Consider the following 57,671-nt stretch of genomic DNA (forward strand, 5'->3'; position numbering starts at 1 on the left):
GTTCAAGCCCGGCCGACGGGATCGCTGGCCAAGGCCGGCAAGAGACAATCAAGCGAGGATCGCCATGGCCGAACGGGCTTGAACCCGGCCGACGGCTTGGGAGGTCAGCGCAGCGCCTGCTTGGCAAGCTCGGCGACGATCTCGTAATTGTCGGGCGTGACGAAACCGGCGCCGGTGTCGACATTCATTGGCGCCAGACCGAGCACCACCTGCTGGCAGAGGCTGAGGATCGGCAGATAGCCTTGCAGGAACGGCTGCTGGTCGGCCGTCAGCTGCACCCAGCCGCCCTTGAAACCCTCGACGATCTGAGGGCTGGTGTCGAAGCCGAAGTTGAAGATCTCACCCGCTTTGCGTCCCGCCGCCTGCATGTAGGTCGGAACATTGCCGAGCATCTGCCCGCCGGGATAACCGACCGCCTTGACGTCGGGATTGTTGAGCAGTGCCGCGGTGATCACCGGAATCGCCAGATTGGGATCGGAAGCCCATTCGCCACTTGGCGGCGACGACAGCTGGATGACTTCGACGCCGGCCTCCTTGAGCGCCGCCACCGTGCCGCGCTCGCGCGCGCCACGGGCCTCGTTCTCGAACGGGCCGATCATGATCGCCTTGTCGCCGGCCTTGAGCTTGCCGAGCTTGAACGCCTCGGCGCCAAGCGCGCGGCCCTGTTGCTCCTGCTGGGCGCCGACATAGCCGCCGCCGAACGCTTCCACCACCTTCGGCACCGGCACGTTCTGGTACATCATCTTGATGCCGTCCTTGTGCGCCTGCTCGGCCAGCGGCATGATCGCGCCGTCGCCAGGATGGCCCATCATGGCGATGCCGTTGGGCTTAACCGCGACCGCCTCTCGCAATTGCTGCACCATCTTTTCAACGTCCCACTGGGAGAAGATGTAGTCGACCTTCGGTCCGAGATCGGCCGCAGCCTGCTTGGCGCCATTGTAGACGATGGTGCCGAAAGCGTCGCCCTCGGCGCCGCCGACAAAGAAACGGATGTGGACATCCTTGCACCATTGGGCGTCGAGCGCCTGTGCGGGCAAGGTAGAAATTGTGGCGCAAAGCGCCGTGGCCGCCGCCACGACGGTCGAGCGCAGAAGTGTCGTTCTCTTCGCGATGCTCATGCAAGTTCCTCCCTTTTGTCCTCGCAATCCGAGGGTTTCAACATCCGTTCCGGCAGTATGCCGCAGGCTTTCCGGCTGGCTCCCCCCGCCGGTCTGCTCTCACATCGGGTTTGGCAGGTAGCTGGCGCCTCCCCGGCATTGCTTCAGATATTCCAGCGCCCGCACCTGCCCGGTGATTTCCAGATCGCCGCGATAGACCGGATCGTGCCAGCCCTCGATGTCGATGGCGCCCTTGTAGCCGGCCAGCCGCAATTCGCTGATCACCCGCGTCCAGTCGCTGTCGCCGAAGCCCGGCGTGCGCATCTGGACGAAAGGCAGCCGACCGAACACGCCATGCTCGCGGATGACATCCCAGCGCACCGTCGCGTCCTTGCCGTGGACGTGGAAGATGCGCGGCGCCCATTTGCGGATCTGCGGCATCGGATCGATCAAATAGACAAGCTGGTGGCAGGGCTCCCATTCGAGGCCCAAATTGTCGTTCGGCAATTCGTTGAACATCAGCTCCCAGGCGTCGGGATTGTGGGCAATGTTCCAGTCTCCTTGAGCCCAGTTGCCGTCCATCGCGCAATTCTCGAAAGCGATGCGCACGCCCTTGTCGGCGGCGCGCCTGGCCAGCGGTCCCCAGACCTCTTTGAAGCGCGGCAGGCTGTCGGTCAGCGGCTTGCCGCGCAGGCGGCCGGTAAAGCCGCTGACCATCGAGGTGCCGAACAGATGCGCGTTGTCGATCACCGTTTCCCAGGCCTGGAGCACGCCGCGGTCGACATCGCCGCTCTCGAGCGGATTGCCGAATACGCCGAGCGAGGACACGGTGACATCGGCATCGCCGATCGCCTCTCGGATCTGGCCGGCAAGACGCGGCAAGTCCTTGCCGCCCAGCGTCTGCCAGAAGAAAGGCTGGATGCTCTCGAAACCGAGCGGCAGGATCGCCTTGATGTAGGCCGCCGGATCGTCGAGGTTGGCCGGCACCATGGTGCCTATCCGGATGTCGAGAAGCGGGTTTAGCGTCATTGTGCGTCCTCTGCGATCGTCACCCGGCGGCCGGTTTCGGCGCTCTCGATGGCGCCAAAAACCATGGCCAGGCTCTTGATGTTATCGGCGCCGCGCGTCTCCGGCTCGGTGCCGGTCTCGATGGCGCGGATGAAATCCTGGATAATGCCGAGATGGCCGCCGACGCGGTCGGCGGGATCGAGCGGCGGCACTTCGATTGGCTGGGTTTTGTCGAAAAGGCCGTCGCGGCCCGGCGCCACGACCTCTGCCTGCAGCACGTCATGGCCGTCCCAAATGAGGCTGCCGCGCTCGGCAACGATGCGCCAGCTGCCCTCCCAGCTCGTGCGGAAACCGGCGCCGCACCATGAGCCGGCATAGGTGAACAGTCTGCCGCCGCCGAGATCGAAGACGGCGCTGGCCGACGATCCCTGCCGGTACCAGGAATTGGCCGGCTCCCATTCCTGGCAATAGACGCCGGCCGGCTCGCCGGCGACCATGTAACGGGCGGCGTCGAAGGTGTGGATCGCCATGTCGAGCAGCAGGACATGGGCCATCTCTTCGCGAAAGCCGCCGAAATGCGGCGCGACGAAGAAGTCGGCATGAATGCTGGTGGCGGCACCAATGGCGCCGGAGTCCAGGAACCTCCGGATGCGCCTGACATCGGCGACATAGCGGCGGTTCTGGACGACGGCATGAACGCGCCCGGCCTGGCGAGCGGCCTTGACGATGGCCCGCGCATTCTCAGGAGTGTCGGCGAGCGGCTTTTCCGTCAAGAGATGGCAATGATGGGCAAAGGCGGAAAGCGCGACTTGTCGCCGGGCGGCGGGAACCACCACGTCGAATACTGCGTCAGGCCGGGTCTGGTCGAGCACGGCGTCGAGATCGGTTCCAATGACGGCACCGGTGAGATCGTATTCGTGCGCCCTCGCTCGCGCCCTGTCGGCGTCGAGGTCGACAAGGCCGACAATGGCGAGCCGGTCGATCTGCCGCGCGGCATCGAGCCAGGCCTTGCTCATGGCTCCGCAACCGACCAGGACGACATTGACCATCCAGTGCTCCTCCCTCTCGGTCCCTCCAGACCGATCGTCACGGCATTCACGGCATGGCCGTAAACGTTTTTCCGTAAACGTTTACGAGAACACACCCGAAGGCGTAGAATGTCAATTGGCCGCTCGCGAAAATCGTCTTGTCGTCTTGGCCTGCACGGCTGCCGGTGCTAGCCAGGCAAGGGGGAGAACAGTCACTTGGCATCCAGCATTCACGACCTTGCCCGTCACCTGAACATTTCGATCGGCACGGTGTCGCGCGCCCTTAACGGCCGTGCCGACGTCAATGCCGACACGCGCCAACGCGTGCTCGAAGCGGCCAGGACACTCAACTACTCGCCGAACCAATCCGGCCGCAGCTTGCGGCAAGGCGCCACCCATTCGATCGCCTTCATGATGCAGCCGCATCCGGGCGACCAGCAATATGGCGAGCCGTTCTTCATTCCGCTCCTGATCGGGCTGCAGGCAAGGCTCGCCGAAAGCGGGCTCGACCTGATCGTGGTCATGGGCGCTCCGGGCGACTATCAGCAAGAGCGCCTGCGCCGTGTCGTCGAGACGCGCCGGGCCGATGCGGTGGTGCTGGCCTGGACGCGGCGCGAAGACGAGCGCATCGACTATCTCACCCAGGTCGGTTTCCCATTCGCCACGCTCGGGCGCAGCCGCTCCGGAACCAAGTCCTACCCTTCCCTCGACCTCGATTTCGAAAAGGCCGGAGCCGATGCGGTCGACCGCCTCGTGGCGCGCGGCCACCGCCGCATCGCCGCCATCCGCCCGTCGCTCGACCTCAATTTCGGCTATCTGTTCCTGGCCGGCTACCGCAAGGCTTTGCGGCGGCATGGCATCGAGGTCGACCCGGAGTTGATTGCGTCCGGCTTCATCAACGAGGCCGCCGGCTACGAAGTGACGCCGCAGGTGATGCGGTCCAAGAACCCGCCGACCGCCATCATCTTCAACAATGACGCGATGGCGCTTGGCGGCTGCAAGGCGCTGGCCGAGATGGGCATCAGGCCGGGTCACGACATGGCGGTGACCGTCATCGTCGACACCCCGCTCTGCCGCTACTTTTCGCCGGCATTGACCGCCTTCCGCCCGGCGCTGGAGCCGATGGGACAGCGGCTCGCCGAAATGCTGCTGGCGTCGCTGCCCGCCTTCGCCGGCCCGGATGGTCCGCGGATCATGCGTGAGGTCTGGCCGCTGGAGCTGGTGGCGCGCGACAGCGATTGATGCTGCGCGGTCCGATAAACGCGTTTCGATCGACCGGCTTCTCGCCCGCCTCGGCCAATTCCATGAATATCCGGGAATGACGAGTCTCGTGCGCGGCCTTCGCATTCGAGATGTCGGTCGTCGACCAGGCCCTGACGACGTGATCAATTCTTTCCGCCAATCGCACGTTTTTGTCGTCAGGTAGAAAAGACGGCAGGCATGCATCGTGCGCTGTCACGCAAGCATCATGTTCGCGCCGTAGACCGCGTTTCGGGAGCGCGCGGCATCATCGATGTTGCATCTCTTTCAGTTTTTCGTCCTGCGCGGCCGCTTCGGCACATCTGTCACAAAGAGGTTCATCCATGAAACACCTGCACCGAACCGCGTCGCTCGGCGTCGCGCTGGCCTTGTTCGCCGCCTTGACGCCGGCGCTCGCCGACAGCACAGCGACGATCGGCGGCCTCGTCAACAAGGGACTGGTCGGCGTCGGCCGCATCCCGGCCGCCCAGCGCGACAAGTTCGGCGAGACCTTCGGCTCGGGCTCCGGCATGTCGATCGATACCACCAGCTGGACGCGTGATGCGAGCGGCTACAAGGGCTCGCTGTGGCTGCTGCCGGACCGCGGTTACAATGTCGTCGGCACCACCGACTACCGGCCGCGCCTCAACACGATCGGCATCGAATTCACGCCGACCGCATTGCGCGCCGCACCGGCTGCCGGCCAGGAGCAGACGGGCGTCAAGGCAACGCTTGCCGACACCATGCTTCTCACCGACGACAAGGGTGCCGATGCCACCGGCCTCGATCCACTCAACGGCGTGCGCGCGGCAAGCGGCGACATGCCGATCCTGCCCGAAGCCAACGGCAAGCTGGCGCTCGACAACGAGGCGATCGCGCGCCTGCCCGACGGCACCATGTTCATCTCGGACGAATACGGCCCCAACATCTACCGGTTCTCCGCCGACGGACATCTGCTGTCGGCGACCCAGCCGCCCGCCGCCCTCGTGCCGATGCGCCACGGCGCCCCGAACTTCGCCTCCGACAATCCCGGCCCGGGTGCGGCCGAGCCCGATCCGAAGGATCCCGATACCGGCCGCCAGAACAACCAGGGCCTCGAAGGCATGGCGATGACGCCCGACGGCAAGTTCCTGATCGCCGTGCTGCAGTCGGCGCCCCGGCAGGATGGCGGCGATTCGCCCTCGACCCGCCAGAACACCAGGGCGCTGGTCTATGACGCTTCCGACCTCGCCCATCTCAAGCTGGCGCATGAATATGTCGTGCCGCTGCCGGTGTTCAAGGATGCCAAGGGCAAGACCAAGATCGCCGCGCAAAGCGAGATCGTGGCGTTATCGGATCAGGCCTTCCTGATGCTGGCGCGCGACGGCGGCAACGGTCAGGGCGTGAAAGGCGACACCTCGCTGGTGCGCCAGATCTTCGTCGTCGACGTCTCGGCCGCGACCGATATTGCAGGCGGCGCCTTCGATGCCGCCGACAAGCCGCTGGCGCCCAAGGGCGTGCTCGACCCGTCGGTGACGCCGGCAAAGCTGACGCCGTTCATCGATATCAACGACAGTGCCGAACTCGGCCGCTTCGGCCTGCACAATGGCGCGCCGAACGACAAGAACAACCTGTCGGAGAAGTGGGAGGCGATGTCGGTGGTCAGCGTGCTCGATCCAAAGCTGCCCGACGACTATTTCCTGTTCATCGCCAACGATAACGACTTCCTCGCTCAGGACGGCTTCCAGGTCGGCGCGCCCTACAAGGCCGAGGACGGCGCCGATGTCGACACCATGTTCCTGGTCTATCAGGTGACGCTGCCGGGCCTGGCCAAGAAGTAACGACGACACAAGGGCGGGCGCGCCGAGCGCGTCCGCCTGAGGGATCGTGACGGCTTACTTCAACATCTCCGCGTCCCTTGGCACGCCCGCATCGATCGGCTCGGCGGTCCTGCTCGAAACGGCCATGATCTTGCCAGCAGCCGACAGATTGGGACGCACGAAGACCGGCGCGACGCCGTTGACGCGGCCGTAAAGGTCGATGATGTCCTGGTTCATGAAGCGCACACAGCCCGACGATGCGTTCTTGCCGATGGAATCCCACTCCGGCGTGCCGTGCAGACGGTACATCGTGTCCTTGCCGTCCCGGAACAGATACAGCGCGCGGGCGCCGAGCGGGCTCTGCGGGCCTGGCGGCATGCCGTCCTTGTATTTCGCCAATTCCGGCCGGCGCACGATCATTTCCGGCGGCGGTGTCCAGACCGGCCACTTTTTCCGCGCCTGAACCACGGCACTGCCGGTCCATCCGAAACCGGCCTTGCCGAGGCTGACGCCGTAGCGGATAGCCTTGCCGCCGTCGCCCACCAGATAGAGGAAGTGCTCGGAGGTATCGACGACGATCGTGCCGGGTCTCTCTCCGGTCGGGTCGGACACGATCTGACGCACGAACTTCGGATCGAGCTTGGCGACCGGGATTGCCGGCAATTGATAGCCCTCGTCGACGCGCGCCGCATACATGCTTGCGGCATCGCCGAAAGCCGGATCGCTTGGCGGTGCAGCCACCGGCGGCGGCGCCACGTCCGTCGTGGTGCACGCCGAAAGAGCCACGGATGCCGCGCCCAAGGCGGACGCACCGAGAAACGCGCGCCGGTTCAGGCGCTCGAAAAACAGCGGAATATCGGACATGAACCCCCCGGTCTATCCAAGATCTAGTAGGAATGCGGCCCCACGCATTGAGGATCAATATCCCATTCCTGAAGTTTTGAGAACATGATTAGATCAAGGCATGACCTGTCCCGGTGAATCGGCAATCATCGCGGACCGGACTTGAGCAATTCCAGGAAAAGTGCGTAGCGGTTTTCCGTCCGGAATTGCGTCGAAACAAAGAGAGAGCGGTTCGCCGTTTCCGTGAAACGGTGAACCGCTCTTGAGATTAACCTTCGCCGAGTTGCCCGTCATGGACGAAAAAATGCCCACGCGCCGGCGCACCGGCGACCTGACCAGCGGCCCGATCCCACGCACACTTCTGCTGTTCGCACTGCCGGTGCTCGGCTCCAACGTACTGCAATCGCTCAACGGTTCGATCAACGCCGTCTGGGTCGGCCGCTTCCTCGGCGAATCGGCGCTGACCGCCACCTCCAATGCAAACCTCGTCCTGTTCCTGATCCTCGGCACGGTGTTCGGCATCGGCATGGCCGCCACCATTCTGGTGGCCCAGTCGGTCGGCGCCCGCGACCTGCCGGAGGCACGCCGCATCGTCGGCACCAGCGCCACCTTCTTCTTCCTGGTCTCTGTGGTGTTCGCGGTCTGCGGCTGGATCTGGGTCGACGCCATCCTGGGCGCGCTGGGCACGCCGGCCGATGCCTTGCCGCTGGCCCGCTCCTACCTGCGCATCATCTTCGTGGCCGTGCCGATGATGAACCTTCTGTCCTTCGTCATGACCGTGCTGCGCGGTGCCGGCGATTCACGCACGCCCTTCTTCTTCATGGCGCTGGCCGTTGTCCTCGACATCGTCCTCAACCCGCTGCTCATCCGCGGCATAGGGCCGTTTCCCGAACTCGGAATCGCCGGCTCCGCTACGTCCACGCTGATCGGCCAGACGGTGAGCGTGATCGCCATCCTCATCGTGCTCTATGTGCGCAAGCATCCGCTGAGGCTGGCCGGCGCCGATCTCGCTTTGCTGCGACCCGACCCCTCCTTGCTGCGCATCGTCGTCTTCAAGGGCGTGCCGATGGGGTTGCAGATGATCGTCATCTCGGCAGCAGCACTGACGGTGATGGGCATGGTCAATTCCTACGGTTCGCAGGTCGCCGCTGCCTACGGCATCGCCGCGCAGCTATGGACCTACATCCAGATGCCGGCGCTCGCCATCGGCGCCGCGGTTTCCTCGATGGCGGCGCAGAATGTCGGCGCCGGGCGCTGGGACCGGATCGGCCGCATCGCCGCCTCCGGAGTCGGCTTCAACCTGGTCCTGACGGGCGCACTGGTTGCCGTGCTTTCCGTTTTCGACCGCCCGGTGCTGAGCCTGTTCCTGAGCAGCGATAGTGCTGCGATCGATATCGCTAGCCACGTCAACACCATCGCGTCGTGGTCGTTCATCCTGTTCGGTATCACCATCGTGCTGTTTGCCACGGTGCGCGCCACGGGCGCCGTGATGCCGCCGCTGATCATCCTGGTGTTCTCGGTGCTGGTCGTGCGCACGGGCTTTGCCTATTTCATGCGCGGCGTGTTCGGTGAGGAGGCGCTGTGGTGGAGTTTTCCGGCCGGCTCGATCACCTCGCTGGTTCTGGCGGCCGCCTACTACCGCTTCGGCGGCTGGCGGACCTTGCACATGATCGAGAACAGGCCGGCTGCCGGCGAGCCACCGGATACCGGGCTCGGCGTGCCGCGCCAGCGCGCCAACATGGCGCCCGAAATGCCGAACCGCTGAGCCCGAGCGCTGCCTCGTCTCAACGCCTGTGTTTCAGCCCGAAGGCCAGCGCCACCACCGCAAAAATGACAATCATGCCAGCGAAGGCCAGGCTAGCGGCGATAGAATTGGCATAGGTCGAAACGATGCCGATGCCGATGACGGGCAAGGCATTGCCGACAAAGCAGCAGATGAAGAAGCTGGACACCACCGCCGCGCGGCGGTCCTGCGGCGCGATCTCGTTCACCACCTGCAGGCCACCACGGTAGCCGAGCGCCGCCACCACGCCGCAGCAGGCTGTCGCCGCGATCATCAACATCAGTGAAGCCAGCATTTGCGCCACCACCACCGCCAGGACGCTTGGGATCATCAATGCCAGCGCAACCAGCATCGCTTTGTTGCTCTTCATGTGCATCAGAACCACGATGCTGATCGCTGTGACGATCGCCAGTTCGAAGAACAGCGCGCCGGCGACGGCGTGATTGGTCTCATGCAGCTGCTGTGCCAGTATGCTCGGCGCCACGGCGGCATAGAAGCCGACCAGCGCCATCGCGCCAAAGCCGGTGACCGCCGGCGCGACGAAGCGCGCGCGGATATCCTCCGGCACGGAGAGCTGCGGCCGGATGGAAACGTGCTTGAGGCCACCCGGCCTCGCCACCGTTTCACGGGTGCGCCAGACCAGGATCGTCACCACCGCGAGTGCCGCCAGATAGACGATGAAGACCAGCCGCAACGGCCAGGGCTCGTACTCAGCCAGAAGTCCTGAAATCAAGGCGCCAAGACCGAGGCCGAGGAAATTGGTGCTGGTGGCGATGACGCTGGCGCGCGACTTGTCCGCGCCGGGAAGAAGCTCGGCAATCCATGCGGTTCCGGTCCCCGCGCCAACGCCGATGCCGAGCCCGCTCAGAATGCGGGCCACGTCGAGCGAGACGACGTTTCCGGCAAACAGGAAGACAAGCGCACTGATGATGGCGACAAGCATGGCCGCCAGGCTCGCGGGCCGGCGCCCGACAACATCCGAGATGCCGCCCAGCATCAGCAGTGCTGCCAGGTTGCCGACGACATACACCGCGTAGATCAGCGTCAGCGTGATCTGTGAAAAACCGAATTGCTGTTTGTAGATGATGTAGAGCGGCGTCAGCATGGTGCTGCCGGCAAACAGCACGGCAATCATTGCGGCGACGGTGGGGATTGCAAGAGCATCGCCGCGAGTTTCATTGTGCGTACGGGCCAAATCGCGAATGGCCATGGCCAACCTCATTACCGGTTTCGGGGATCGCGACCTTAACGCACGTTCATCCGCGACGTTCCGACCGGCAGGCCGGCCTCCTGACAGCACGGTGGGCGTTGCCCGAGCCACAAGCTCGTTGTTGAACACTCAACTCGAGAGATGGCGTCTTTGGATTTCGTACCGTAACCTGTGCCGGCAGAAGGGAGGATTTATGGGCAAAGGCAGGGTCGAGGCGTTCACCGATGGCGTCGTGGCCATCATCATCACCATCATGGTGCTTGAGTTGAAAGTGCCGCATGGCGAGGATGTTTACGCCCTGTTGCCGTTGTGGCCGATCTTCTTCAGTTACGTGCTGTCCTTCATCAATGTCGGCATCTATTGGAACAACCTGCACAACATGTTCCACACCGTGCAGCGCGTCGACGGCCGCGTGTTGTGGGCGAACCTCAATCTGCTGTTCTGGCTGTCGCTGATGCCGGTGACGACGGCCTTCATGGGCGAGAACCACTTTGCGCCGGTGCCGGTCGCCGTCTACGGCATCGACTTGGCGCTATGCGCCATCGCCTATACGATACTGGCCGCCGCACTGCATCGCCTGCACGGCAACGACACAGCCTTTGCCAAGGCACTGGGCAACGATCGCAAGGGAAAGATCTCGCTGGCCATCTACATCGCAGCCGTCGTGCTGACCTTCGTCAGCCAGTGGATCGGCGTCGCGCTTTATGTGCTGGTCGCGATGGTATGGCTCGTGCCGGATACGCGTTTCGCGCGGGTCATCGAAAAGTAGATCCTACTTGCGCATTGCCTTCAGCTTTTCCGCCACTGCTGCGGCAAGGTCGGCATAGCGCTCCTCCAGCCGCTCCGCGGCCTTGATGATCGAGAAATCATGGCCGAACTTTTCCAGGGCCATGCGCAGCTTCTCGACGAATTCGGCCTGTTTTTCCAGCGCCGAGAACAGCGTCTTCACCTGCGCTTCGCTAATGTCGGGGTTGGCCAGCATCTGCGGCACCTCGCGCCCCATCTGGTCACCGATGGTGGTCTGTTCCTTGAGAATTGCGACCCAGTCCGTCAATCAGGAAAACTCCATTTGTCCCGGCAAAAGTCTCCTTTTGCCGGGACAACATGCGCAGCCTCGACCGAACTGGTCAACCCAAACAGGGCGATCAGAGGCTTGCGCAAGCCCGTTCCAGCGCTAAGAGACTGTTTCGAAATTCGCTCTGGTGAGTCATATGATGGTGGTTTCGAGAACCGTAGCGCAGCGGACATTTGGTCCGTGAGCAACGGAAGCGCAGAAAACGCCATCAGATGGCCGCCAGAGCAGGATTTTCAAACAGTCTCTAAGTTCGGCGCCATCGAAAGAAGGACCCATCGCCCATGACCACCGACGCCGAAATCCAGACAGCCCTGCCCGCTCTTGGCCGAGGCAACGCCGCCGTCATCACCGGCGCCGCCAGCGGCATCGGTCTTGCGGCCGCCAAGCGGTTTGCGTCGATGGGCATGAAGATCGTACTGGCCGACATCGGTGGCGCGCGCCTTGAACACGCCTCGCGCGCCGTCGCTGCGATCGGCGGCGACAGTGCCGTGCTTGCCGTCGACGCCGACGTTTCGAAGGCGGATGAGGTGGACCGTCTCGCCGAAAGGGCGTTCGGCGCCTTCGGCGATGTGTCGCTGCTGATGAACAATGCCGGAGTCGGCGACAACCCCGGAAAGCCCTGGGAAAACCGCGATGCCTGGAAACGGCTGCTGGACATAAATTTCTGGGGCGTCGTGCATGGCGTCGAGGCGTTCGCACCGCGCATGCTGGCCTCGGCAAGGCCGGGTTTGATCGTCAACACCGGTTCCAAGCAAGGCATCACCACACCGCCCGGCAATCTTGCCTACAATGTCTCCAAGGCCGGAGTGAAGACTTTCACCGAAGGCTTGGCGCATGCACTGCGCAACGAACCCGGCGCCCGTGTTGCCGCCCATCTGCTGATCCCCGGCTTCACCTTTACCGGCCTGACCGAAGGCGCGACGGAAAAACCGGCCGGTGCCTGGACCGGTGAACAGGTCATTGATTTCATGCTGGATTCCCTAGTCCGGGGCGATTTCTACATCCTGTGCCCGGACAATGAGGTGGCGCGGCCGTTGGATGAAAAGCGCATGGCCTGGGCAATCGGCGACATCATCGAGAACCGCCCTGCTCTGTCACGCTGGCATCCGGACTACAAGGAGCCTTTCGCGGCGTTCATGAAAGGCTGACTTTCAGGCCGCGTGCGTTTTCGGCCCGCGCTTCTGCGCCACGGCCTTTTTCGCCGCGGCGGCGGCGATCTGCTCGTCATGCCGCTTTGCAGCACGCTCGCATTTGGCGCGGATCTCCTCGACTTCGGTTTCGGTCAGATGTTCGATGCCGATGAAGTGGTTGTGGCCCTTGCCGACCCGGATCAGTTCGTCGAGCTTGGCCTGGATCGCGGCGCCGTCGCGATTCTGGGTGTTCTGGATGAGGAAGACCATCAGGAAGGTGATGATCGTCGTGCCTGTGTTGATGACGAGCTGCCAGGTATCCGAAAAGCCGAAGAACGGACCGCTCACCGCCCAGACGACAATGATCAGGCAGCAGACGGCAAAGGTCAGCGGCAGGCCGGCTATATGGGCGACCCAGTTGGCGATCTTGGTGAAAAGCTTTTCCATCTATCGAAACCCTCGATGCAGCGGCGCGATGAGAAACAACCGGCGACCGTTTCAGGTTCCCGGCGGAGACAAATACGTCAGCGCAATCGAGTGCACGCATAGAGAGAACTGGTCAGAAAACACACCTTATGGGTTTAATGTCACAGTAACCGTGCAGGCAAGAGTGCCTGTTCCTTCCGCTTCACAGCGGTTTACCTCCAATCCCTTCCGCTGCGCCACCCCCGCATGGCGGAAGGGGTTTCAGTCCGGAGAGCGCGCGGAACGGTTCCCTGAAGCGGACGGCACCACGACCGCCAGACCCCCGATGCGCGGCACCGACCGATCTTCCCAAAGTTCCATCATCTGCATGCCCGCCTCATTGTCTCAAAGTCGCAAGCTGGCGTGGCGGGCACGCTCGCGGATCTCTTCGCGAGAAATGCCAGCGTCCGCCAATGTGCTGTCCGGGGCCCGCCTCAAGCTCGCAAGCGTCCGGCGATAGGCAAGCCAGCGGGCGAAATGGGATCGAAGTTCATACAACATGATCATCTCCTTTGGCGCGCAGAAAGGCGGCGCGCTCTGGTTGGTCGAAAGCGCAAAGCATCTGCGCAAAGCGCATGCGCGATCGAAAGGATTGCGCTGGCTCGTCGGCCAGCCGAGGCGCTTGTCGCTATCCCGCCGAGCAGGATTGTCCAATGCTTCCAATGCCTGCATACTTGCGCGTGATGCCGGCTTCGCGCTACAGCCACGGTCGCAAGGAGTTTTTCATTTCTGCAAAATGGACATTAGCTGGGACGATCTAAGATTGTTTCTCGTCGTTGCGCGGCTGGGTGGCTTGAGCGCAGCGACGGGAACCACGCGCCTCAGCGCAGCCACCCTTGGCCGACGCGTCACCGCGCTCGAAAGGCAGATCGGCGAACCGCTGTTCGTGCGTCAGCAGACCGGCTACCGGCTGACCCCGGTCGGTGAAGAACTGCTGCGGCGCGCCGAAGACGTCGAGGCAGCAATGCAGTCGCTGACCCGCTGGCGCGAAGGAAGCCTGCCCGACCGCATTGTCCGTGTGTCGGCCGGGCCGTGGACTTCGGCCTTCGTTTCCGCCCATATCGGCGAGATCTGGACGGTCGACGACGGCATAAGGGTGGAGCTCGTCACCACCACCGACCGGGTCGACATCGGTCGCCGTGCCGCCGACATCGGTATCCGCAGCGACCGCCCGACCGAGCAGTGGCTGGCCGGCCGTCAGAGCGGCAAGGTCGCCCACGCCATTTATTCCGGGCGCCACCTGATCAACGGCATCGCCGCCGGGTTGTTCGTCGGCGTCACCGGCGAAGGGGCGAACATTGCCTCGGCGCGCTGGCTACAAGCCCATCACGGCGACCGCATCGCCGTGCGCGGCAACAACACCCATTCGGTGCGCGAACTGGTGGCCGCCGGCGCCGGCCTTTCGGTCTTTCCCTGCTTCGTCGGTGACGGCGACCCACGCCTGGTTCGCGTCGCTCAGCCTATCCCCGAACTCGAAACCGACCAATGGATCGTCACCCATCACGAGGAACGTCACTCCCCGCCGGTACGAAAGGTCGCCGACCGGATTGCCGCCTTGATGCGGGCGCACCAGCCGCTGTTTCGTGGCGAGACGCCGATCCGTTAAGCCTCGGGCGTCGATCGGCCGCTAACAAGCGCATCTGAGGGAGGTCAGGCCCCGTCGTTTTCCCAGCGGTCAAGGAATGCCTCGATCGGCATTGCCTGCATGTCGGGAACCGCGCTCGCGAGTTTCTCGACCGGCCAATCCCACCAGGCGAGAGCTTCGATCCGGGCCGCGATGGCGGCCGGAAAGCGAGATCTGAGCGGCTTCGCCGGTACGCCTGCGACGATTGCATAGGGCGGCACATCCTGCGTCACCACCGCGTTGGCGCCAATGACGGCGCCATTGCCGATGGTGACCCCGGGCATGATCACCGCACCATGGCCGATCCAGACATCGTGGCCGATGGTTACTGCTTTCGCCTGCCGCCGTGCGCGGAATGCAGCATCGACGCCCAGCCAGCGAAAATACTCGTTCGGCCGATAGCTGACCTTGTGCTGTGTCAGCCGCTCGATGGGATGTTCCAGAGCATTGATGCGGCTGTTGGCAGCGATCGAGCAGAATTTTCCGATCGTCGTGTAGATCGCTTCCGAATGGCGTTCGAAATAGGAGAAGTCGCCGACGCTCACCTCGCGCAGCACCACCCGCTCGCCGATCGAGGCATAGCGGCCGAGCTTGCACGCCTTCAGTTCCGCGGTCGGATGGATGCGCGGCTCGGAATCCTTCGGGACGAGATTTTCGGAACGATCCATGCCGGCGGCTTTACGTCAGAGCGATTGGTCCCGCAAGCGGGACCAATCGTCCGTCTACCGGTTCCGCGAAAGAGCTGAAGCCCCTATTGAGGCTTGCCTTTGCTCCACACCACGTTCTGGCCATAGAGCGGCACGGTGGTGACCGACATTTTGGCCGAGCCGTTCTGAACCTGGCGCGAATGCGAGAGATAGATCAGCGTCTCGTTGGCCTTGTCGTAGATGCGGTTCACCACCTGCTTCTTCCAGATCAGGCTGATGCCTTGCTTGAACACTTCCTCGCCGCGTTCGCTCATGTCGATGTCGCCGATGATGATCGGACCGGTCTGGCGGCAGGAGATCGAAGAATCGGACGGATCCTCGAACCAGTTGCCCTTGTGCAGGCGATCGATGATGCCGCGATCGAAATAGGAGACGTGGCAGGTCACGCCCTCCACCTTCGGATCCTTGATCGCCTCGACGACGATGTCGTTGCCGAGCCAATCGACCCCGACCTTGCCGACTTCATCGGCAAGGGCCGCACCGGCGCCGAGGACAAGGCACGCGGCTAGGGCGCCGCCGAGCAGTTTTCGCCCAATCGATCCTTGCAAGATAGCCTCCGGGGTTCGAGTTTGCCGGTCTCAGGTGGGGCGAAGAGCACGGCATTGCAAGCGGCGGCACCGGATGAAAACGCCGCATCCGCCATGGCCGGTTGCGTCAACGCGGCACCTTTGCGTGTACCCGGTCAAACCGCTAAGACTGTTCGCCGAACCAAGGGCTCGCCTGGTCTTGGCTGGCACGCCGAAGAAATTGCAAGACGGACCTTACTGATGATGCGTTCTATCCTGATCGGCATTCTCGTCCTGATGGCGGCCGGCATCGGCTGGCTGACCTTCGACTGGTACCGCGGCCACTATGGCGGCGAGCCTTTCGGCGCAGCCTTTACCCTGGTCGACCAGAAAGGCGCGCCGATTACCGAGGCTGCCTTCAGGGGCCAGCCCAGCGTTGTCTTCTTCGGCTTCACCCATTGCCCCGAGGTCTGCCCGACCACGCTGTTCGAGTTGGCCGGCTGGCTGAAGACGCTCGGCGACGACGGCAAGAACCTGCACGCCTATTTCGTCTCGGTCGATCCGGAGCGCGACACGCCAGAGGTGATGAACGCCTATGTCAGCAATTTCTCCGACCGGATCACCGGCATCACCGGCGATCCAGACAAGGTCCATGCGATGGCCAAGTCGTTCGGCATCTACTGGAAGAAGGTCGACACCGGCGACGGCGACTACACGATGGACCACACGGCTTCGGTGCTGCTGCTCAACGCCAAGGGTGACTTTGCCGGCACCATCGCCTATGGCGAAAGTTCGGAAACGGCCATGACCAAGCTGAAGCTGCTGGCGGCGAAAAGCTGATCATCATTTCATGACCCAGACGCGCCTCTACTTCTCCATCGGAAAGATCGAGTCGATCCGCATTTTCGATGCGCTCGAAGCGGCCTTCGAGGATGAAGGCCTGCCAATCGCCCTGCTTGAGGTCGACGAGGACAATGACATCCACGAAGTGTCGCTCTACGCCGATGGCGACGTCGATGCGGTCGAGGCCCGCTTGAAGGACATCCTTGCCGGGCTTTCCCTGTCGAAGCCGATCGAGCGCGAGAGCCTGCCTGACATCGACTGGGTGGCACGCTCGCTGGAAGGGCTGAAGCCGGTGCGCGCTGGCCGTTTCTTCGTCCACGGCTCGCATGATCGCAAAAAACGCCATAGCGGCGAGTTCGCAATCGAGATAGAGGCCGGCCTCGCCTTCGGCACCGGTCACCACGGCACCACGGCCGGCTGCCTGGAAATGCTGGAAAAAGTGGTCCGGCGCGAGCACCCGCGCAACGCGCTCGACCTTGGCACCGGTAGTGCTGTGCTGGCAATTGCCGTCGCCAAGCTGGCGCGTATTCCCGTGTTGGCCACCGACATCGATCCGGTGGCGGTGAGAGTGGCAGCCGCCAATGCGCGGCTCAACCACGTCAAGGCGCTGGTGGAAACGGTCACCGCTCCAGGCTTTCACCACCCGATCTTCGGCAAACGCGCGCCTTTCGATCTCATCGTCGCCAACATACTGGCACGGCCGCTGATGCGGCTGGCCCCGCAAATGGCCGATCACATCGCCCTCGGTGGCTCGATCGTGCTGTCAGGCATCCTCGAGCGGCAGCGCGACGCCGTCGTCTCGGCCTATGTCGGCCAGAACTTCCGGCATGTCAGAACCCTGCATCGCGAAGGCTGGGTGACGATCCACCTCAAACATTGAAGCCGACAACAAGCTTGGACCAAGGTCCGCCGGTTGTCAGTCAAGCGATGCCGTAGCAATTTGCCGCTGCCGGAAATCGATTCCGGTTTCCGCGACCTTACGCTACGGTTGTGCTGACTGCAGGAGGCCACCATGTTCCAGACCTTCGATTCCGCGGGCGACCCGGCCGTCGGCAAACCGCGCGTGGGGTTGCTGCGCCAATGGCTTGAAGCCAACGGGCTGGATGGCTTCATCGTGCCGCGCGCCGACGAGCACCAGGGTGAATATGTCGCCGATCGTTCGGCGCGGTTGAAATGGCTGACCGGCTTCAGTGGCTCGGCCGGCGTCGCCATCGTCCTGCGCGACCGCGCCTTCGTCTTCGTCGATGGGCGCTACACGCTGCAGGTGCGGGGCGAGGTCGATCTCGACATTTTTGCAATCGAAAGCCTGGTCGATAACCCGCCCGCCGTCTGGCTCAAGGACAATCTAGGCAAGGGCGCGCGGCTCGGCTTCGACCCGTGGCTGCACACGATCAGCGAGGTCAAGGCGCTGCAGGCTTCGGCCGACAAGTCGGGCGCGGTGCTGGTGCCGCTCGACAAGAGCCCGATCGACATCATCTGGAAGGATCAGCCGGACGCGCCGGTGGCACCCGTCGAACTTCACCCGATCGGCTTTGCCGGCGAACTCGCCAAGGACAAGCTGGCGCGGCTGGCGGCCGCGATCGCCAAGGACGGCGCCACCCACGCGGTGCTCACCGACCCCTCCTCCATCGCCTGGGCCTTCAATATCCGTGGCGGCGACGTGCCGCACACGCCGCTGGCGCTTGGTTTCTCCATCCTCGCCGCCGACGGGTCGCACCAGCTTTTCATGGACCGGCGCAAATTCTCGCGTCAGGTCGCGGCCTACCTCACCCAGCTCGCCGAACCGCATGAGCCCAGCGAATTCGAAGCGGCGATCGTGGCCCTCGCCAAGAGTGGCGCGAAAATCGCGCTCGACCCCGTGCTGGCCGCTGACAGGCTGCGCATGCTGGTCGAGGCCAATGGTGGCACGGTGGTTGCGGCACCCGACCCCGCCCGCATCCCGCGGGCCACCAAGAATCAGGCCGAGATCAATGGCTCGCGCGCCGCGCATCGGCGCGATGGCGCGGCCGTGGCGAAGCTTTTGTGCTGGCTGGAGCGGCAAAAACCCGGCTCGCTCGACGAGATATCCGTCGTCACCAGGCTGGAGGAGACGCGCCGGCAGACAGGTGAAGAAACCCAGATGCCGCTGCGCGACGTCGCCTTCGACACCATTTCCGGCGCCGGCCCGAACGGCGCCATCATGCACTACCGCGTATCGCGCGCCACCAACCGCAAGCTTAAGGCCGGCGAACTGTTCCTGCTCGATTCCGGCGCGCAGTATCAGGACGGCACCACCGACATCACCCGCACCGTGCCGATCGGCCAGCCGACGCAGGAGATGCGCGAGCGTTTCACGCTGGTGCTAAAAGGCATGATCGGCATTTCCACACTGCGCTTCCCCGCCGGCACGCGCGGCTCGGAAATCGATGCCGTCGCCCGCATGGCGCTGTGGAAGCACGGCTGCGACTTCGCCCACGGCACCGGCCATGGCGTCGGCTCGTATCTGGCCGTGCATGAAGGGCCGCAGCGCATTGCCCGCACCGGCACCGAAAAACTGTTGGAAGGCATGATGCTGTCCAACGAGCCGGGCTACTACAAGGAAGGTGCCTACGGCATTCGCATCGAGAACCTCATCCTGGTCACGCCGGCCGAAGCGATCGAGGGCGGCGACATCGCCATGCACGGCTTCGAGACGCTGACGCTGGCGCCGATCGATACCAGGCTGGTGCGATCGGATTTGCTGACGCGCGACGAGCTGCATTGGCTCGACACCTATCATGCGCGCGTGCTGGCCGAGATCGGACCGATGCTCGACGGCGAGACGCTGGCCTGGCTGGAGAAAGCGACGGCGCCGCTGCCCCACGACGCCAAGATTTGATTGAACGGTGAGGCTGCCAATCTCCCCCCTCGTGGGGGAGATGCCCGGCAGGGCAGAGGGGGGCGCTGTCCCGCCGACCTCTCGATCGATTTGCAATTGCGCCCTGGGATTATTTTGGCTTGGTCGTGGGACAAATGACGTTGGCGATCCTTCACGCCCCCCTCTGTCCTGCCGGACATCTCCCCCACATGGGGGGAGATTGGCAGTTTCGCGACCTTCGCAAATCTCCTTGAGGAGCAGCTACCCCACAACCTGCCGCGCCAAAATCAACACCGCAGCCCCCGCCAGGAACATCGACATCAGTCCGCCACGCAGCGAAACCACTGATGTGACGACCAACGCTGCCCATTCCGCCGGTCCGGCATTCAACAGCTCCGGCGCCACCAGCGTCGTCAGCACCGCCGCCGGCACGGCATTGAGGCCTGCCTCGACGCGCGGATGGATGGTGTCGAAGCGGGAGATGACCAGATGCCCACCAATGCGCGTGAGATAGGTGGCGATCGCGCCGGCGATGATGATCCAGAATGTCGTGCTCATGGCCGTGCCTTCACGCCGCTGTGGTGGGGAGGCAGGATGACCGCCAGCAGCACACCGGCAATCGCGCCGATCGAGACATGCCAGGGCGAGCCCACCGTCTTGTAGGCGATGATCGAGGCGGCGCCACTGGCGATGACCACCGGCAGCCACAGCGGCCGCTTGCGGAAGCCCAGCACCAGACCAAGAAAATAGATCGGCAGCAGGAAGTCGATGCCCAGCGCATGCGTGTCGGGGATAAGCTTGCCGAACACCGCGCCAAGCGCACTTTCGACGATCCAGAACAGGTAGACCGGCAGTCCAAGTCCCAGATACCAGGCAAAGCCGACCGTCTGGCCGGATTGCGCCCTCGCCTCGGCCACCGCGAACTGCGGATCGGTAAGGATGAAATAGCCGAGCGCTTGGCTGATGACGGGCCAGTGCGCGATGCGCCGGCCGATGCCGGCGGAATAGAGCACATGGCGGAAATTGACGGCAAAGATCGACAGCACGATCAACCACGGCGCCACATGCTGGCCAAACAGCTGGATGCCGACCATCTGGCTGGCGCCACCGAAGATCAGCGCGCTCATCAGGAAGGCTTCGAGGACCGAGAAGCCATTGTCGACGGCGAGCGCGCCGAACAACACCGCGAACGGCGCCGACGCCACCACGACAGGCATCGAGAGCCGAACACCTTGCCAGAAATCGCTGTTCACGGAATTCGTAGTCAAGGTCTCAGCCGACATGTCACATTCCTAACGTCGCGCCGGTATTTAGGGGGTGCGCGGTTGAAAAGTCAGACGAATTCGCTTGAGCCAACAAATCAGCGAAACTGATATGTCCTGATCTAGCAAGGCCGCGATACGCGCGCCGTGTGATTCCCTGATTCCAGTTGGCGCCCTACAGGCGCACTCGCCTGTGCTTCATCGGCTGTGCAGGACGGTGCCAGGACCCGAAACGCAAAACCCGCCTCTGCGGCGGGTTACTGGCGCAAATCAGCACCATGGCTAAATACATAGCATAACTGCACTCACAAAGCAACCAGGCCGTGCATCGGCCCTCGCTTCGACTTGAAACCCGAAACGGCTACGGGGTGGCCCAAAGCTCCGAAACCTTGCCCTCGATCGCTCGGCCCCAGTCGAGCAGCGGCTTGGCACGCAAGGTGAAATCGACGAGCTCGTCGACCAGATCAGCCTCATGAATTCCCGCCTGATCGATGAGGTGCTGGACGACAAAATGCCGGTTGCGGATAGCGGCGACCAGATCTGCATCGCTGATATGCTCGAAGCCGCGTGGCGTGCGCTTCATGCAGCCTTCCGTCTCCAGTTCAAGACGGTTGTTCTTCAACGCCGCCACCACGGCGCGAAAATTGTCCGGTTTTGTCGCGATGGCTTTTCGCATCGCCAGCAGCAGCGCCGGCTCCGGCTGCCACCAGGCGACGCCGGCAAAGCAGCGCTCCAGCCCGATATGCACGTAGAACACCCCTTGCTCCATCTTGGTGCCGTCGGGCGACAGGATGGCCGACAGATGCCGGTTGTAGGGCCGCTTGTCCTTGGCGAAGCGCACGTCGCGATTGATCCGGAACAGTGATTTCTTGCGGTCGCCGCGCAGGCCGATGCCGGCCTTCGCGAAGCGCTCCGTCAGCGTCTCGACAAGATCGCCGAAGGGATCGCGCAAATCCTTTTCGAAAATGTCGCGATTCTCCAGGAACCACTCGCGGCTCTGGTGGAAATCCAGCGCCTTAAGGAACGGAATGGCTTTGGCGCCGAAGCCGGTGAACGATCCAGTCATGCCTTGCCTATCCGCGCCAGCCAGGCGTCCTCGTCGATCACCTCGATGCCGTGTTCGCTGGCGAGCTTCAGCTTGGAGCCGGCACCGGGCCCGGCCACGACAAGATCGGTCTTCGCCGAAACCGACCCTGCAACCTTGGCGCCGAGACGCTCCGCCATCGCCTTGGCTTCGGAACGTGTCATCTTCTCCAGCGAACCTGTGAACACGATCGTCTTGCCGGCGACCTCGCTGTCGGCCGAGACGTTGACGATATAAGGCTTCGGCTTGACCTGCTTGAGCAGCGCGTCGAGCACGTCGTCATTGCGTTGATTGCCGAAGAAATCGCGCAGCGCATTGATAACCGTGTCGCCGATGCCGTTGACCGACGGGAAGACACTGTGCGGATCGGCAGCGGCCGCTGTTTCCTTGCCGACGCGGATCAACTCCTCGATGGTCGAGAACGTCCGGGCAAGCACTGCGGCCGTCGTTTCGCCAATATGGCGGATGCCGAGTGCGAAGATGAAACGGTCGAGTTCCGGCTCGCGGCGCGAGTCGATCGCCGCGAACAGCTTGTCTAACCCTTCGTAATTGCGATCCTCGACGCTGCGTACATTCTTGCGCGTCTTGCCCGATGCGGCCTCGCGCTGCCTCGCCTGCTCCTCGCGCCGTTCAGCGAGTGCCCTGGTGACCGCCGGGCGCCGATCCCTGAGCGTGAAGATATCGGCGGCAGTCTTGATCAATCCCGCATTGAAGAAAGTGTCTATGTTCTCCGCCCCCAGGCCTTCGATATCCAGGGCGCCACGTGACACGAAGTGGCGCAATCCTTCCACCGCCTGCGCCGGACAAATCAGTTCGCCGGTGCAGCGCCGGCGGGAGTCCTCCTTGCCGGTCTTCTCGTTGATCTCGCGCGTCGCCGGCGAACCGCAGATCGGACAGGTGTGCGGGAACTCGTATGGCACGGCATCGGGCGGCCGCTTGTCGATGACGACGCTGACGATCTGCGGAATGACATCGCCGGCCCGCTGGATCACCACCGTGTCGCCGATGCGCACGTCGATGCCGTCGCGGATCGGCTGGCCGGTGCTGTCCAGGCCCTTGATATAGTCCTCATTGTGCAGCGTGACGTTCTCGACCACGACGCCGCCGACCGTGACCGGCGCCAGCCGCGCAACCGGCGCCAGCGTGCCGGTGCGGCCGACCTGGATATCGATCTTGAGCACGGTCGTCATCGCCTGTTCGGCCGGAAATTTGTGCGCGACCGCCCAGCGCGGCTCGCCTGTGACGAACCCCCATCTGCGCTGCAGCTCCAACTGGTCGACCTTGTAGACGACGCCGTCGATGTCGTAGCCCAGCGCCGAGCGCTGCTCCTCGATCCGATGATAATGCTCGATCAGGTCATCGGCCGATTTCGCCCGCACCATCAGAGGACTGATCTTGAATCCCCACTCCGCGAACTTCTGCACCGAATCATACTGGGTCGGAGCAGGATCCGCAGTCGTGTAGCCCCAGGCATAGGCGAAGAATTTGAGGTTGCGGCTGGCGGTGACGGACGGATCCTTCTGGCGCAGCGACCCGGCCGCCGTGTTGCGCGGATTGACGTAGTCCTGGCCGCCGACTGCCGCCGAGCGTTGCTTCAACGCTTCGAATTCCGCATAGGTCATGTAGACCTCGCCACGGATCTCGATGATTTCGGGCCAGCCCGAGCCTTTCAGTTTCGCCGGGATGTCGGCAATCGTCCTCAAATTGGCGGTGATATCCTCGCCGACGGCACCGTCGCCGCGCGTCGCACCCTGCACGAACACGCCCTTTTCGTAGCGCAGCGAAGCCGACAGCCCGTCGATCTTCGGCTCGGCCGTGAAGGCGATGTCGAGATCCTTGTCGCGGTCGAAGAACCGCCGGCCGCGCTCGATGAAATCGATGACATCCTGGTCGGTATAGGCCTTGGCGAGGCTGAGCATCGGCACCGCATGGCGCACCTTGGTAAAGCCTTCCGCCGGTGCCGCGCCAACCCTGCGCGAGGGCGAATCCTCGCGCACCAGCGCCGGAAAGCGCTCCTCGATGGCGAGATTGCGCCGCGCCAGCGCGTCATACTCGGCGTCCGTGATAACAGGCGCGTCTTCGGTGTGGTAATGCCGGTCGTGCTCGGCGATCTGTTCCGCCAGGCGCTTCAGCTCGGCTTCGGCCTCGATTTCGGTCAGGGCATCAACTGGCTTCTCGGACATGGTTTTGCACCTGGCTGCTGTTGGCTCGGGACAATAGATCAGGATTCGGATGGACGGGAGCTGAAATTCTGACAAAACCACGCCTAAACAGCGGGATGCAGCCATATGCTGACTCTGTTGGGACGTCGGATTTGACCGGCTGGAAGCAATCCCGATCGAGAAGCAGCGTCGTCAGGAAGCGACGGTGTTCTCACGCAGCAGCCGCTCGGCGGCGGCGCGGGCCTCGTCGGTGATGGTGGCGCCGGCCAGCATGCGCGCGATCTCTTCCTGCCGCGCCGGCCGGTCCATCTCGGCAATGCCGGTGGCGACACGGTCGGTGGTACCGGATTTGGAGATCAGGAAATGAGTCGCCGCGCGCGCCGCCACCTGTGGCGCATGCGTCACCGAGAGCACCTGGACGCGCTTCGACAACCGCGCCAGCCGCTGGCCGATGGCGTCCGCGACGGCGCCGCCCACGCCGGTGTCGATTTCATCGAAGACCAGCGTCGGCGCCGAGCCACGATCGGCCAGCGCTACCTTCAGCGCCAAAAGGAAACGCGAAAGCTCGCCGCCGGACGCGACCTTCATCATCGGCCCGGGCCGCGTGCCTGGGTTGGTGCACACCCAGAACTCGATCTGGTCGATGCCGTCTTCCATGCGGCTCTCGGCCTCGCTTTTCATCTCCACGATAAAAGCGGCGCGTTCGAGCTTCAGTGCCGGCAATTCCGCCATCACCGCCTTCGTCAGGCCGATAGCCGCCGCATGACGAAGCGAGGATAGCTGCGCGGCGGCAATGTCATAGGTCTCGCGGGCCGCTGCGGCCTGCTTTTCCAGCCCGTGCAGGCGTTCCTCGCCGGCATCGAGATCGGCAAGGTCGGCAACCATCGTGTCGCGCAGTTGCGCCAGGTCGTCGACGGCGACGCTGTGCTTGCGCGAGGCGGCGCGCAGCGAAAATAGCCGCTCCTCCGCCTTCTCCAGGCGCTGCGGATCATATTCGGTGGCGCGCAACGCTGCCTCGACGCCCGATTGCGCCGCGTCGAGCGACAGCATCGCCTCGTCGAGCGACTTGACCACGTCATCGAGCAAGCCCGGCGCCTCAGTCACCTTGCGCTGCAGCCGTCTCAGCAGGCTCGCCAATTGCGGCAAGGGCGAGGACGGGCCGGACAGCACATCCTGCGCATCATGGATTTCCGATGCGATCTTTTCGGCCCGCATCATCGACGCGCGCAATTCTGCGAGATCGGTCTCCTCGCCCGGCTGCGGATCGAGCTTCGTCAGTTCCGCGACCGCTGCGCGCAAATAGTCGGCCTCGCGCGCGGCCGCCGCCACCTTGGCACGGTGTCGCGACAGCTCCTGCTCGCAGGCGCGCCAGTGCCGCCATGCCTCGCCCGTCGAGCGAACAGCGCCGAAATGGCCGCCGAAAGCGTCGAGCACCTCGCGGTGCGCACCGGGATCGACCAGCGCGCGTTCATCGTGCTGGCCATGGATCTCGACCAGCGCGCGGCCGACATCGCGCATCAAGGTGACGCTTGAGGGCTGATCGTTGACGAAGACGCGGGTGCGGCCATCCGCTGTCTGCAAACGGCGCAGGATGATGTCGCCGTCATCCTCGATGGCGTTGTCGGCAAGCAGCATGCGGGCCGGATGGTTGCGCGGCACGTCGAAGACGGCGATGACCTGTCCTTGCGCAGCGCCATGGCGCACAAGCGATGCGTCGCCGCGCGCGCCGAGCGCCAGCGACAAGGCATCGAGCAGGATGGATTTGCCGGCACCGGTTTCGCCGGTCAGCACGGAAAGACCCGGCTGGAAGTCGATATCCAGCTTCTCGATCAGGACGATATCGCGGATCGACAGTCTGGAAAGCATCAGAACCCGAATCTAGAACGGCACGCGACCATTTGCAGTCGCAGCGCACTATCTTTTTGTTTGAGCACCGGATCAATCCGAAAAAGCGCCATGCACGCTTCGGTCCGAATGGCTCCAAGCAGGTTACTCAAAAGTGCCTTGCGGTTTTGCGACAACAACCCGCGACAAACCAGGAAAACCAAGCGGACGGCGCGTAGGCGAAATCCGCGAAGTCTGCTTAGGGTCAGGCGCCGGTGATCATCTTCCCGGCCTTGGATATCCACGAGCCGGCATTTTCGCGCGGTGCAAGCCCATTGCTCTGCAAGAGCTTGTAGGAGTCCTTGTACCACGAGCTGTCGGGGTAGTTGGTACCGAGCACGGCAGCGGCGGTCTGCGCCTCGGAGGTCAGGCCCATCGCATAATAGCTTTCGGTCAGGCGGGCGAGTGCCTCCTCGACATGGCGCGTGTTGGAATAATTCTCCACCACGGTGCGGAAGCGCTTGACGGCGGCGATGTATTCACGGCGTTCGAGATAGTAGCGGCCGATCTGCATCTCCTTGCCGGCCAGCTGATCGTTGGCGAAGCGGATCTTTTCCTTGGCGTCGTCGACATATTCCGATGTCGGCCAGCGCGTCACCAGATCCTGCATCGTCTGCACGGTCTGACGCGCTTCCTTCTGGTCTTGCGTCACGTCCTTGATCTGGCGGTAGTAGCTCAAGCCGATGATGTACTGCGCGTAAGCCGCGTCGTCGGTCGACGGATAGAGCGTGAGATAGCGCTTGGCCGAGCCGATCGCCTCGTCGTAATTGCCCTGGCGATAGTCGGCGAAAGCGCCCATCACCATCGATTTGCGGGCCCACTCCGAATAGGGATGCTGGCGGTCGACAGCGTCGAACTTGCGGCTCGCCTCTTGAAGGCGTCCGGCGTTGAGGTTGGCAAGGCCCTGATTGTAGAGAACATCGGCCGGTTCGGTCTGGTCGACATAGGTCGACAGGTCGATGTCTTTCTCCGACGACATGCAGGCCGACAGGAAGAGCGATGGAACAACCACCGAAAGCGCCAGGAAAACAGCCCTCTGCGGCGCTTTCGATTGACCGACTCGCTTGAAGAACATGATTGGATTCCGCCCTTTCGGCGTTATTTAAATGTCTGCTGCATGCCGTTGTCTCAAAACTGGTCCCCACTTTTGAGCGGCATGCACTAATCGACGGCAGCAGCCATAAACCATTACCGCCTTGCCCGGCAACGCTATCTCCGGCCAATCGCACATTTTTATGGCGGCCAGACACAGCTTGAACATCAGTGCAATTTCACCGACAGGTGATGCATTCCTGCAACACCGGCCGCCCGCCATGGGACTTGAAAGAAATGAAGAAAATCAGATCATCCAGGGCGCATAGAGCGGCGCGTTGACGGCATTCATTTCGGCACTGCGGCCACGCTCGCGGCGTGTCGTCTCGACGATCTCGAAAGCAGTGCGGTCGGACAGCAGGCGGCGCAGTGCCGCGGCATTCATCCTGTGGCCGCCGCGATAGGAGCGGAAGCAGCCGATGAAGCGGGCGCCGGCCAGCGCCAGGTCGCCCACGGCGTCCAGTGTCTTGTGGCGCACGAATTCGTTGGGATAGCGCAGGCCGCCCATGTTGATGACGCGGTTGTCGTCACCGATCACCAGCGAGTTCTCCAGCGAGGAGCCGAGCGCATAGCCGGCAGCCCACAACCGCTCGACGTCCTTCATGAAGCCGAAGGTGCGGGCGCGCGCGATGTCGCGGCGGAAAATATCGGCATTGAGGTCGGACGCGAACAGCTGACGGCCGATTGCCGGGCTTTCGAAGTCGATCTCGATCTCGAAACGGGTGCCGTCATAGGGCCTGAACTCTGCCCAGGAGGCGCCGTTCTCGATGCGCACAGGCTTGATGATCCTGATATAGCGACGCTTGACGGTAAGCGTCTCGATGCCCGCCTGGTCGATGGCTTCGACAAACGCCATGGCGCTGCCATCGAAGATCGGAACCTCGGAACCGTCGATCTCGATGGCGACATTGTCGATGCCGAGCCCGAACAGCGCCGCCATGATGTGCTCTACCGTGGCGATGTGCTCGCCGGCGGGATCACCAAGCATGGTGCACAGGTCGGTGGCGCCGACTTCCGAGACCACGGCGCGAAACTCGCTGCCCTGCTCTGCACCGTTGAAAAGCTGGAAAATGATGCCGGTGTCGGCATCCGCCGGCACGAAGCTGATGGAAACTTCCTTGCCGCTGTGGACGCCGGTGCCGGTAAGCGACGCGCGCGTCTTCAATGTCGTCTGATAGTCGTGCAAAACAATCCCCATAAGCCCGTAATGCCTAGGTCCGCTTCTCCAGCCCGAGGGCGCGGCTCTTGTGTGAATCGGCAAGCAGGGCAACTTCCCCCGAAATCCCGGCAAACCGACGATGGTAGGCAGCGAAGATAGTGTTCGTGCAGGGAGACTCCAAATCACGGTTTCTTACTCTGTGTAACCGCGAACCGGGATAGACGCGACTTTGTAAGTTATTGAAATCACATCATTTAAAACGTTAACAGGCAAGCGATTCCTCGCTTGCCTGTTAACAACTATTACAGTCCGTTTACCAATCAGTTGGCCTGGCGGCGCAGGAACGCCGGAATCTCCAGCTGATCGTCTTCCTGAGTCGCCCTCACCTGCGGTGTCAGGCGGCCCTGGTCGTCGAGCTGGCCGCGGCGCGGTGCGTAGAGCTGCGCGTCCTGGCTGGCAAGACGGCGCACTTCGGGTGCGGCCTGGCGCAGCTTGGGTTCGCGTGGCTGCGCCGGCTGCAGCCGTGCAGGCTCTTCTTCGCGGCGGGTCAGTCCGTTGGTCAGGCGCTTCAGCAGGCCCATCGGTCCGCTGTTGTTCTCGTGGTCGGCCGGGCGGCTCTTGGCATCCACCTCGGCCTTGACGACGGGCGGAAAGTCCTCGACGCGCGGCATGCGCTGCGGCGCCATGGCAACCGGCTGCGGGGCTTCGCGTAGCATCTCGCGCGGCTGCGGAGCCGGCTGCATCTGCTGGACCACCGGCTGCGGCATCGGCTGTGCTGGCGGCGCCTGGAAGATCTTGCTCTGCGGGCGGAAATCTTCGGCGTGAGCGACCGGAGCCGGACGCGCCTGTGCCATGGCCGCGGCATTTGCCTCGGCCAACTGGATGGCTTCGGCGACCGGGTCGATGGCACGCGGTTCGTACGCGGTCTGCTGGACCGGAGCCGGGCGGCTTTCCGGTGCGGCAACGGCCGGGCGGCTGGCCGGCTTCGGAGGCGCCGTGCGGATCGAGATCGGCGCCGCGGCGATTTCAGCCGCCGACTTGTCGATGCCGGTAGCAACCACCGAGACGCGGATGACGCCCTCGAGTTCCTCGTCGAAGGTGGCGCCCAGGATGATGTTGGCGTCCTGGTCGACTTCCTCGCGGATACGGGTTGCGGCCTCATCGACTTCGAACAGCGTCAGGTCGCGGCCGCCGGTGATCGAGATCAGCAGGCCCTTTGCGCCCTTCATCGAGGTCTCGTCGAGAAGCGGGTTGGCAATCGCCGCTTCGGCGGCGGCCATCGCACGGCCCTCACCCGAAGCTTCGCCGGTGCCCATCATCGCCTTGCCCATCTCGCGCATGACGGAGCGCACGTCGGCGAAGTCGAGATTGATCAGGCCTTCCTTGACCATCAGGTCGGTGATGCAGGCAACACCGGAATAGAGCACCTGGTCGGCCATGGCGAAGGCGTCGGCGAAGGTGGTCTTGTCATTGGCCAGCCGGAACAGGTTCTGGTTGGGGATGACGATCAGCGTATCGACGCACTTCTGCAGTTCCTCGATGCCGAAGTCCGCTGTCTTCATGCGGCGCTGGCCTTCGAAATGGAACGGCTTGGTGACGACGCCGACGGTGAGGATACCCTTTTCGCGCGCTGCGCGGGCAACGACCGGAGCAGCACCTGTGCCGGTGCCGCCGCCCATGCCGGCGGTGACGAAGCACATATGGGTGTTGGTCAAGTGATCGAGGATCTCGTCGATGCACTCTTCCGCCGCCGCACGGCCGACTTCCGGCTGCGAGCCGGCGCCGAGGCCCTCGGTGACATGCGCGCCGAGCTGGATCAGGCGGCCTGCCTTCGACATGGTCAGCGCCTGCGCGTCGGTGTTGGCCACCACGAACTCGACACCGCGCAACCCGGCGGTGATCATGTTGTTGACGGCATTGCCGCCGCCGCCGCCGACACCGAACACGGTGATGCGCGGCTTAAGCTCGGTGATGTCCGGCTTTTGCAGATTGATGGTCATTGTCTCCGTCCTTTGCCTTTCACGCCGCTTCGCCGCCGCGGCCGCCTATGGGGCTGTCCCCGTCAATTAGAAACTGTCTCTCAACCACTGACTCATGCGATGCAGTTTTCCGCCCGTTCCAGTCATTCTGAGACCGGAAATTCCTTTTGCCGGATGGCTCTCGAAGCTCGCCATCTGCGGGTAGATCAGAAGCCCCACCGCGGCCGAGAACGCCGGCCCCTTCGCCGCTTCGGGCAGGCCGGCCACGCCGAGCGGACGGCCGATGCGCACATTACGCCCCAGGATGCGGCGCGCTGCCTCCGGCAGGCCGGCAAGCTGGCTGGCGCCGCCGGTCAGAACGACACGCTTGCCCACCGCATTGCCGTAGCCGGACTTGTTCAGCCGATCGCGCAGCAGTTCCAGCGTCTCGTCGATGCGGGCGCGCACGATGCGCGTCATCACCGAGCGCGGGATCTGCAAAGGCACATCGCCATCGTCGCCGATCGGCTGGATCGAGACTAGGTCGCGGTCGTCGGCGCTGCCGGGCAGCGCCGAACCATGCATCACCTTCAGCCGTTCGGCGGCATCGAGCGAGGTCGAAAGCCCCTTGGCCATGTCAAGCGTGACATGGTTGCCGCCGATGGCGATGGCATCGCCATGGACGAACTTGCCTTCCGAAAACACCGAGATCGTCGTCGTGCCGCCACCCATGTCGATGCAGGCAGCGCCCATTTCCAGTTCGTCGTCGACCAGGGCCGCCAAGCCGCTGGCATAGGGTGTCGCCACCATGCGCTCGACCGATAGATGCGAACGGTTGATGGAAAGCTCCAGGTTGCGCATCGGAGCGGCATCGCCGGTCAGCACATGCATGTCGACACCGAGTGCGTCGCCGACCATGCCGCGCGGATCGCGCACGCCGCGTTCTGCATCCAGCGAGAAGCCGACGGGTAGCGAATGGATCACCTCGCGTTCGGCCTTCAGCGCCTGCTTGGCGCCGGCGCCCAGAACGCGCTTGATATCGGCCTCGTCGGCCTCGTGGCCGCCAAGGTTGATGGTGGCGGAGAAGGCTTCGCTCTTCAGCCGGCCGGCGGTCATGTTGACGATCAGCGAATCGACCGTCAGGCCAGCCATGCGCTCGGCCGCATCGACGGAAAGGCGGATGGCATGCTCGGCACGATCGAGATCGACGACGACGCCGGACTTCACGCCTTGCGATTTCTGATGGCCGATGCCGATCACCTGGATCCGGTGGGAGCGGCCACGCAGCAGCTTGCCGTCATCACTCGGCTTCAGCTTGGCCACCATGCAGCAGACCTTGCTCGAACCGACATCCAGCACCGTCAGGGTGCCGGACCGGCGCGACGAGGCATCGCCATGACCGCCAAGCCAGCTCATATCTTCGTCTCCGGCTTGTGCTTAAGGCTCTTGGGCTTTTCGTTGAGTGCGGCTTCGCGCTGCGTCGCCGCCTCGGGCGTCAACTGCACGACCAGCCGGTCGGTCAGACGCATGTCGACGGCGGCGATATCGCGCGACAACAGGCCCTTCTCATGATCCATCTTGACGAGTTCGGCGAGTGCCTGATCCTCGCCATCCTCGGGAAGCTTGACGGTGATGCCATTGTCGAGCTTCAGGTCCCAACGCCTTTCTCCGACGCGGACATAGCCTTTGATCCGGCTCGCGAGATCGGGATATTTTTCGATCTTGGCCAGAAAGTCGGGCGCGCTCGCCGGGGCGCCGGTGCCGATCAGCAGCGGCAGCAGCACCTGCTTGCCGCCCGAGAACGGCGCGATCACGGCGCCATTCCTCTCGATGACGGACAGCTCGTCACCCTGCTGCCAAAGCGCGAAGGCGGCGCGCTCCTCGACACGCACTTCCAGCGTGTGCGGATAGACCTTGCGCACCGCCGCGACCTCGATCCATGGCAGGCCGGAAATCCGCTCGCGCGCCGCCGCCGCATCGAAGCCGATCAGCGACGTCCAGCCGTCGAGTTCGAGCCTGTCGAGGATATCGATCTCCGAGGTCTGCCGATTGCCGACCACCTTGACCTGGTCGACGGCAAAGCCGGTGCGGGCGGTGATGCTCTGGACGATGCCGTCGACGTGGCCTCCAAGATAGGCGCCGTAGGCACTGCTCGAGGCGATCAGCACGGCCGACATCATCGCCGCGGAAAAGCGCGGCGCCTGGAATTCCCCAACACCGAGACGGGCCAGAATACGCACAGGGCGGCGAAGCACGCGCGGCAGCACGAAATGGCCTGATGACAACGGCAGGCCGAACAGTGCCGGCTCGGCCGCGCTCCTCTCCTTACCCTGTCCCCATTTCAACGCAGACACGAAGCGTCCTCCACCATCCAACTTAACAAATCGCCAAACGAGTGCCCGGCCTGGGCGGCGATTTCAGGCACCAAGGACGTCGGCGTCATACCCGGCTGGGTGTTGACCTCGAGCCAGACAATCTCGCCGTTTTCGGAATGCCGATCGTCATAACGGAAATCCGATCGGGAAACGCCCCGACAGCCGATCGCTTGGTGAGCCTTAAGCGCCAGTGTTTGTATTTTTTGGTAAATATTCGGTGAAACTTTTGCGGGGCATTCGTGCTTTGATCCCCCAGCGACATATTTTGAATCATAGTCGTAGAAAGAATGGCCGGTCGGGATGATCTCGCAGACCCCCAGCGCCACATCGCCCATCACCGCACAGGTCAGCTCACGGCCGTGGATGTAGCGCTCGACCATGACGGTATCGCCATATTTCCATTCGGAAGAGCCGATCACCTGCGGCGGATGCGACTGACCTTCATGCACGATGACGACGCCGAAGCTCGAGCCTTCATTGACCGGCTTGACCACATAGGGCGGCTTCATCGGGTGCTTGTTCTGAATGGCGAAGCGGCTGGCGACCTTCGATTCAGCGACCGGGATACCGACCGATTTGGCAACCCGCTTGGCCTGCTCCTTGTTCATGGCCAGAGCCGAGGCGAGCACGCCGGAATGAGTGTAGGGAATGCCGAGATACTCGAGGATGCCCTGGACGGTTCCGTCCTCGCCAAAGGGACCATGCAGCGCGTTGAAGACGACATCGGGCTTGAGCTCGGCAAGTACGGAGCCGACATCGCGCCCGACATCGACGCGGGTGACCGGGTAGCCTTCCTGCTCGAGCGCATCAGCACAAGCCTTTCCCGAAGACAAAGACACGGGCCGCTCGGACGAAAAACCACCCAGCAGGACAGCCACATGCTTGCTTTTCATTCCCCGGTATCCCCTCTCACGGCGGACCAAAAACCAAGATTTTCCGCAACATTGAGTCCGAGTCTCCCGGCAGGTTGCCCCCCAGACGGAAAACGCGGGTGACGCGTCGAACGACTCAAATCAGGAAACGCTTTCGAACAGAGAATCAGAGAGTTGATTCACTGGCAAGTACTTACGATTCCGAGAGATTCACTTTCTGAGAAAATGATGCGAAAAGCGTGCAGTTGAGTCTTCGGAGCAACGGTTGCGGGCCGTTTTGGCACCGTCGAACTTCATGTGTCACATGAAGTTCGACGCGGGCTAAAGAAGCTGTCCGAGAAACTCCTGAACGGCATGTCCCGGCCGGAAATTGCCAATGCGCTTGATTTCCCATTGCAGCCGGATACCGGAATTCTCCAGCACCCGCGTACGCACCGTCTCGCCGAGATATTCAAGGTCGTAGCCGGTCGCGGTTCCCGTGTTGATCATGAAGTTGCAATGCATCGGCGACATCTGCGCACCACCGATCATCAGGCCGCGGCAGCCGGCCTTGTCGATCTCCTTCCAGGCCGACGTGCCTTCCGGATTCTTGAAGGTCGAGCCGCCGGTCTTCTCGCGGATCGGCTGCACGGTCTCGCGGTGGTTCTGCACGGCATCCATCGCTGCCTTGATCACGGCCTTGTCCTCGGCAAAGCCTTCCAACACGGCCGAGGTAAAGATAAGTCCGGCAGGTGCCGCCGAATGACGATAGGCGTAGCCCATGTCGGCATTGCTGAGCGTCTGCACATTGCCCTTGCGGTCGAGCGCGCGCACCTCGACGACGCGCTCGCGCGTCTCGACGCCATTGGCACCGGCATTCATCCGCAGTGCGCCGCCGACGGCGCCCGGAATGCCATGGTAGAAATGAAACCCGCCAATGCCGGCCTCGAGCGCCACCGCGGCGACGCGCTTGTCGGGCGTGGCCGCGCCGGCCTTGATCCTGATTGGCGAAATGACTTCCGCTTCGCCAAACCCCTTGGCCGAAAGCCTGATGACAAAGCCCGGAATGCCGCCGTCACGGACCAGAAGGTTGGATCCGACGCCGACGATGGTCAGCGGTATTTCCTCCGGAACGGCTTTGAGGAACGTGGCAAGGTCCTCTTCGTCCGCCGGCTGGAACAGCACTTCCGCCAGACCACCCGCACGGAACCAGGTGATCTTGTCCATCTCGGCATTCGGCGTGACGCGCCCGCGCAAGCCGGCAAGCCGGTCGCCAAGTCTGTCGATCAGGGCCTGGCCGTGCATCATGAGACGGTCCCGCCAAGCTCCTTGGGCAACGCATAGGCCCATTGGGTGATGTTGCCGGCGCCAAGGAAGACCACGAAATCGCCTGGTTTGGCCAGCTCGCGGATGATGGGCGCAATCGCCACCGGACCCTCGATGTAACGCGCATCGCGATGGCCGCCGGCGCGGATGCGCGACACCAGCGCGTCCGAGCTGACGCCTTCGATCGGCTCCTCGCCGGCCGCATAGACCGGCGCCACCATCACCGTGTCGGCGTCGTTGAAGCAGGCGGAAAACTCGTTGAACAGATCATGCAGACGGGTGAAGCGATGCGGCTGGGCGATGGCGATGACGCGCCCCTTGGTGGCGCTGCGCGCCGCCTTCAGCACCGCAGAGATCTCGACCGGATGGTGGCCGTAATCGTCGAACACGTCCACGCCGTTCCACGAGCCGGTATGGGTAAAGCGGCGCTTGACGCCGGCGAAGGACGACAAGCCCCTCTTGATCGCCTCGGCCGACAGGCCGAGCTGATGCGCGACCGCGATCGCGGCGGTCGCGTTGGAGACGTTGTGACGGCCGGGCATCGGCAGGCGCAGGCCTGCTATCGTCGTCTGGTCGCCGGTCTTGCGGTCGCGGATCACCACGTCGAATTCCGAAATGGCACCCGCCATGCGATGGTTGGTGAAGCGCACATCGGCCTGCGCGTTCTCGCCATAGGTGACGATGCGGCGGTCCTCGATACGGCTGACCAGCGCCTGCACCTCGGGATGATCGGTGCACATCACGCCAAAACCATAGAACGGCACGTTTTCGACGAACTGGCGGAACGCCTCGCGCACTTTGTCGAAGCTACCATAGTGATCGAGATGCTCGGGATCGATGTTGGTGACGACCGCGATCTCGGCCGGCAGCTTCAGGAAGGTGCCGTCGCTCTCGTCGGCCTCCACCACCATCCACTCACCATCGCCCATGCGGGCGTTGGTGCCGTAGGCATTGATGATGCCGCCATTGATGACGGTCGGATCGAGCCCGCCGGCATCGAGCAGGGTCGCCACCATCGAGGTCGTCGTCGTCTTGCCATGCGTGCCGCCGATGGCCACCGCCTGGCGGAAGCGCATCAGCTCGGCCAGCATCTCGGCCCGGCGCACGATCGGCAGCAGCTTTTCGCGCGCGGCCTTGAGTTCCGGATTGGATTTCTTGATTGCCGTCGAGACGACCACAACCTCGGCATCGCCGAGGTTTTCGGGCTTGTGGCCGACAAAGCATTCGATGCCCTTGTCGCGCAGCCGCTGGACATTGGCGCTCTCGGCCTGGTCGGAGCCTTGCACCTTGTAGCCGAGATTGTGCAGCACTTCGGCGATGCCGCTCATGCCGATGCCGCCAATGCCGATGAAATGCACAAGGCCTATGGTCTGCGGCATCTTCATGCTTGCGTCCCCTTCCTGAAATCCGAAACGGCTTTTTTGGACGCAATAGCCTCTGTGAGATCGGCGAGCAACCGTGCCGCGTCGGGCCTGCCCGCCGATTTCGCGCCCGCGGCCATCGCCGCCAGCCGCTCGGGGGCGTCCATTAGCCCGCCGACGAGGGCTGCGATGCGTTCGGGCGAAAGCGAGGATTGCGGGTGCACTTCGCCACCGCCGGCGGCGGCAAGGGCCGCTGCATTCGCCGCTTGGTCGTGGTCGAGCGCGTGCGGGTAAGGCACCAGCAGTGCCGGCCGGCCGATAACGGCGATCTCCGAGACTGTCGAAGCGCCGGAACGCGAGATCACCAGATGCGCCGCCGCCATGCGTACCGCCATGTCGGTGAAGAACGGCGAAACCTCGACGGCTACGCCGAGGGCGGCATAGGCAGCCTTGACCCGCGCCACGTCATCCGCGCGCGCCTGCTGCGTGATCACCAGCCGCTTGCGCTGGGCATCGGAAAGCAGCGCAATCGCCCCCGGCACGGCGTCGGAAAAGAACTGGGCGCCCTGGCTGCCGCCGAACACCAGCAGGCGGAACGGCTGTTCCCCGACCGACGCCGCATAGGGCGTGTTGGCCGCTTCCAGCACGGCAGGCCTGACCGGATTGCCCGTCGTCACCGTCTTGGCGCCGGCGGCACTGGTGTCCTGCGGCAGGAAGCCGCCGGCGATCGCATCGACACGCCCGGCCAGCGCCCGGTTGGCGCGGCCCATCACCGCGTTCTGCTCATGGATCAGCGTCGGCACCTTACGCCGCGTCGCCGCGTAGAGCGGCGGCAGGGTCGGGTAGCCGCCGAAGCCGACGACGGCATCCGGCTTGATCCTGGCGATGATGGCGGAGGCCTGGCGCACGCCGCGCCAGATTTTCCAGAAAGCGCCAAGCAGGGCAAACGGATTTTTCGAACCCATCGTCGCCGACTGGATCGGATGGACGGCGGCGGCCGGAAAATGGCCGGCGAACCGTTCGGCACGGTCGTCGGTTGCCAGGTGCACCGACCAGCCGCGCTCGTTCAGCTCGTGCGCCAGCGCTTCGGCCGGGAAAAGATGCCCACCGGTTCCGCCCGCCGCGAGAAGGATGATGCCTCTGGCCATATCACTCCGCCGGCAGCGCGCGCTGCGGCAGCGCAAAGCCCATCTGCTTGCGCTTCTCCGGCCTCTTGCGTGTCAAAGCCAGCACCATGCCCATCGAGATTGCGATCGCGATCTGCGAGGAGCCGCCATAGGAGATGAACGGCAGCGTCATGCCCTTGGCCGGCACAAGCTGCAGGTTGACGCACATGTTGATGACGGCCTGCAGGCCGAACACGGTGACGAGGCCACCGACCGCATAACGGGTGAAATCGTCATGCTCCTTCAGCGCCGTGTTGAGGCCCCGCAAAACGATGAAGGCGAAGATCGACATGATGAAGAAGCACATGATCAATCCGAATTCTTCGCCGGCGACCGAGAAGACGAAGTCGGCATGGCTGTCCGGGATGACCCGCTTGACGGTGCCTTCGCCCGGACCGACGCCAAACCAGCCGCCATTGATCAGCGCCTCGCGCCCCATGTCGACCTGGAACGTGTCGCCTTCGCCGGTGAGGAACTTGTCGATGCGCAAGGCAACGTGCGGAAACACCGTATAGGCGGCAAAGACACCGCCGACGCCGGCGGCACCCAGCGCGACGATCCACAGCCAGGGCAGACCCGCCATGAAGAACATGATGCCCCAGGTGCCGGTCGTCAGCATGGTCTGGCCCAGGTCTGGTTGCGCCACCAGCAGCGACACGACCAGCACCAGCAACAGCATGGCGAACAGATTGCCCGGAATGTCGGGCTGGCGCTTGTGCTCGGCAAACAGCCACGCGCACATGATGACGAAGGCGGGTTTCAGAAATTCAGAGGGCTGGATGGACAGGCCGGCAAGCGACACCCAGCGGCGCGCGCCCTTCACCTCGACGCCGACATAGAGCACCGCGACCATCAGCACCAGCATCAGGCAAAGCATGATCAGCGCCATGCGCCGGATCTGCCGGGAATCGAGGAACGACACGGCCAGCATCACGCCAAGCGCCGGCACCGTGAAGATGATCTGCCTGGTGGCGAAGTGGAAACTGTCGAGACCGATGCGTTCGGCCACTGCCGGGCTGGCGGCAAAGGACAGCACGATGCCGAGCCCCATCAGCGACAGGAACGCCGCCAGGAACCAGCGATCGATCGTCCACCACCAGGTCGCAACCGGACTTTTGTCGAGACGGCTTTGCATTATCGTGTCCCTCCAATGGGTTTCACGCCCTCGATAGCATACGCAGCTTGCCTGAAGGCTTCGCCGCGGACTTCGAAATTCTTGAACTGGTCGAAACTGGCGCAGGCCGGCGACAACAGCACCACCGCCTCGCCGCTGTCGTCCAGTGCCGCATCATGCGAGGCGTGCTCGACCGCCGCGGCCAGCGTTCCTGAAATTTCGTAGGGCACGGCCTCACCCAGCGTCGCCGAAAAGGCGGGGGCGGCCTCGCCGATCAGATAGGCCTTGGCGATCCGCGGAAAGAAACCGCGCAACGGCTCGATGCCGCCTTCCTTGGGCAGGCCGCCGGCGATCCAGTAGATGCGCGCAAAGCTGGACAGCGCCGGTGCCGCCGCATCGGCGTTGGTCGCCTTGGAATCGTTGATGAACAGCACATGGTCCTTGCGGCCGACCTGCTCCATGCGATGGGCGAGGCCGGGAAAGCTCTCCAACCCCGACTGGATCTCGCCGAGCTCCAGTCCGACCTTGAGGCAGGCGGCGACGGCAGCCAGCGCGTTCTGCGCATTGTGCTGGCCTCGCAGCGAGCCGATGCCTTCGAGGAAAGCGACGCGGCTGTAGCGGCCATGCACAGCTTCCATCAGGTAGCTGCCGTCGGCGAAATAGCCGTCGGTCAGCGGCAGCCGCTTGGAAATCCGGATGACATGCCGCCCCGCCCGCTCCAGCCGCTCGGCGATCTGCGCGCACCAGGAATCGTCGATGCCGACGATTGCCGTCTCGCTGCCGGCCACCAGCCGTTCCTTGATTGAGGCGTAGTGCTGCATGGTGCCGTGACGGTCGAGATGGTCGGGGGTTAGATTGAGCAGGATTCCGGCCGTCGGGTTGATCGAAGGCGCGAGGTCGATCTGGTAGGACGAGCATTCGACCACATAGTGCCGATCGGGCTCAGGCGGATCGAGCGTCATCACCGCGCGGCCGATGTTGCCGCCCATCTGGGCGTCTCGTCCCGCCGCTTTCAGGATATGCGCCGTCAGCGCGGTCGTCGTCGACTTGCCGTTGGTGCCGGTGATGGCGATGAAGGGCGATATCGGCGCCTTGAGCATCCGTTCTCGGCAGAAAAGCTCGATGTCGCCGATGATCTCGACACCCGAACCGCGCGCCAGCTCCACCGTCCAATGCGGCTTGGGATGCGTCAGCGGTACACCCGGCGACAGCACGAAGGCTGAGAACTTCGCCCAGTCGGCGCCGCGCAGATCGGCTGTTGCAATCCCGGTGGCGGCGGCCTTGGCGACGCTTTCGGGATTGTCGTCCCAGGCCAGCACATCCGCGCCGCCCTCGATAAGCGCGCGCGCCGTCGCAATCCCCGAACCACCGAGCCCGAAGAGCGAAACGCGCCTGCCTGAAAAGGATGCGGCGGGGATCAAGCGGACTCCTATCTCAGCTTCAGGGTTGACAGGCCGACCAGCGCCAGGATGACGGCGATGATCCAGAAGCGGATCACCACCTGGCTTTCGGTCCAGCCCAGCTTTTCGAAATGATGGTGGATCGGCGCCATCAGGAACACCCGCTTGCCGGTCATCTTGAAGTAGCCGACCTGGATGATGACCGACAGGATTTCCACGACGAACAATCCGCCGACGATGACAAGCACGATCTCGTGTTTGGTGGCTACCGCCACGGTGCCGATCAGGCCACCCATGGCCAGCGAACCGGTGTCGCCCATGAAGATCGCCGCCGGTGGCGCGTTGAACCAGAGAAAGCCGAGGCCGGCACCGATGACCGCGCCAAGCACGACCGCCAGTTCGCCGGTGCCGGGCACGAAATGGATCTGCAGATATTCGGCGAAGACAGCGTTGCCGGAGAGATAGGCGATGACGCCGAAGGAGGCCGCCGCGATCATGATAGGCACGATCGCCAGCCCGTCCAGGCCGTCGGTCAGGTTCACCGCATTGCCGGCACCGACGATGACGAAGCAGGAGAACGGAATGAAGAACCAGCCGAGATTGACGATGAATTCCTTGGCGAAGGGAAATGTCAGCGACGAGGAGAACGGCGCCTGGCCGTTATGCATGATCACCCATGCGGCAATGCCGGCGATGACGAATTCGAGCGCCAGCCGCGCCTTGCCGGAAAAGCCGAGATGCGACTGCTTGGTCACCTTGAGATAGTCGTCGTAGAAGCCGATCGAGCCGAAGCCCACAGTCACCAGCAGCACCACCCAGACGTAGATGCTCGACAGGTTCGCCCACAGCAGCGACGAGCCTATGATGCCGGACAGGATCATCAGGCCGCCCATGGTCGGCGTACCAGCCTTCTTGAAATGCGTCTGCGGCCCGTCAGCCCGGATCGGCTGGCCCTTGCCTTGCCGCAGGCGCAGCGAATTGATGATGGTCGGTCCGAAGATGAAGACGATCAGCGCCGACGTGATCAACGCCCCGCCGGTGCGGAAGGTGATGTAGCGGAAGACGTTGAAGGCCGAGATCTTGTCCGCAAAATCGACGAGTAATGTGAACATGCGTTATCGTCCCCCGACCTGGGTCTGTTTTCTGGTTGTCGATTCAGGCGGGAATTTGCCCAGCACCGCATCGACCAGTTTTGCAAAGCCGATGCCTTTCGACGATTTGATCATCACCACGTCGCCTGGCCTCAGCGCGGCCAGCAGCACCGGCTTCAGTTCCTCGACACCGGCACGGTATTCCGTCTTGACTTCGCCGGGCAGTATCTCGGCCAGTGCCCGCATTTCAGGGCCACCGAGGAAGACGGTCTGCGTCCCGGTGCCAACGATAAGGTCGGCGAGAGCGGCATGCAGCTTGGCCGAATGGTCGCCGAGTTCGAGCATGTCGCCGAGCACGGCGATGCGGCGGCCCTCGCCCGTCACCGGCGTCGCGTTGAGCAATGCCATCGCGGCAGCCATCGACGCCGGATTGGCGTTGTAGCTCTCGTCGATCAGCGTGATCGGCCCGCCGGGGTAGCTAGAAGTCGAGCCACCGGGATGGCTCGAAGTCGAGCCACCGGGGTGGCGCAGCACATGGCGCTTGCCGCGCCCGCGCTCGGCCGAGAGATCGGCCAGTGCCAGGGCCACTTTGTCGACATCGGCCCCGATCAGATGCGCCGCCCCCAGCACCGCCAGCACGTTCTGCACCATATGGCGGCCGGGCGCACCGATCCGAGCCGACACTTCGTGGCCGCTGATCCTGGCACTGATGTCGGAATGATCGGCGTGCAGTTCGCATTGGACCAGCTTGAAGGTCGAACGCGCATTCTCGCCGAAACCGTAGACGTGCTCGACGCCGGCGGCATGCGCCATTTTGTCGAGAATCTTGAAGCGCGCATCGTCGCGGTTGAGGACAGCGGCACCGTTAGGCTCCAGCCCTTCGAAAATCTCGGCCTTGGCCTTGGCGATCTCGTCCAGGTTGCGGAAGAAGCCAAGGTGGGCGGCCGCGATCATGGTCACGATGGCGACATGCGGCCTCACCATTTTCACCAGCGGCCGTATCTCGTCAGGATGGTTCATGCCGATTTCGAAAACGGCATAGTCGCAATCGGCGGGCATGCGCGCCAATGTCAGCGGCACGCCCCAGTGATTGTTGAACGACTGCGCCGAGGCATGCGTCTTGCCGACGGCTTGCAGCACATGACGCAGCGCTTCCTTGGTGGTGGTCTTGCCAGCCGAACCGGTCACCGCGATGATTTTGGCTTGGGAGCGCGCGCGGGAGGCTACTCCGAGCTTTTCCAGCGCGACCAGCACATCATCGACGACGATGATCGGCGCCGTCAGCCGGCCGAGCGACGGCAGCTTGCCTTCGGCTACCACCAGAACCCCGGCGCCGGCTTTGATGGCTGACGTGACGAAGTCATGCCCGTCCATCGCCTCGCCCTTGATGGCGAAGAAGGCGTCGCCGGGCTGTAGGCTGCGGCTGTCGATTGAAATACCCGATATGCCGTCCGGCATCGGCCCGAGCGGCCGCCCGTCCATGGCGGTGACCAGCGCCTCGGAGGTCCACAACAAGCTCATGCGGCACGCTCTACGAGTGCTGCGCGAACTTCCTCATGATCGGAGAAATGCAAGGTCTCGGAGCCGATCGTCTGGCCTTCCTCGTGGCCCTTGCCGGCTACGATCAGCGTGTCGCCGGCATGCAGCATGGCGACCGCCTCGCGGATCGCCTGGCGCCGGTCGCCTATCTCTATGGCACCAGGAGCAGCGGCGAGGATCGCCGCGCGGATTGTTTCCGGTACTTCCGATCGCGGATTGTCGTCGGTCACGATCACGACATCGGCAAGCCGCGTCGCGATCTCCCCCATGATCGGCCTTTTTCCCCGGTCGCGGTCGCCGCCGCAGCCGAACACGACGATGACGCGACCAGTGGTGAACGGGCGCACCGAGGCCAGCACGTTTTCCAGCGCGTCCGGTTTGTGGGCATAATCGACATAGACCGGCGCGCCATTCGCGGTGGTGCCGACGAGGTCGAGCCGGCCGGGCGCACCCTTCAGTTTCTCCAACGCCATCAAGGTCTTGGCGACGGGCGTTCCCGTGGAAATGGCAAGCCCTGCCGAAACCAGCGCGTTCGATATCTGGAAATCGCCGGCCAGCGGCAAGTCGACCTCATAGAGCACGCCGTCGGCCTCGACCTCGGCGCGCTGGCGGTGGCGCTCGTGCTCGACCCGCTTCAACCTGAGGAAATCGCCATGGCGGCCAACCGTCAGCGCCTCGAGCCCGGCGGCCCGCGCCGCCTGGATCGTCGGCGCCGACCATGGATCGTCGGCGAAGATCACGGCCGGCGCGCCCTTCGGCAGCAGCGTGTCGAACAGCCGCAATTTGGCCTGGTGATAGTCCGCGATGGTCGGATGGTAGTCCATATGGTCGCGACCGAGATTGGTGAACCCGCCGGCCGCCAGCTTCACACCGTCGAGGCGGCGCTGGTCGAGCCCATGGCTGGAGGCTTCCATGGAGGCGTGGGTGACGCCGGCATCGGCCAATTCCCGCAGCAATTGGTGCAAGGCGACCGGATCGGGCGTCGTCAGCGAGCCATAATCGTTGCGGCCCGGAGCTACCACGCCGGTGGTGCCGATCGAAGCGGCGGCATAACCCGCCTGCTCCCAGATCTGCCTGGTGAAGGCAGCGACCGATGTCTTGCCGCTGGTACCGGTTACCGCGATCATGGTCTGCGGCTGCTTGCCGAAATAGCGGGCCGCACTCAGCGCCAGTGCCAGGCGCGGATCGTCGACCGCCAATACCGGAACCGACAGTCCAGCAATGGCGCTGCCCTTGGCAGCCACAATCGCGACCGCACCACGCGCGGCGGCATCGGCGGCATAAACGGCACCATCGGCCTTGGTTCCGGCGAGCGCAAAAAAGACAACGCCCGATCTTACCTGGCGGGAATCCGACGAAATCCCGATGACCTCCAGATCGGCGGAAGTTGTTCCTTCGACTGGCAGGATACCGGCTAGGTCTCTTAGTTTCATCGAACCCCGTTCACCGCAACAAAATAGCGCGCAGTTACCGGCGCGCCCTAAGAATCACTGATAGGAAACCAGCGTTGCACCATTTTCATGGCTGAAATCTGGCTTCACGCCAAGCATGGCAGCCGCACGCCGGATAATGTTGCCCGCCATAACGCCCGCGTTCGATGCCGCGACGTCTGTCATGCCAGGCTTTTCGGGGTGCGGGGCGTCGGCAATCGTAAACACCAGGTATTGTGGATCGTCCATCGGAAAGGCGGCGACGAATGTATTGAAATTCAATTCCTTCGAGTAGCGGCCATTGATGACCTTCTCGGCTGTTCCGGTCTTACCGCCAACGCGATAGCCGGGCACTCTGGCGTTTCTGGCCGAGCCCTTCTCCGCGTTGAGCGTATACAGGTAGCGCATGCCGTCGACCGTCTTTTCGCTGACCACTTTCTTGGCCATGGCCATCGCTTCTTCCTGTGTACGGATCAGGAAGGTGGGGTTCATCAGGAAGCCGCCATTCATCAGCGCGGCGCAGCCGACAGCCGCTTGCAGCGGCGTCGTCGACACGCCGTGACCGAAGGCGATGGTGAACGAATTGACCTGTTTCCAGACCTTCGGTTCAGTCGGGCGGGCGACTTCCGGCAGTTCGGTCTGCATCTTATCCAAAATTCCAAGGCGATGCAGGAATTCGCGGTGCCCCGCGATGCCGACCATTTCGGCCTCCCTGGCCGACCCGATGTTGGACGAATAGAGGAACACCTCCGGCAACGACAGCACACGGTTCTTGCCGTGGAAGTCGTGAATGGCCTGATGGCCGACCCGGATTGGATGCGAAGCATCGAAGCGGCTCGCCATCGTCGCCTTGCCCGAATCGAGCGCCATGGCAGAGGTAAAGCTCTTGAAGGTCGAGCCCATCTCGTAGAGGCCTGCCGACATCCGGTTCAGCCGGTCCTTGTCTTGCGCATTATAAGGATTGTTAGGATCAAAATCCGGGACCGAGGCCATGGCCACCACTTCGCCGGTCTTGACGTTGAGCACAACGGCGCCAGCGCCCATGGCGCGATAGCGCTCCAAGCCGGCGGCGATCTCGTCGCGCACCACATGCTGGACGCGCAGATCGATCGAAAGCCTCACCGGCTTGAGATCCTTGGCCACCGCGAGGCCCGATGCCTGCAGGTCGCTCAAACCCTGCTCATCGACATATTTCTCCATGCCGGAAATGCCCTGGTTGTCGATGTTGGTTAGCCCGACAATGTAGGACGAGGTCTCGCCGCTCGGATAGAAGCGGCGCTTCTCGGTGCGGAAACCGAAGCCGGGAATGCCGAGCTGCATGATGTCGGACTGCTGCTTGGGGGTCAGTTGCCGCTGCAGCCAGACGAAACCAGCACCGCTCTTCAGCTTATGGTAGGTCTGCTCATAGTCGATGTCCGGAAGCACCGTCGACAGCTTCTCGATCGCCTCGTCGGCGTCTACGATGCGGCGCGGCTCGGCAAACAGCGACGCCGTCTTGATGTCCGTCGCCAGAACTTCGCCGTTGCGGTCGACAATGTCGGGCCGCGATGCCGTCACCCGGCTTTGCGGACCGCCCGACATGTCCGGGGTCTGGAAGCCGAGATAGACCAGGCGCCCGGAAATCGTCGAGAAGATCCCGAAGAACACCGCCATCGTCATGACGATGCGCGTCCTGCCCTTGCCGCCGGTCGCCTTGCGGGCGCCCTCGACGACGATCGAACCGCCTTCACCCGTCCTCACGCGACGCTTCAGCAGTTTGCCGATCATTGGGCGATGCCTCCGGTCACCACGGGATCCTTGCTGCCAGGAGGCGCTTGATCGGAATCGTCGGCCATGCCGCCCTGGCGTCCGGACAGGATGTCCTGGATGTCCAGGGATTTGGCCGGCAGGTCGCCGATGCCGACGATCTGGCGAGCGCTAACCGGCTCGAGTTCGAGCTGTGACTTGTAGAGTTCGGTCAGCTTCTGCAGCCGCGATGGCTGGGTGAGCAGGCTCCAGTCAGCCTTGAGCAGGTCGATCGTGTCCTCCTCATAGCGGATCTGCGCATGGATCTTCTGCACCGAAGCCAATTGTTCCTCGGCCTCGCGCTTGGCCTTGTAGGTAAGGGCGGCCGCCCCAACCATGACGGCGATCAGGACGATGTCGCTGGTACGAAACACGTGCTTACCTCTCCCCCGGCCGGTCGATACCGGGAAGCTTTGGAAGGCCGAAAATCGAAAAGTCGCTGCTGCGCGCCGGCGCCTCGGTGCGGATTGCCGCGCGAAGCCTGGCCGAACGGGCGCGCGGATTGGCCGCCACCTCGGCATCGCCGGCAGTCACGCCGCCGCCCGCCTTGCGGAAGGTCGCGGTGCGCGCATGAGCCTCGGGCAGGTGACGCGAGCCGGTCGCGACGTCGGCACGGTCGGCGATGAAACGCTTGACGATGCGGTCTTCCAGCGAATGGAACGTCACCACGGCGAGCCGTCCGCCCGGCTTCAGCGCACGCTCGGCCGCGAACAAGGCCTTGGCCAGTTCGCCAAGCTCGTCATTGACGAAGATGCGCAGCGCCTGGAAAACGCGCGTCGCCGGATGGATTTTGTCCTTCGGCGCACGGCCGATATGCGTCTCGATGGCATCGGCCAGTTCCAGCGTGCGCTCGAACGGACGCTTTTCGCGGCGAGCCTCGATCATGCGGGCGATGCGCCCGGCATGACGCTCCTCGCCGAGGAAGCCGAAGATGCGGGCGAGATCACCCGGCTTGAAGCTGTTGACGACGTCGGCAGCGCTCAAACCCGCCTGCGCCATGCGCATGTCGAGCGGCCCGTCGGCGCGGAACGAAAACCCGCGCTCGGCCTGGTCGAGCTGCATCGAGGACACACCGATGTCGAGCACGACGCCGTCGGCACTCTCGACATGTTCGTCCAGCGTCGAGAACGGCGCCTGCACCAGCCGCAGGCGGCCGCCCGACTGCGCCTCGAGATCGCGCCCGGCGGCGATGGCATCCGGATCGCGGTCGATCGCCACCACGGAGGCGCCCGTCGCCAGAATGGCCCTGGTGTAACCGCCGGCGCCGAACGTGCCGTCGATGATGATGTCGCCCTCCGCTGGCGACAGTGCTTCCAGCACTTCGCCAACGAGGACCGGAATGTGGCGGGCCGATCCGCCAACGGCGTGCCCATCTGCGGCGTGAGGAAGGTCATCGCCGTGGCCCACCGTCATTCCGATAGCTCCCCAGCCTTCGTCCCCTGCCGAAGCTGCAAAAGCCGAGCCCGCGCCTGCGCCCCATAGGCAGCAAGCCGTCCCGGCTCCCAGACCTGAAAGAAATTGCCTCGTCCGACAAAGGCCACTTCCGCCGAAATGCCGGTGTGTTCGCGAATAAAATCGCTCATCGTGATGCGACCGTCCTGGTCGAGTTTCAAGAATGTTCCGTCGCCATGGCAGAAGAATGACATATCGTCCGCCGTCTGCAGGAAGGGATCCTCGAGTGCGATGCGCTGCTCGTAGCGGTCGAGCAGGTCGAGCCCGCCGACATCCATCGCCGGCAAATCCAGGCAGCGCAGCGCATAGAGTTCCGAATAGCCGCGCTTCTGCACAACGGCGCGGAAATGCGCCGGAACGGATACCCGTCCCTTCGCATCGATCCTGCTCACCGTGTTCGAGAGAAACCGGTCCATTAAATGCCACGGCCGCTTGCGCCGCCGCACCCCTCTTCATCGTGTCGTACGCGCCGCCGCGGCACGTTCGCTGCCCCGCATCAATCTCGTTGGCACGGGCAAAAACCGGCAAACGCGCAGCCGCCGCGGCTGCCCGATTGGCGTACGCTTTACCCTGACGCGGAACGAAGGCTTTGATGTCTGTATGGGATATCATGGGGTGCTATGGGCGTCAACGGGAAGGGCTTCACAAACACGCACGCCGCGACCAACGAGAGCAGCCTTGACGTCACATCTCGTCTTTATGGATCATTAAGCCTAACGAAGGGTTTAGAGGCGCCTGGCCCAACCAGACGCGCCTTGCCGCGAGGCGCTACCCGGCATAGCGTTTCGCCGCATCCGGTCGGTCACCAAAGGATTTGAGAATCGATGTCTGAAACAGCGAACAGTCGCGCTGCAGCACTATCCCATCTGCGTAGCAGCGGGCTTGCCATGGGCGATTCCATCCCTCTGCCCCTGACCATGGCCGCCATTTTTCACGCGCCCGGCGACGCCACCGGTTTCAACCAGTACGGCCGCTTCAGCAACCCGACCTGGGATGCGGTCGAACATATGCTGGCCCATCTGGAGGACGCGCCCTGCGTCGCCTTTCCTTCGGGAATGGCGGCGATCTCGGCAGCATTTTTTGCCGTGCTCAAGGCCGGCGATCGTATCCTGCTGCCTTCGGACGGCTATCACACGACGCGGGCTTTGGCCGAACGCTTCCTGAAGCCCCTTGGCGTCACCTACGATGTCAGGCCGACCTCGACCTTCCTCGATGGCGGCTTCGAAGGGTACCGCCTCGCCTTCGTCGAAACCCCCGCCAATCCGGGGCTGGATATCTGCGACATCGCGGCCGTCGCCGATGCTGTTCACAAAGCCGGCGCGCTGCTGGTGGTCGACAACACGACGATGACACCCTTCGGCCAGCGCCCACTCGACCATGGCGCCGACATCGTCATTGCCGCCGACACCAAGGCGCCCAATGGCCATTCCGATGTGCTGTTCGGCCATGTCGCCAGCCGCAATGCCGAAATCATCGCCGCCGTGACCGGCTGGCGCGAGGTTTCCGGCAGCATTCCCGGTCCGTTCGAAGCTTGGCTGGTGCATCGCGGCTTGGAGACACTGGACGTGCGCTTCGATCGCATGTGTTCCTCGGCGGATGTGATCGCGCGGCGGCTGAAGGACCACCGCGCGATCAGCGGCCTGCGGTTCCCCGGGCTGGAAAGCGATCCGTCGCATAACCTTGCTCGCGCCCAGATGGAGCGCTTCGGCTTTCTCATCTCTTTCGAGCTCGCATCGGAGGACAAGGCAGAGGATTTCATCAACAATTGCGACCTGATCGAAGCCGCGACATCCTTCGGCGGCGTCCACACCTCTGCCGAGCGGCGCTTGAAGCGAGGCGATGCGGTTCCCGCCGGCTTCGTGCGCCTCTCGGTAGGCTGCGAGCCGGTGGAAGAACTCTGGAAGGCGATCGAGACGTCGCTGGACAAGATTGGCGGCTGACAAAATCGGCTAAGAGCTTTTTGCCTCTGCCATTTTGAGATATCTGGCGCGCGCTCGTTCGATAATCGGCGGCCCCTCAAGAGCGGGCCCGCTGTCGAATCCCTTCCTGCACAAGTTTGCGCAATTCCTCGACCGTATAGCCATGCAGGTCGCGCCGGTCTTTCCATTGCCTGAGCGCATCACGGATCACCTCGCTCGCCGACGCATATTCGCCGGCGGCGACCGCATCATCCACCGCCTGCGCCAGTTCCGGCGACAGCGTGATGCTGCGTTTGTCGACCTGTCCCATGATAGGCTCCTGATGCTCTTCACGGATCGATGGTACGATTTAATCGCACCAGCTTCAAGAACAGCCGATCCTCGCTCGCATGGATGAACAGCTGAACAAAGCTTGAATCACCAGGCGCGCCCCAGGGCGCAACCTGCTGATCTCAAAGACTTCTCTTCGATATCATGGAGAGAATTGCCAGCTGGCCTGTAAGCCGGGTTTTGTATGGCCCTCGCCCCTTGCGGCGCGAGAACGTGGCGGCCATTCATCTTGGGCGCATGTTGCCATGCGCCTCACGCAACCTACCCGGACGGTGGGCCGGAAACAGCCCTCGAGGGTTTCCCCTCGCACCGCCCCTATTCGGTCTTGCTCCCGGTGGGGTTTACCGTGCCGCTCCTGTTGCCAGTCGCGCGGTGGGCTCTTACCCCACCCTTTCACCCTTGCCCCGAATCCGGCAAAAGCCGAACCGTGGCGGTTTGCTTTCTGTGGCACTTTCCCTGGGGTCGCCCCCGCCGGCCATTAACCGGCACCGTGTTTCCATGGAGCCCGGACTTTCCTCACCCGCGGCCTTTCGGCGTTTGCGGGTGCGGCCGCCCGGCCAGCTGGCAAGGCGTATAAAGGGGTTCACGCCCGAAAACGCAAACGAAAAAGCAGACTTATGCAGGCGATCCAAGCGCAGCCATCTGCACTTTGACCTTGCCGCAATAGGCGGCCGACACCGGGTTCATTCGCGTTGCGGCATGCCCGGCATTGTATTTCAGAATCGTACCACAGGTCGTGCCGCCGCCGAGGCTCCGCGCCATGGCAAGATATTTCATGCCGTATTTGATGTTGGTGTCGGGATCGAACAGGCCCTTGGCGGAACCGCTATATCCCATCATCCGCGCTGTTGCCGGCTTGATCTGCATCAGGCCGATCTCGCCGGCGCTGCCGACGATGTCAGGCCGGTAGTTGCTCTCGATCTTGATGACGGCCGTGGCGAGCGACACCGGCACGCCTTCGATCGCCGCATAGCGGGCAACGATTGCGGAATACTGGCCGATGCTGGCCACCGCGGCCGTCGATGCCGCCGCCTTCCTCAGACCAACCGACGCCGTTGTCGTCATGTCGACGGTCTTGCGACCGCGCTTCGTCTGCCTTTTGGCGGTAGACTTCTTGGGCTTGGACCAGCTTGCCTTTTCCACTTTGGCGGAAACCCGCTTCGTCGCCTTGGCGTCGTGGCTTGCCTTGTCGCTTGTGGCCAGCGTGGCCTTGCTGCTTTTTGCGGGTACGGCGGAAAGCCCTTGATCGGCCCGCGGGCTGAGTGGCGCGGCTTGCGCCGTGCCGAAGGCAAAAGTCATTACGCCGGCAGCAAGAGCTGCCGTTAAAACGGTCAATTTCTGCATGTGATCCTGTTCTGTCTGGACTGCGTGAAGATGTTCACGCAGCAACGCCTAATCAATATCGGAACAACCCCGGGGGGCTGGGGGTCCGACATCTGCACGCCAGCCGTTTGACGCTCGAATTGGTGTCAAACAAGGCCAGGCAAGTCACTTTGAGTGACAGCTTGTAATTTAAAGATTGGAAGGGGTTGCTTGGAAGAGGCTACCCTCAGGTCAGCGTCTCACGGAGGCAAGCAGCTTTTGCAGTGTCCGCAGTGTCGAGCCATCGGCAATGCCGTCCACTCTGCGCGGCCGGAAATGCCTCTGAAACGCCTCGACGACGAACTCCGTCTGTCGGTCGAAAATGCTCGTTATTTCGACGCCATAGCCGTAGAGCGCCAGCATCGACTGCAACGCCTCGACGTCACCGCCGGCATCGCCGAGCCTGAGCACGGCTCCTCGCCGGATCGGTGCGGCTGCCACGAGATGGCCGACACCGGCCTCGAACAGCGTCTTCCAGGGGAACTTCTCGCCCGGATCGATTTTGCGTCCCGGCGCCACATCGGAATGTGCGAGCACCCGCTCGGCGGCAATCGAATGCCGCCCGGCGATCCCCCTGCACAGCCCGATCACCGCATCGATCTGCCGCTTGGGAAAACCGGGATAGCCCAGCGTATGTCCTGGATTGACGATCTCGATGCCGACGGAACAGGAATTGATGTCGGCGCGTCCGAACCACGAACTCTTGCCGGCGTGCCAAGCGCGGTCGCTTTCCCTGACCATTTGCACGATGTGGCCATTCTCATGGACGAGATAGTGCGACGACACCTCGCTGGCCGGATCGCACAGCAACGCCTCGGCCCCAATGCCAGTCGCCATGCCGGTGTAGTGCAACACGATCATGTCAGGCTTGAGTGTCTCGCGCCGCGGACCGAAATTCGGCGATACCCTGACCTCGGCACGTGGCTCGTCGGGCAGGAAACCGCTCATGCGTGGCGCAGACCCCGCTCGATCATCTCATAGGCGGCATTGATCGCCGCCACCCTGGTCGTTGCGATCTTGATGAATTCCTGCGGCAGGCCGCGCGCAATCAGCCGGTCCGGATGATTGTCGGAAACCAGCTTTCGATAGCGTTTCCTGACCTCTTCGAACGGCTTACCGCGCTCGATACCGAGCACGACATAGGGATCCCCGGCGCCCAGATTGACGTGCCGCGCCATGATGCTTTCGTAATGTGCCTCGTCGATGCGGAAAATCTCGGCGATGCGGTGCAGGAAGAGGCCTTCGCGCTCATGCACCAGCCCGTCGGCCTTGGCGATGTAAAACAAGCCCTCGAGTATGTCTTCCAGCATCGCGCAGTTGGAATGCCCCGAGCCGCACATCTGCGCCATCCGCTCGGCATAGATTTCGAAACCGGCCACGTCGCGTTGGGCGAGATCGAACAGCCGCGCCACATTGCGCGTCTCCTTTGGCGGCACGTCGAAAATCTGCTGGAAGGCGCGCACCTCGTCCTGGGTGACGATGCCATCGGCCTTGGCCATCTTGGCCGACAATGCGATCATCGCCACCGAGAACGCGACACGCCGGCGCAGATCCGCATCGCCCGAAAAAACCGTGCGCACGGCCTCGACGACGTCGGCAACACCCGACGAGGTTGAAGATGAAACGCGGGTGATGAACTCGCCGAGGCGATCCCAAATGGACATAGCCTGCTTCTTAGTGCCACCGCCCCTTGCTATCAAGCCGGGACAGTGCCGCAGGCTCCGCACGACAATCGGCCCGACTTTGGCGCGGGATGTGGCCGCGGCGGTCGGATTAAACGAGAAAGGCCGATACCACAGGCCTTTCTCGTCCTTCACGCAAAAGTACCGCGTTCCCGACTACTGCGCGGGCGCAGGAGCTGGTTTTGCCGGAGCCGGCTCGGCAGGCTTCTCGGGTGTGATGCTCTTCGTAGTCGAGTTGTCGGTAGCCGGAGGCGTCGCGGCCGGCGGCGTAGCCGGCTTCATCGGCTGTTCGGCCGGCGGTGGGGTGCTCTGGGTGGTGGTATTATCCGTACCGTTGTCACTGCAGGCGGCAACGCCAAGCAAGGCCAAAGCGGAAACGGACGCAAGAATGAGCTTTTTCATATTATCTCTCCTTCGATATACGCTCACGTTGCCGTGAACGGTCGAAAGGAAATGCGTCAGATAGCCATGAGTTTCGTAACGTTGCGTTTCCGCATGTAACATCGTCTGGTTCATTTGCGATTGCCGGTCGAACGATGGCGAACTAACAGAATGTGCTGAACCACAGATCGAACAGAAAAGTGCCAGGGCTGTCATGACCGAAAAATGGGATTTCTGGATCGACCGCGGCGGCACATTCACCGACGTCATCGGCAAGGATCCGGAGGGCGGGCTGCATCCCCGCAAGCTTCTCTCCGAAAATCCCGAGGCCTATGCCGATGCCGCCATCCAGGGCATTCGCGGCCTTCTCGGTCTATCCTCCGACGATGCCATCCCGCCCGGCCTGATCGGCGACGTCAAGATGGGCACCACGGTCGCCACCAATGCGCTGCTGGAGCGCAAGGGCGACCGCGTTCTTTTGCTCATTACCAAGGGTTTTCGCGATGCGCTGAAGATCGCCTATCAGGCGCGCCCGGACATCTTCGCCAAGGAGATCATCCTTCCCGAACAGCTCTACGAGCGCGTCATCGAGATCAACGAGCGCGTACGCGCTGATGGCCGTGTCGAACAATTGCTCGACATCGCCGCCTGCCGGCCGGCGATCGAACAGGCCAGGGCCGATGGCATCGATGCCGTGGCTATCGCCTTCATGCATGCGTGGAAATATCCCGACCACGAGAAGGCGGTGGCAAAAGTCTGCCGCAAACTTGGTTTCAGCCAGGTTTCGGTCAGCCACGAGGTCTCACCGCTGATCAAGCTGGTCGGCCGTGGCGACACCACTGTGGTCGACGCCTATCTGTCGCCCATCCTGTCGAGGTATGTGCAGAGGGTGGCGGGAGAGTTGGGCGTCCTCTCCCCCCTCGAGGGGGGTGAGTGGCGGTCGACCGAAGGTCGAGAAAAAGCCAACGATTTGGCTTTTTCAGCAACGAACGCCCGAAGCCATAGCGAAGGGCAGTCGGCAAAGCGGCCAGAGGGGGTCCTATCAGAAGGCACCGCCGATGCGTCGAACCCAGTCGAGCCGACCCCACCCGGCGGCTTTGCCGCCACCCTCCCCTCGAGGGGGAGGGAATCCCCTCGCCTGATGTTCATGATGTCCTCCGGCGGGCTGACCGCTGCCGACATGTTCCAGGGAAAGGACGCGCTGCTGTCGGGCCCAGCCGGCGGCGTCGTCGGCATGGTCGAGACGGCCAGGCTCGCCGGTTTCGGCAAAGTCATCGGCTTCGACATGGGCGGCACCTCCACCGATGTCGCCCATTATGACGGCGAGTATGAGCGTGCCTTCGACACCGAGGTCGCTGGCGTGCGCATCCGCGCGCCGATGATGCGCATCCACACCGTCGCCGCCGGTGGCGGCTCGATCCTGCATTACGAGGCCGGCCGCTTCCGTGCCGGACCCGACTCGGCTGGCGCCAATCCCGGCCCGGCCGCCTACCGGCGCGGCGGGCCGCTCGCCGTCACCGACGCCAATGTCATGCTGGGCAAGCTGCAGCCCGATTTCTTTCCCGCCATTTTCGGCCCCGGCCAGGACCAGCCGCTCGATGTCGAGACGGTGCGGGCAAAATTCGCCATGCTGGCAGCCGAAATTGGCGACGGCCGCACGCCCGAGGCTGTCGCCGAAGGCTTCGTCACCATCGCTGTTGAGAACATGGCGAACGCCATCAAGAAGATCTCAGTTCAGCGCGGCTACGACGTCACTGAATATCTCTTGAACTGCTTCGGTGGCGCCGGCGGCCAGCACGCTTGCCTGGTCGCTGACGCGCTCGGCATGGAGGCGGTATTGATCCATCCCTTCTCCGGCCTGCTGTCGGCCTACGGCATTGGCCTGTCTTCGGTTTTTGCCTCGCGCCAGCAGGCGTTGCTGAAGCCGCTTGCCGAAGAGTCCAGAACGGAGATCGGCAACCTTATTACCACCTTGAAAAAAGCCGTCATCGCCGAACTCGCGGCACAAGGCATCGCCGAGGACGCGGTTGCCGCGAAGCCGGTGCTGCACATCCGTTACGACGGCACCGACACGACATTGCCGGTGAATTTTGAGGAAGACTCGATTTTCCAGGCCAAGCGCGATTTCGAAATCGCCCACAAAGCACAGTTCGGTTTCGTCTATGACGACAAGCCGATGATCGTCGAGACCGTCGGCGTCGAAGGCATCGACACCGGCGGCAACGGCCGCGACGAAACTGAATCGCAAACCGAAGACCTCGCCGTAAGCCCTTCGCAAACCCGCGAAATCTTCACCGAGGGAGAGTGGCGTGCTTCAGGCATCTTCCGCCGCGAGGCGCTGAGGCCGGGAAACACGGTTGCGGGTCCTGCCTTGATCATCGAGCCGAACCAGACGATCGTGATCGAGCCGGGCTGGCAGGCCGAAATCACCGCCAGGAACCATGTGCTCCTGCGCCGCGTCGAGAAAAAGCGCCGGCAGGCAGCACTCGGTACCGAGGCCGACCCGGTCATGCTGGAGGTCTTCAACAATCTGTTCATGTCGATTGCCGAACAGATGGGCGTGACGCTGCAGAACACCGCCTATTCGGTCAACATCAAGGAAAGGCTGGATTTCTCCTGCGCCGTCTTCGACCGCACCGGCGCGCTGGTTGCCAACGCCCCGCATATGCCGGTGCATCTGGGCTCGATGGACCGTTCGGTCGAAACCATCATCCGGTTGAACTCCGGCGACATCCACCCCGGCGACGTCTTTGCCCTGAACGCCCCCTACAATGGCGGCACGCATTTGCCCGACATCACGGTGGTGACGCCGGTGTTCGACGACGCCCAACACGAAATCCTCTTCTGGGCCGCCTCGCGTGGCCACCATGCGGATATTGGCGGCACGGCACCCGGTTCGATGACGCCGCTTGCCACCACCGTCGACGAGGAAGGCGTACTGTTCGACAATTTCCGCATCGTCGATCGCGGCCACTTCCGCGAAAAGGAGCTGGAAACGCTTCTGACCGACCACCGCTATCCGGCGCGCAATCCGCACCAGAACATCGCTGACCTCAAGGCGCAGATCGCCGCCAACGAGAAGGGCGTCGCGGAACTGCGCAAGATGGTCACGCATTTCGGCCTCGATGTCGTCGAGGCCTATATGGGTCATGTCCAGGACAACGCCGCCGAAAGCGTGCGCCGCGTGCTGGAACGGCTGCCAGATAGTTCTGAGTACGAATATCCGACCGACACAGGCCAGGTCATCAAGGTGAAGATCACGGTCGATCGGCAAAGGCGCGAGGCGACCGTCGACTTCACCGGCACGTCGCCGGTGATGAAGAACAATTTCAACGCGCCCGAGCCGGTCGCCCGTGCGGCCGTGCTCTATGCCTTCCGCGTCATGGTCGAGGATATGATCCCGATGAATGCCGGGTGCCTGCGGCCAATCAACATCATCATTCCCGACGGCTCGATGCTGAAACCCGCCTACCCCGCCGCTGTCGTCGCCGGCAATGTCGAGACCTCGCAGCACGTCACCAACGCGCTGTTCGGCGCCATGGGCGCCATGGCCAACGCGCAAGGCACGATGAACAACCTGACCTTCGGCAACAAGACGTACCAATATTACGAGACGATCTGTTCCGGCTCGCCGGCCGGCCAGATGAACTCCGGCCGCGGCTTTGCCGGCACCTCCGGGGTTCACACCCACATGACCAATTCGCGCCTCACCGACCCGGAAGTGCTGGAACTGCGCTTTCCCGTTCTGCTCGAGGATTTCCACATTCGGGAAGGTTCCGGCGGCAAGGGCAAATGGAGCGCGGGCGACGGCACCAAGCGCACCATCCGCTTCCTCGAAAAGATGGAATGCGCGATCCTGTCCTCGCACCGCAACCGCCCGCCGCAAGGCCTGGACGGCGGCGGCGATGGCGAGGTCGGCTCGACCAAGATCCGCCGCAAGGACGGAACCATTGAAGTCCTCAAGGCCTGCGACCAGACCGTGCTTCAGCCGGGCGAAGCCGTCATTCTGACGACGCCGACGCCGGGCGGATTCGGCAAGCCATAAGCAGGCATCAACAGGCTGTCACCGGCCTGTCATCACCCTGGGTTACCCGCTTGCGGCAAAGCAAATGGGGAAATCATCTTGCCATGACGGACGTCTCCGCAGATCTGGTCTTTCGCCGCGGCAAGGAAGTGGGAAAGGCCGTCTACCAGAACCGCCCCCTGTCGAAGGCAGGCATTTCGGAGCGGCTGTTCGCCTTCCTGTTTTCCGGCCTCGTCTATCCGCAGATTTGGGAAGACCCCGACGTCGACATGGAGGCGATGCAGCTTGGCCGGGGTCACCGCGTCGTCACCATCGCCTCGGGCGGCTGCAACATTCTGGCCTACCTTACCCGCTCGCCGGCACGGGTCGACGCCGTAGACCTCAATGCCGCCCACGTCGCGCTGAACCGCATGAAGCTGGAGGCGGTGCGCCACCTGCCTTCGCAAGGCGACCTGTTCCGCTTCTTCGGCGCCGCCGACACCAGCCACAATTCGGAAGCCTACGACCGTTTCATCGCGCCCTATCTCGACCCGGTCAGCCGTCACTACTGGGAGCGCCGCAACTGGCGCGGCATCAGGCGCATCGCCGTCTTCGATCGCAATTTTTACCGGACCGGCCTGCTTGGCCTGTTCATCGCCATGGGCCATCGCACGGCAAAGTTCTTCGGCGTCGACCCCGCCGGCATCATGCAGGCTTGCAACCCAGGCGAGCAGCGTCGCTTCTTCCAAGAGGAGTTGGCGCCGGTCTTCGACAAGAAGCTTTTGAAATGGGCGACGTCACGCAAGGCCTCGCTGTTCGGCCTCGGCATTCCGCCGGCGCAGTACGATTCGCTGATCACCTCGGGCGACGGCACCATGGCCAGCGTGCTGAAGGCCCGGCTGGAAAAGCTCGCTTGCGATTTTCCGCTGCAGAACAACTACTTCGCCTGGCAGGCCTTCGCCCGGCGCTATCCAAACCCCGGCGAGGCCGCCCTGCCCGCCTATTTGGAAAGGCAGAACTACGAGACCATCCGCGGCAATGTCGACCGCGTCACCATCCACCATGCCAATCTGATCGAATTCCTCACCGGCAAGGATGCCGGCGCGGTCGACCGCTTCGTCCTGCTCGATGCACAGGATTGGATGACCGATGAACAGCTCAACGCGCTGTGGGCGGAAATCACCCGCACCGCATCGGCCGGCGCCCGCGTCATCTTCCGCACCGCCGCCGAGCCCAGCCTGCTGCCCGGCCGGGTCTCCAGTTCGCTGCTCGACCAGTGGGCCTATCAGGATGAAGCATCGCTCGAATTC

At 63.4% G+C, this 57,671-nt stretch carries 49 protein-coding genes, 1 other RNA gene and 1 pseudogene (1 of these 51 running past the window's edge); 12 read left to right on the forward strand and 39 right to left on the reverse strand.

Going from position 1 to position 57,671, the window contains the following annotated elements; genetic code table 11:
* Positions 1-104: 104 nt before the first annotated feature.
* The 3 genes from NKJ90_RS15285 to NKJ90_RS15295 all read right to left on the reverse strand — a co-directional run bounded on the left by NKJ90_RS15285 (position 105) and on the right by NKJ90_RS15295 (position 3,154).
* Positions 105-1,118 carry a substrate-binding domain-containing protein gene (locus NKJ90_RS15285; RefSeq protein WP_023757039.1) on the reverse strand — a complete coding sequence of 338 codons (1,014 nt, stop codon included), beginning with the start codon at positions 1,116-1,118 and terminating at the stop codon, positions 105-107.
* 99 nt (positions 1,119-1,217) lie between these two features.
* The gene (locus NKJ90_RS15290) at positions 1,218-2,126 is read right to left on the reverse strand and encodes a sugar phosphate isomerase/epimerase family protein (protein WP_023757038.1); all 909 of its coding nucleotides are present in this window, start codon (positions 2,124-2,126) and stop codon (positions 1,218-1,220) included.
* Complete coding sequence (locus NKJ90_RS15295) at positions 2,123-3,154, reverse strand: Gfo/Idh/MocA family protein (RefSeq protein ID WP_023757037.1); 1,032 nt, start codon at positions 3,152-3,154, stop codon at positions 2,123-2,125. Before NKJ90_RS15295 ends, NKJ90_RS15290 begins: the two co-directional genes overlap by 4 nt.
* Positions 3,155-3,349: 195 nt before the next feature.
* Here NKJ90_RS15295 and NKJ90_RS15300 point away from each other — a divergent pair, with 195 nt between their 5' ends.
* Together NKJ90_RS15300 and NKJ90_RS15305 are read left to right on the forward strand one after the other, a co-directional pair.
* A complete protein-coding gene (locus NKJ90_RS15300) occupies positions 3,350-4,375 on the forward strand; it encodes a LacI family DNA-binding transcriptional regulator (RefSeq protein WP_023757036.1) in 1,026 nt (341 codons plus the stop codon).
* Positions 4,376-4,716: 341 nt separating this feature from the next.
* On the forward strand, positions 4,717-6,192 hold the full coding sequence (locus NKJ90_RS15305; RefSeq protein WP_023757035.1) for an esterase-like activity of phytase family protein: 1,476 nt from the start codon (positions 4,717-4,719) through the stop codon (positions 6,190-6,192).
* A 54-nt stretch (positions 6,193-6,246) separates the two neighbouring features.
* Here NKJ90_RS15305 and NKJ90_RS15310 read toward each other — a convergent pair whose 3' ends face one another.
* On the reverse strand, positions 6,247-7,035 hold the full coding sequence (locus NKJ90_RS15310; RefSeq protein WP_352486303.1) for a L,D-transpeptidase: 789 nt from the start codon (positions 7,033-7,035) through the stop codon (positions 6,247-6,249).
* A 271-nt stretch (positions 7,036-7,306) separates the two neighbouring features.
* On the opposite strand from NKJ90_RS15310, the gene NKJ90_RS15315 reads away from it, so the two are divergent.
* Positions 7,307-8,779 carry an MATE family efflux transporter gene (locus NKJ90_RS15315; protein ID WP_502904913.1) on the forward strand — a complete coding sequence of 491 codons (1,473 nt, stop codon included), beginning with the start codon at positions 7,307-7,309 and terminating at the stop codon, positions 8,777-8,779.
* A 19-nt stretch (positions 8,780-8,798) separates the two neighbouring features.
* Here the strand turns inward: NKJ90_RS15315 and NKJ90_RS15320 are convergent, their stop codons facing one another.
* Positions 8,799-10,007: an MFS transporter gene (locus NKJ90_RS15320; RefSeq protein ID WP_023757033.1), complete on the reverse strand. Its 1,209-nt coding sequence runs from the start codon at positions 10,005-10,007 to the stop codon at positions 8,799-8,801.
* A gap of 193 nt (positions 10,008-10,200) precedes the next feature.
* Between NKJ90_RS15320 and NKJ90_RS15325 the strand changes: the two genes are divergently transcribed.
* Positions 10,201-10,776 (forward strand): TMEM175 family protein, encoded by a 576-nt coding sequence (locus NKJ90_RS15325; protein WP_023757032.1) that lies wholly within the window; start codon positions 10,201-10,203, stop codon positions 10,774-10,776.
* Positions 10,777-10,779: 3 nt separating this feature from the next.
* Here NKJ90_RS15325 and NKJ90_RS15330 read toward each other — a convergent pair whose 3' ends face one another.
* Complete coding sequence (locus tag NKJ90_RS15330; RefSeq protein ID WP_023757031.1) at positions 10,780-11,061, reverse strand: hypothetical protein; 282 nt, start codon at positions 11,059-11,061, stop codon at positions 10,780-10,782.
* A 302-nt stretch (positions 11,062-11,363) separates the two neighbouring features.
* Here NKJ90_RS15330 and NKJ90_RS15335 point away from each other — a divergent pair, with 302 nt between their 5' ends.
* Entirely contained in the window at positions 11,364-12,230 is an 867-nt protein-coding gene (locus tag NKJ90_RS15335) for an SDR family NAD(P)-dependent oxidoreductase (RefSeq protein WP_023757030.1), read from the forward strand.
* Between the two features lie 3 nt (positions 12,231-12,233).
* Here NKJ90_RS15335 and NKJ90_RS15340 read toward each other — a convergent pair whose 3' ends face one another.
* Together NKJ90_RS15340 and NKJ90_RS15345 are read right to left on the reverse strand one after the other, a co-directional pair.
* A complete protein-coding gene (locus NKJ90_RS15340) occupies positions 12,234-12,659 on the reverse strand; it encodes a low affinity iron permease family protein (RefSeq protein WP_023757029.1) in 426 nt (141 codons plus the stop codon).
* A 363-nt stretch (positions 12,660-13,022) separates the two neighbouring features.
* Positions 13,023-13,349, reverse strand: coding sequence for a DUF1127 domain-containing protein (locus NKJ90_RS15345; RefSeq protein WP_084025068.1), 327 nt, complete (start codon positions 13,347-13,349; stop codon positions 13,023-13,025).
* Positions 13,350-13,413: 64 nt separating this feature from the next.
* On the opposite strand from NKJ90_RS15345, the gene NKJ90_RS15350 reads away from it, so the two are divergent.
* Positions 13,414-14,283 carry a LysR family transcriptional regulator gene (locus NKJ90_RS15350; RefSeq protein WP_352486305.1) on the forward strand — a complete coding sequence of 290 codons (870 nt, stop codon included), beginning with the start codon at positions 13,414-13,416 and terminating at the stop codon, positions 14,281-14,283.
* Between the two features lie 44 nt (positions 14,284-14,327).
* On the opposite strand, the gene NKJ90_RS15355 is transcribed toward NKJ90_RS15350, so the two are convergent.
* Positions 14,328-14,969: a transferase hexapeptide repeat family protein gene (locus NKJ90_RS15355; protein WP_023757027.1), complete on the reverse strand. Its 642-nt coding sequence runs from the start codon at positions 14,967-14,969 to the stop codon at positions 14,328-14,330.
* Positions 14,970-15,052: 83 nt separating this feature from the next.
* Positions 15,053-15,556, reverse strand: coding sequence for a CreA family protein (locus NKJ90_RS15360; RefSeq protein WP_032906885.1), 504 nt, complete (start codon positions 15,554-15,556; stop codon positions 15,053-15,055).
* Between the two features lie 219 nt (positions 15,557-15,775).
* Here NKJ90_RS15360 and NKJ90_RS15365 point away from each other — a divergent pair, with 219 nt between their 5' ends.
* From NKJ90_RS15365 to NKJ90_RS15375, 3 genes are all read left to right on the forward strand, one after another.
* The gene (locus NKJ90_RS15365; protein WP_352486306.1) at positions 15,776-16,354 is read left to right on the forward strand and encodes an SCO family protein; all 579 of its coding nucleotides are present in this window, start codon (positions 15,776-15,778) and stop codon (positions 16,352-16,354) included.
* Positions 16,355-16,364: 10 nt separating this feature from the next.
* On the forward strand, positions 16,365-17,237 hold the full coding sequence (locus tag NKJ90_RS15370; RefSeq protein WP_023757024.1) for a 50S ribosomal protein L11 methyltransferase: 873 nt from the start codon (positions 16,365-16,367) through the stop codon (positions 17,235-17,237).
* 132 nt (positions 17,238-17,369) lie between these two features.
* Positions 17,370-19,214, forward strand: coding sequence for an aminopeptidase P family protein (locus tag NKJ90_RS15375; RefSeq protein WP_352486307.1), 1,845 nt, complete (start codon positions 17,370-17,372; stop codon positions 19,212-19,214).
* A gap of 240 nt (positions 19,215-19,454) precedes the next feature.
* On the opposite strand, the gene NKJ90_RS15380 is transcribed toward NKJ90_RS15375, so the two are convergent.
* The 23 genes from NKJ90_RS15380 to mraZ form a co-directional block, all read right to left on the reverse strand.
* Positions 19,455-19,751: an AzlD family protein gene (locus tag NKJ90_RS15380; RefSeq protein WP_023757022.1), complete on the reverse strand. Its 297-nt coding sequence runs from the start codon at positions 19,749-19,751 to the stop codon at positions 19,455-19,457.
* Positions 19,748-20,476, reverse strand: a complete 729-nt coding sequence (locus tag NKJ90_RS15385; protein ID WP_352486308.1) for an AzlC family ABC transporter permease — start codon at positions 20,474-20,476, stop codon at positions 19,748-19,750. The genes NKJ90_RS15380 and NKJ90_RS15385 overlap by 4 nt, the downstream gene beginning before the upstream one ends.
* A 340-nt stretch (positions 20,477-20,816) precedes the next feature.
* Positions 20,817-21,521: a DUF2461 domain-containing protein gene (locus tag NKJ90_RS15390; protein WP_023757020.1), complete on the reverse strand. Its 705-nt coding sequence runs from the start codon at positions 21,519-21,521 to the stop codon at positions 20,817-20,819.
* Positions 21,518-23,722: an NAD-dependent DNA ligase LigA gene (gene ligA, locus NKJ90_RS15395; RefSeq protein WP_023757019.1), complete on the reverse strand. Its 2,205-nt coding sequence runs from the start codon at positions 23,720-23,722 to the stop codon at positions 21,518-21,520. Before ligA ends, NKJ90_RS15390 begins: the two co-directional genes overlap by 4 nt.
* A gap of 171 nt (positions 23,723-23,893) precedes the next feature.
* Positions 23,894-25,567, reverse strand: coding sequence for a DNA repair protein RecN (recN, locus tag NKJ90_RS15400; RefSeq protein WP_023757018.1), 1,674 nt, complete (start codon positions 25,565-25,567; stop codon positions 23,894-23,896).
* Between the two features lie 223 nt (positions 25,568-25,790).
* A complete protein-coding gene (locus tag NKJ90_RS15405; protein ID WP_023757017.1) occupies positions 25,791-26,660 on the reverse strand; it encodes an outer membrane protein assembly factor BamD in 870 nt (289 codons plus the stop codon).
* Between the two features lie 264 nt (positions 26,661-26,924).
* Positions 26,925-27,875, reverse strand: a complete 951-nt coding sequence (gene lpxC, locus NKJ90_RS15410; protein ID WP_352486309.1) for a UDP-3-O-acyl-N-acetylglucosamine deacetylase — start codon at positions 27,873-27,875, stop codon at positions 26,925-26,927.
* A 281-nt stretch (positions 27,876-28,156) separates the two neighbouring features.
* On the reverse strand, positions 28,157-29,836 hold the full coding sequence (gene ftsZ / locus NKJ90_RS15415) for a cell division protein FtsZ (RefSeq protein ID WP_023757016.1): 1,680 nt from the start codon (positions 29,834-29,836) through the stop codon (positions 28,157-28,159).
* Positions 29,837-29,902: 66 nt separating this feature from the next.
* Positions 29,903-31,210: a cell division protein FtsA gene (ftsA, locus tag NKJ90_RS15420; protein WP_023757015.1), complete on the reverse strand. Its 1,308-nt coding sequence runs from the start codon at positions 31,208-31,210 to the stop codon at positions 29,903-29,905.
* On the reverse strand, positions 31,207-32,148 hold the full coding sequence (locus NKJ90_RS15425) for a cell division protein FtsQ/DivIB (RefSeq protein ID WP_023757014.1): 942 nt from the start codon (positions 32,146-32,148) through the stop codon (positions 31,207-31,209). The genes ftsA and NKJ90_RS15425 overlap by 4 nt, the downstream gene beginning before the upstream one ends.
* Complete coding sequence (locus NKJ90_RS15430; RefSeq protein WP_023757013.1) at positions 32,136-33,062, reverse strand: D-alanine--D-alanine ligase; 927 nt, start codon at positions 33,060-33,062, stop codon at positions 32,136-32,138. Before NKJ90_RS15430 ends, NKJ90_RS15425 begins: the two co-directional genes overlap by 13 nt.
* Positions 33,063-33,362: 300 nt before the next feature.
* Positions 33,363-34,328 (reverse strand): UDP-N-acetylmuramate dehydrogenase, encoded by a 966-nt coding sequence (gene murB / locus NKJ90_RS15435; RefSeq protein ID WP_031259531.1) that lies wholly within the window; start codon positions 34,326-34,328, stop codon positions 33,363-33,365.
* Positions 34,325-35,731, reverse strand: coding sequence for a UDP-N-acetylmuramate--L-alanine ligase (gene murC / locus NKJ90_RS15440; protein ID WP_023757011.1), 1,407 nt, complete (start codon positions 35,729-35,731; stop codon positions 34,325-34,327). The genes murB and murC overlap by 4 nt, the downstream gene beginning before the upstream one ends.
* A complete protein-coding gene (gene murG / locus NKJ90_RS15445) occupies positions 35,728-36,855 on the reverse strand; it encodes an undecaprenyldiphospho-muramoylpentapeptide beta-N-acetylglucosaminyltransferase (protein ID WP_023757010.1) in 1,128 nt (375 codons plus the stop codon). Before murG ends, murC begins: the two co-directional genes overlap by 4 nt.
* Before the next feature lies 1 nt (position 36,856).
* Positions 36,857-38,008 carry a putative lipid II flippase FtsW gene (gene ftsW / locus NKJ90_RS15450; RefSeq protein WP_023757009.1) on the reverse strand — a complete coding sequence of 384 codons (1,152 nt, stop codon included), beginning with the start codon at positions 38,006-38,008 and terminating at the stop codon, positions 36,857-36,859.
* A complete protein-coding gene (gene murD, locus NKJ90_RS15455) occupies positions 38,008-39,408 on the reverse strand; it encodes a UDP-N-acetylmuramoyl-L-alanine--D-glutamate ligase (RefSeq protein ID WP_023757008.1) in 1,401 nt (466 codons plus the stop codon). The genes ftsW and murD overlap by 1 nt, the downstream gene beginning before the upstream one ends.
* Positions 39,409-39,416: 8 nt before the next feature.
* Positions 39,417-40,499: a phospho-N-acetylmuramoyl-pentapeptide-transferase gene (mraY, locus tag NKJ90_RS15460; protein ID WP_023757007.1), complete on the reverse strand. Its 1,083-nt coding sequence runs from the start codon at positions 40,497-40,499 to the stop codon at positions 39,417-39,419.
* Between the two features lie 3 nt (positions 40,500-40,502).
* Positions 40,503-41,999 (reverse strand): UDP-N-acetylmuramoylalanyl-D-glutamyl-2,6-diaminopimelate--D-alanyl-D-alanine ligase, encoded by a 1,497-nt coding sequence (locus tag NKJ90_RS15465; RefSeq protein ID WP_023757006.1) that lies wholly within the window; start codon positions 41,997-41,999, stop codon positions 40,503-40,505.
* Positions 41,996-43,450, reverse strand: coding sequence for a UDP-N-acetylmuramoyl-L-alanyl-D-glutamate--2,6-diaminopimelate ligase (locus NKJ90_RS15470; RefSeq protein ID WP_023757005.1), 1,455 nt, complete (start codon positions 43,448-43,450; stop codon positions 41,996-41,998). The genes NKJ90_RS15465 and NKJ90_RS15470 overlap by 4 nt, the downstream gene beginning before the upstream one ends.
* Positions 43,451-43,504: 54 nt before the next feature.
* Positions 43,505-45,214 (reverse strand): peptidoglycan D,D-transpeptidase FtsI family protein, encoded by a 1,710-nt coding sequence (locus NKJ90_RS15475; protein ID WP_023757004.1) that lies wholly within the window; start codon positions 45,212-45,214, stop codon positions 43,505-43,507.
* Complete coding sequence (gene ftsL / locus NKJ90_RS15480; protein WP_023757002.1) at positions 45,211-45,606, reverse strand: cell division protein FtsL; 396 nt, start codon at positions 45,604-45,606, stop codon at positions 45,211-45,213. The genes NKJ90_RS15475 and ftsL overlap by 4 nt, the downstream gene beginning before the upstream one ends.
* Before the next feature lie 4 nt (positions 45,607-45,610).
* Positions 45,611-46,645 (reverse strand): 16S rRNA (cytosine(1402)-N(4))-methyltransferase RsmH, encoded by a 1,035-nt coding sequence (rsmH, locus tag NKJ90_RS15485; protein ID WP_023757001.1) that lies wholly within the window; start codon positions 46,643-46,645, stop codon positions 45,611-45,613.
* Entirely contained in the window at positions 46,642-47,100 is a 459-nt protein-coding gene (mraZ, locus tag NKJ90_RS15490) for a division/cell wall cluster transcriptional repressor MraZ (protein WP_023757000.1), read from the reverse strand. The genes rsmH and mraZ overlap by 4 nt, the downstream gene beginning before the upstream one ends.
* A 408-nt stretch (positions 47,101-47,508) precedes the next feature.
* Between mraZ and NKJ90_RS15495 the strand changes: the two genes are divergently transcribed.
* Positions 47,509-48,624: a cystathionine gamma-lyase gene (locus NKJ90_RS15495; protein ID WP_023756999.1), complete on the forward strand. Its 1,116-nt coding sequence runs from the start codon at positions 47,509-47,511 to the stop codon at positions 48,622-48,624.
* Positions 48,625-48,633: 9 nt separating this feature from the next.
* Here the strand turns inward: NKJ90_RS15495 and NKJ90_RS15500 are convergent.
* From NKJ90_RS15500 to NKJ90_RS15525, 6 genes and pseudogenes are all read right to left on the reverse strand, one after another.
* Positions 48,634-48,913 (reverse strand): annotated as a pseudogene (locus tag NKJ90_RS15500) (type II toxin-antitoxin system ParD family antitoxin).
* A 173-nt stretch (positions 48,914-49,086) separates the two neighbouring features.
* Positions 49,087-49,498, reverse strand: an RNA gene (rnpB, locus tag NKJ90_RS15505) — RNase P RNA component class A.
* A gap of 50 nt (positions 49,499-49,548) precedes the next feature.
* A complete protein-coding gene (locus NKJ90_RS15510) occupies positions 49,549-50,277 on the reverse strand; it encodes a lytic transglycosylase domain-containing protein (RefSeq protein WP_023756998.1) in 729 nt (242 codons plus the stop codon).
* Positions 50,278-50,487: 210 nt separating this feature from the next.
* Positions 50,488-51,243, reverse strand: coding sequence for an N-acetylmuramoyl-L-alanine amidase (locus NKJ90_RS15515; protein ID WP_023756997.1), 756 nt, complete (start codon positions 51,241-51,243; stop codon positions 50,488-50,490).
* Positions 51,240-51,959: a J domain-containing protein gene (locus NKJ90_RS15520; protein WP_023756996.1), complete on the reverse strand. Its 720-nt coding sequence runs from the start codon at positions 51,957-51,959 to the stop codon at positions 51,240-51,242. Before NKJ90_RS15520 ends, NKJ90_RS15515 begins: the two co-directional genes overlap by 4 nt.
* 174 nt (positions 51,960-52,133) lie before the next feature.
* Positions 52,134-52,379 carry a hypothetical protein gene (locus tag NKJ90_RS15525; protein ID WP_084025055.1) on the reverse strand — a complete coding sequence of 82 codons (246 nt, stop codon included), beginning with the start codon at positions 52,377-52,379 and terminating at the stop codon, positions 52,134-52,136.
* 193 nt (positions 52,380-52,572) lie between these two features.
* On the opposite strand from NKJ90_RS15525, the gene NKJ90_RS15530 reads away from it, so the two are divergent.
* On the forward strand, positions 52,573-56,403 hold the full coding sequence (locus NKJ90_RS15530) for a hydantoinase B/oxoprolinase family protein (RefSeq protein WP_023756994.1): 3,831 nt from the start codon (positions 52,573-52,575) through the stop codon (positions 56,401-56,403).
* A gap of 83 nt (positions 56,404-56,486) precedes the next feature.
* A protein-coding gene (locus NKJ90_RS15535) for a BtaA family protein (protein ID WP_023756993.1) crosses the window boundary here: on the forward strand, positions 56,487-57,671 show its 5' portion. 63 nt of this gene lie beyond the right edge of the window; 1,185 of the gene's 1,248 nt are visible here — the first part of the coding sequence; the start codon lies at positions 56,487-56,489; its stop codon lies beyond the right edge, outside the window.

The sequence above is a fragment of the Mesorhizobium sp. M0051 genome (assembly GCF_040323235.1).
GTDB lineage: Bacteria > Pseudomonadota > Alphaproteobacteria > Rhizobiales > Rhizobiaceae > Mesorhizobium.

Excerpts from the sequence above, each read along its gene's own strand:
- NKJ90_RS15285 (WP_023757039.1), bottom strand. The coding sequence starts at position 1,118 with ATGAGCATCGCGAAGAGAACGACACTTCTGCGCTCGACCGTCGTGGCG.
- NKJ90_RS15290 (WP_023757038.1), bottom strand. The coding sequence starts at position 2,126 with ATGACGCTAAACCCGCTTCTCGACATCCGGATAGGCACCATGGTGCCG.
- NKJ90_RS15295 (WP_023757037.1), bottom strand. The coding sequence starts at position 3,154 with ATGGTCAATGTCGTCCTGGTCGGTTGCGGAGCCATGAGCAAGGCCTGG.
- NKJ90_RS15305 (WP_023757035.1), top strand. The coding sequence starts at position 4,717 with ATGAAACACCTGCACCGAACCGCGTCGCTCGGCGTCGCGCTGGCCTTG.
- NKJ90_RS15310 (WP_352486303.1), bottom strand. The coding sequence starts at position 7,035 with ATGTCCGATATTCCGCTGTTTTTCGAGCGCCTGAACCGGCGCGCGTTT.
- NKJ90_RS15315 (WP_502904913.1), top strand. The coding sequence starts at position 7,307 with ATGGACGAAAAAATGCCCACGCGCCGGCGCACCGGCGACCTGACCAGC.
- NKJ90_RS15320 (WP_023757033.1), bottom strand. The coding sequence starts at position 10,007 with ATGGCCATTCGCGATTTGGCCCGTACGCACAATGAAACTCGCGGCGAT.
- NKJ90_RS15325 (WP_023757032.1), top strand. The coding sequence starts at position 10,201 with ATGGGCAAAGGCAGGGTCGAGGCGTTCACCGATGGCGTCGTGGCCATC.
- NKJ90_RS15335 (WP_023757030.1), top strand. The coding sequence starts at position 11,364 with ATGACCACCGACGCCGAAATCCAGACAGCCCTGCCCGCTCTTGGCCGA.
- NKJ90_RS15340 (WP_023757029.1), bottom strand. The coding sequence starts at position 12,659 with ATGGAAAAGCTTTTCACCAAGATCGCCAACTGGGTCGCCCATATAGCC.
- NKJ90_RS15345 (WP_084025068.1), bottom strand. The coding sequence starts at position 13,349 with ATGCAGGCATTGGAAGCATTGGACAATCCTGCTCGGCGGGATAGCGAC.
- NKJ90_RS15350 (WP_352486305.1), top strand. The coding sequence starts at position 13,414 with ATGGACATTAGCTGGGACGATCTAAGATTGTTTCTCGTCGTTGCGCGG.
- NKJ90_RS15355 (WP_023757027.1), bottom strand. The coding sequence starts at position 14,969 with ATGGATCGTTCCGAAAATCTCGTCCCGAAGGATTCCGAGCCGCGCATC.
- NKJ90_RS15365 (WP_352486306.1), top strand. The coding sequence starts at position 15,776 with ATGATGCGTTCTATCCTGATCGGCATTCTCGTCCTGATGGCGGCCGGC.
- NKJ90_RS15370 (WP_023757024.1), top strand. The coding sequence starts at position 16,365 with ATGACCCAGACGCGCCTCTACTTCTCCATCGGAAAGATCGAGTCGATC.
- NKJ90_RS15375 (WP_352486307.1), top strand. The coding sequence starts at position 17,370 with ATGTTCCAGACCTTCGATTCCGCGGGCGACCCGGCCGTCGGCAAACCG.
- NKJ90_RS15380 (WP_023757022.1), bottom strand. The coding sequence starts at position 19,751 with ATGAGCACGACATTCTGGATCATCATCGCCGGCGCGATCGCCACCTAT.
- NKJ90_RS15385 (WP_352486308.1), bottom strand. The coding sequence starts at position 20,476 with ATGTCGGCTGAGACCTTGACTACGAATTCCGTGAACAGCGATTTCTGG.
- NKJ90_RS15390 (WP_023757020.1), bottom strand. The coding sequence starts at position 21,521 with ATGACTGGATCGTTCACCGGCTTCGGCGCCAAAGCCATTCCGTTCCTT.
- ligA (WP_023757019.1), bottom strand. The coding sequence starts at position 23,722 with ATGTCCGAGAAGCCAGTTGATGCCCTGACCGAAATCGAGGCCGAAGCC.
- recN (WP_023757018.1), bottom strand. The coding sequence starts at position 25,567 with ATGCTTTCCAGACTGTCGATCCGCGATATCGTCCTGATCGAGAAGCTG.
- NKJ90_RS15405 (WP_023757017.1), bottom strand. The coding sequence starts at position 26,660 with ATGTTCTTCAAGCGAGTCGGTCAATCGAAAGCGCCGCAGAGGGCTGTT.
- lpxC (WP_352486309.1), bottom strand. The coding sequence starts at position 27,875 with ATGGGGATTGTTTTGCACGACTATCAGACGACATTGAAGACGCGCGCG.
- ftsZ (WP_023757016.1), bottom strand. The coding sequence starts at position 29,836 with ATGACCATCAATCTGCAAAAGCCGGACATCACCGAGCTTAAGCCGCGC.
- ftsA (WP_023757015.1), bottom strand. The coding sequence starts at position 31,210 with ATGAGCTGGCTTGGCGGTCATGGCGATGCCTCGTCGCGCCGGTCCGGC.
- NKJ90_RS15430 (WP_023757013.1), bottom strand. The coding sequence starts at position 33,062 with ATGAAAAGCAAGCATGTGGCTGTCCTGCTGGGTGGTTTTTCGTCCGAG.
- murB (WP_031259531.1), bottom strand. The coding sequence starts at position 34,328 with ATGATGCACGGCCAGGCCCTGATCGACAGACTTGGCGACCGGCTTGCC.
- murC (WP_023757011.1), bottom strand. The coding sequence starts at position 35,731 with ATGAAGATGCCGCAGACCATAGGCCTTGTGCATTTCATCGGCATTGGC.
- murG (WP_023757010.1), bottom strand. The coding sequence starts at position 36,855 with ATGGCCAGAGGCATCATCCTTCTCGCGGCGGGCGGAACCGGTGGGCAT.
- ftsW (WP_023757009.1), bottom strand. The coding sequence starts at position 38,008 with ATGCAAAGCCGTCTCGACAAAAGTCCGGTTGCGACCTGGTGGTGGACG.
- mraY (WP_023757007.1), bottom strand. The coding sequence starts at position 40,499 with ATGTTCACATTACTCGTCGATTTTGCGGACAAGATCTCGGCCTTCAAC.
- NKJ90_RS15465 (WP_023757006.1), bottom strand. The coding sequence starts at position 41,999 with ATGAGCTTGTTGTGGACCTCCGAGGCGCTGGTCACCGCCATGGACGGG.
- NKJ90_RS15470 (WP_023757005.1), bottom strand. The coding sequence starts at position 43,450 with ATGAAACTAAGAGACCTAGCCGGTATCCTGCCAGTCGAAGGAACAACT.
- NKJ90_RS15475 (WP_023757004.1), bottom strand. The coding sequence starts at position 45,214 with ATGATCGGCAAACTGCTGAAGCGTCGCGTGAGGACGGGTGAAGGCGGT.
- rsmH (WP_023757001.1), bottom strand. The coding sequence starts at position 46,645 with ATGACGGTGGGCCACGGCGATGACCTTCCTCACGCCGCAGATGGGCAC.
- mraZ (WP_023757000.1), bottom strand. The coding sequence starts at position 47,100 with ATGGACCGGTTTCTCTCGAACACGGTGAGCAGGATCGATGCGAAGGGA.
- NKJ90_RS15495 (WP_023756999.1), top strand. The coding sequence starts at position 47,509 with ATGTCTGAAACAGCGAACAGTCGCGCTGCAGCACTATCCCATCTGCGT.
- NKJ90_RS15510 (WP_023756998.1), bottom strand. The coding sequence starts at position 50,277 with ATGCAGAAATTGACCGTTTTAACGGCAGCTCTTGCTGCCGGCGTAATG.
- NKJ90_RS15515 (WP_023756997.1), bottom strand. The coding sequence starts at position 51,243 with ATGAGCGGTTTCCTGCCCGACGAGCCACGTGCCGAGGTCAGGGTATCG.
- NKJ90_RS15520 (WP_023756996.1), bottom strand. The coding sequence starts at position 51,959 with ATGTCCATTTGGGATCGCCTCGGCGAGTTCATCACCCGCGTTTCATCT.
- NKJ90_RS15525 (WP_084025055.1), bottom strand. The coding sequence starts at position 52,379 with ATGAAAAAGCTCATTCTTGCGTCCGTTTCCGCTTTGGCCTTGCTTGGC.
- NKJ90_RS15530 (WP_023756994.1), top strand. The coding sequence starts at position 52,573 with ATGACCGAAAAATGGGATTTCTGGATCGACCGCGGCGGCACATTCACC.